53 protein-coding genes (2 of these 53 running past the window's edge) are annotated in these 57,671 nt (G+C 37.1%); 22 read left to right on the top strand and 31 right to left on the bottom strand.

Going from position 1 to position 57,671, the window contains the following annotated elements; genetic code table 11:
• The 4 genes from M2372_RS17955 to M2372_RS17940 all read left to right on the top strand — a co-directional run.
• A protein-coding gene (locus M2372_RS17955) for a tetratricopeptide repeat protein (protein ID WP_148060760.1) crosses the window boundary here: on the top strand, positions 1 to 484 show its end. The gene continues 944 nt to the left of window position 1, outside the view; only the last 484 of its 1,428 coding nucleotides appear in the window; its start codon lies beyond the left edge, outside the window; the stop codon is at positions 482 to 484.
• 107 nt (positions 485 to 591) lie between these two features.
• Positions 592 to 2,013, top strand: coding sequence for a hypothetical protein (locus M2372_RS17950; RefSeq protein ID WP_123319562.1), 1,422 nt, complete (start codon positions 592 to 594; stop codon positions 2,011 to 2,013).
• Positions 2,014 to 2,050: 37 nt separating this feature from the next.
• On the top strand, positions 2,051 to 3,481 hold the full coding sequence (locus M2372_RS17945; RefSeq protein WP_148060759.1) for a hypothetical protein: 1,431 nt from the start codon (positions 2,051 to 2,053) through the stop codon (positions 3,479 to 3,481).
• 617 nt (positions 3,482 to 4,098) lie between these two features.
• Complete coding sequence (locus M2372_RS17940; RefSeq protein WP_123319560.1) at positions 4,099 to 7,143, top strand: reprolysin-like metallopeptidase; 3,045 nt, start codon at positions 4,099 to 4,101, stop codon at positions 7,141 to 7,143.
• Positions 7,144 to 7,586: 443 nt separating this feature from the next.
• Here M2372_RS17940 and M2372_RS17935 read toward each other — a convergent pair whose 3' ends face one another.
• The 11 genes from M2372_RS17935 to M2372_RS17885 form a co-directional block, all read right to left on the bottom strand.
• Positions 7,587 to 8,741, bottom strand: a complete 1,155-nt coding sequence (locus tag M2372_RS17935) for an NAD(P)/FAD-dependent oxidoreductase (RefSeq protein WP_123319559.1) — start codon at positions 8,739 to 8,741, stop codon at positions 7,587 to 7,589.
• A gap of 25 nt (positions 8,742 to 8,766) precedes the next feature.
• Positions 8,767 to 9,522 (bottom strand): AraC family transcriptional regulator, encoded by a 756-nt coding sequence (locus tag M2372_RS17930; protein WP_123319558.1) that lies wholly within the window; start codon positions 9,520 to 9,522, stop codon positions 8,767 to 8,769.
• A 368-nt stretch (positions 9,523 to 9,890) separates the two neighbouring features.
• Positions 9,891 to 12,326 (bottom strand): TonB-dependent receptor, encoded by a 2,436-nt coding sequence (locus tag M2372_RS17925; protein WP_123319557.1) that lies wholly within the window; start codon positions 12,324 to 12,326, stop codon positions 9,891 to 9,893.
• A 29-nt stretch (positions 12,327 to 12,355) separates the two neighbouring features.
• On the bottom strand, positions 12,356 to 12,874 hold the full coding sequence (locus M2372_RS17920) for a GNAT family N-acetyltransferase (protein WP_123319556.1): 519 nt from the start codon (positions 12,872 to 12,874) through the stop codon (positions 12,356 to 12,358).
• 5 nt (positions 12,875 to 12,879) lie between these two features.
• Entirely contained in the window at positions 12,880 to 13,650 is a 771-nt protein-coding gene (locus M2372_RS17915) for an ABC transporter ATP-binding protein (RefSeq protein WP_123319555.1), read from the bottom strand.
• Positions 13,647 to 14,657: an iron ABC transporter permease gene (locus M2372_RS17910; protein WP_123319554.1), complete on the bottom strand. Its 1,011-nt coding sequence runs from the start codon at positions 14,655 to 14,657 to the stop codon at positions 13,647 to 13,649. The genes M2372_RS17915 and M2372_RS17910 overlap by 4 nt, the downstream gene beginning before the upstream one ends.
• Positions 14,657 to 15,670, bottom strand: coding sequence for an ABC transporter substrate-binding protein (locus M2372_RS17905; protein WP_123319553.1), 1,014 nt, complete (start codon positions 15,668 to 15,670; stop codon positions 14,657 to 14,659). The genes M2372_RS17910 and M2372_RS17905 overlap by 1 nt, the downstream gene beginning before the upstream one ends.
• Positions 15,660 to 16,136 (bottom strand): urease accessory protein UreE, encoded by a 477-nt coding sequence (locus tag M2372_RS17900; RefSeq protein ID WP_123319552.1) that lies wholly within the window; start codon positions 16,134 to 16,136, stop codon positions 15,660 to 15,662. Before M2372_RS17900 ends, M2372_RS17905 begins: the two co-directional genes overlap by 11 nt.
• Position 16,137: 1 nt before the next feature.
• The gene (gene hypB / locus M2372_RS17895) at positions 16,138 to 16,851 is read right to left on the bottom strand and encodes a hydrogenase nickel incorporation protein HypB (protein WP_123319551.1); all 714 of its coding nucleotides are present in this window, start codon (positions 16,849 to 16,851) and stop codon (positions 16,138 to 16,140) included.
• Between the two features lies 1 nt (position 16,852).
• Positions 16,853 to 17,206: a hydrogenase maturation nickel metallochaperone HypA gene (locus M2372_RS17890; RefSeq protein ID WP_123319550.1), complete on the bottom strand. Its 354-nt coding sequence runs from the start codon at positions 17,204 to 17,206 to the stop codon at positions 16,853 to 16,855.
• A gap of 119 nt (positions 17,207 to 17,325) precedes the next feature.
• Entirely contained in the window at positions 17,326 to 17,688 is a 363-nt protein-coding gene (locus M2372_RS17885) for a hypothetical protein (RefSeq protein ID WP_148060758.1), read from the bottom strand.
• A 294-nt stretch (positions 17,689 to 17,982) separates the two neighbouring features.
• Between M2372_RS17885 and M2372_RS17880 the strand changes: the two genes are divergently transcribed.
• Entirely contained in the window at positions 17,983 to 18,531 is a 549-nt protein-coding gene (locus M2372_RS17880) for a hypothetical protein (protein WP_148060757.1), read from the top strand.
• A 160-nt stretch (positions 18,532 to 18,691) separates the two neighbouring features.
• On the top strand, positions 18,692 to 19,639 hold the full coding sequence (locus M2372_RS17875; RefSeq protein WP_123319547.1) for an NADP-dependent oxidoreductase: 948 nt from the start codon (positions 18,692 to 18,694) through the stop codon (positions 19,637 to 19,639).
• 231 nt (positions 19,640 to 19,870) lie between these two features.
• Here the strand turns inward: M2372_RS17875 and M2372_RS17870 are convergent, their stop codons facing one another.
• Complete coding sequence (locus M2372_RS17870) at positions 19,871 to 20,428, bottom strand: GNAT family N-acetyltransferase (RefSeq protein WP_123319546.1); 558 nt, start codon at positions 20,426 to 20,428, stop codon at positions 19,871 to 19,873.
• A 144-nt stretch (positions 20,429 to 20,572) separates the two neighbouring features.
• On the opposite strand from M2372_RS17870, the gene M2372_RS17865 reads away from it, so the two are divergent.
• The 4 genes from M2372_RS17865 to M2372_RS17850 all read left to right on the top strand — a co-directional run bounded on the left by M2372_RS17865 (position 20,573) and on the right by M2372_RS17850 (position 25,694).
• The gene (locus tag M2372_RS17865; RefSeq protein ID WP_185018809.1) at positions 20,573 to 22,234 is read left to right on the top strand and encodes a DUF4041 domain-containing protein; all 1,662 of its coding nucleotides are present in this window, start codon (positions 20,573 to 20,575) and stop codon (positions 22,232 to 22,234) included.
• A 244-nt stretch (positions 22,235 to 22,478) separates the two neighbouring features.
• A complete protein-coding gene (locus M2372_RS17860; protein WP_123319545.1) occupies positions 22,479 to 23,273 on the top strand; it encodes a class I SAM-dependent methyltransferase in 795 nt (264 codons plus the stop codon).
• 194 nt (positions 23,274 to 23,467) lie between these two features.
• The gene (locus M2372_RS17855) at positions 23,468 to 24,046 is read left to right on the top strand and encodes a Crp/Fnr family transcriptional regulator (RefSeq protein WP_123319544.1); all 579 of its coding nucleotides are present in this window, start codon (positions 23,468 to 23,470) and stop codon (positions 24,044 to 24,046) included.
• Positions 24,047 to 24,758: 712 nt separating this feature from the next.
• Positions 24,759 to 25,694, top strand: coding sequence for a ketopantoate reductase family protein (locus M2372_RS17850; RefSeq protein WP_123319543.1), 936 nt, complete (start codon positions 24,759 to 24,761; stop codon positions 25,692 to 25,694).
• Between the two features lie 93 nt (positions 25,695 to 25,787).
• Here the strand turns inward: M2372_RS17850 and M2372_RS17845 are convergent, their stop codons facing one another.
• The 6 genes from M2372_RS17845 to M2372_RS17820 all read right to left on the bottom strand — a co-directional run bounded on the left by M2372_RS17845 (position 25,788) and on the right by M2372_RS17820 (position 29,392).
• Positions 25,788 to 26,138, bottom strand: a complete 351-nt coding sequence (locus M2372_RS17845; RefSeq protein ID WP_123320105.1) for a 4Fe-4S dicluster domain-containing protein — start codon at positions 26,136 to 26,138, stop codon at positions 25,788 to 25,790.
• 136 nt (positions 26,139 to 26,274) lie between these two features.
• Positions 26,275 to 26,598, bottom strand: a complete 324-nt coding sequence (locus tag M2372_RS17840; protein WP_115973310.1) for a 2Fe-2S iron-sulfur cluster-binding protein — start codon at positions 26,596 to 26,598, stop codon at positions 26,275 to 26,277.
• A 5-nt stretch (positions 26,599 to 26,603) separates the two neighbouring features.
• The gene (locus M2372_RS17835) at positions 26,604 to 27,656 is read right to left on the bottom strand and encodes an NAD(P)/FAD-dependent oxidoreductase (protein ID WP_123319542.1); all 1,053 of its coding nucleotides are present in this window, start codon (positions 27,654 to 27,656) and stop codon (positions 26,604 to 26,606) included.
• 1 nt (position 27,657) lies between these two features.
• A complete protein-coding gene (locus M2372_RS17830) occupies positions 27,658 to 28,227 on the bottom strand; it encodes an NADPH-dependent FMN reductase (RefSeq protein WP_123319541.1) in 570 nt (189 codons plus the stop codon).
• 5 nt (positions 28,228 to 28,232) lie between these two features.
• Positions 28,233 to 28,733, bottom strand: a complete 501-nt coding sequence (locus M2372_RS17825) for a DUF2480 family protein (protein WP_123319540.1) — start codon at positions 28,731 to 28,733, stop codon at positions 28,233 to 28,235.
• A 32-nt stretch (positions 28,734 to 28,765) separates the two neighbouring features.
• Positions 28,766 to 29,392, bottom strand: coding sequence for a superoxide dismutase (locus M2372_RS17820; protein WP_123319539.1), 627 nt, complete (start codon positions 29,390 to 29,392; stop codon positions 28,766 to 28,768).
• A gap of 192 nt (positions 29,393 to 29,584) precedes the next feature.
• Between M2372_RS17820 and M2372_RS17815 the strand changes: the two genes are divergently transcribed.
• Both M2372_RS17815 and hxpB read left to right on the top strand, forming a co-directional pair.
• Positions 29,585 to 30,205, top strand: a complete 621-nt coding sequence (locus M2372_RS17815; RefSeq protein ID WP_115973305.1) for a metalloregulator ArsR/SmtB family transcription factor — start codon at positions 29,585 to 29,587, stop codon at positions 30,203 to 30,205.
• A gap of 32 nt (positions 30,206 to 30,237) precedes the next feature.
• Positions 30,238 to 30,885, top strand: coding sequence for a hexitol phosphatase HxpB (gene hxpB, locus M2372_RS17810; protein ID WP_115973304.1), 648 nt, complete (start codon positions 30,238 to 30,240; stop codon positions 30,883 to 30,885).
• Positions 30,886 to 30,901: 16 nt separating this feature from the next.
• Here the strand turns inward: hxpB and M2372_RS17805 are convergent, their stop codons facing one another.
• Both M2372_RS17805 and M2372_RS17800 read right to left on the bottom strand, forming a co-directional pair.
• Positions 30,902 to 31,795, bottom strand: coding sequence for a GNAT family N-acetyltransferase (locus tag M2372_RS17805; protein ID WP_115973303.1), 894 nt, complete (start codon positions 31,793 to 31,795; stop codon positions 30,902 to 30,904).
• A 154-nt stretch (positions 31,796 to 31,949) separates the two neighbouring features.
• Positions 31,950 to 32,576, bottom strand: a complete 627-nt coding sequence (locus M2372_RS17800) for an RNA polymerase sigma factor (protein WP_123319538.1) — start codon at positions 32,574 to 32,576, stop codon at positions 31,950 to 31,952.
• A gap of 242 nt (positions 32,577 to 32,818) precedes the next feature.
• Between M2372_RS17800 and M2372_RS17795 the strand changes: the two genes are divergently transcribed.
• From M2372_RS17795 to M2372_RS17765, 7 genes are all read left to right on the top strand, one after another.
• A complete protein-coding gene (locus M2372_RS17795) occupies positions 32,819 to 33,766 on the top strand; it encodes a FecR family protein (RefSeq protein ID WP_228455714.1) in 948 nt (315 codons plus the stop codon).
• Positions 33,767 to 33,819: 53 nt separating this feature from the next.
• Positions 33,820 to 37,101 (top strand): TonB-dependent receptor, encoded by a 3,282-nt coding sequence (locus tag M2372_RS17790; RefSeq protein ID WP_123319536.1) that lies wholly within the window; start codon positions 33,820 to 33,822, stop codon positions 37,099 to 37,101.
• Between the two features lie 315 nt (positions 37,102 to 37,416).
• Positions 37,417 to 38,721 carry a hypothetical protein gene (locus M2372_RS17785; RefSeq protein ID WP_123319535.1) on the top strand — a complete coding sequence of 435 codons (1,305 nt, stop codon included), beginning with the start codon at positions 37,417 to 37,419 and terminating at the stop codon, positions 38,719 to 38,721.
• Positions 38,722 to 38,799: 78 nt separating this feature from the next.
• A complete protein-coding gene (locus M2372_RS17780; RefSeq protein WP_123319534.1) occupies positions 38,800 to 39,726 on the top strand; it encodes a T9SS-dependent choice-of-anchor J family protein in 927 nt (308 codons plus the stop codon).
• 165 nt (positions 39,727 to 39,891) lie between these two features.
• Positions 39,892 to 40,632, top strand: coding sequence for a hypothetical protein (locus M2372_RS17775; protein ID WP_228455713.1), 741 nt, complete (start codon positions 39,892 to 39,894; stop codon positions 40,630 to 40,632).
• Positions 40,633 to 40,638: 6 nt separating this feature from the next.
• Positions 40,639 to 41,985, top strand: a complete 1,347-nt coding sequence (locus M2372_RS17770; protein ID WP_123319533.1) for a S41 family peptidase — start codon at positions 40,639 to 40,641, stop codon at positions 41,983 to 41,985.
• A gap of 42 nt (positions 41,986 to 42,027) precedes the next feature.
• Positions 42,028 to 42,297: a hypothetical protein gene (locus tag M2372_RS17765; RefSeq protein WP_123319532.1), complete on the top strand. Its 270-nt coding sequence runs from the start codon at positions 42,028 to 42,030 to the stop codon at positions 42,295 to 42,297.
• A gap of 77 nt (positions 42,298 to 42,374) precedes the next feature.
• Here the strand turns inward: M2372_RS17765 and M2372_RS17760 are convergent, their stop codons facing one another.
• Entirely contained in the window at positions 42,375 to 42,767 is a 393-nt protein-coding gene (locus M2372_RS17760) for a hypothetical protein (RefSeq protein WP_123319531.1), read from the bottom strand.
• Positions 42,768 to 42,903: 136 nt separating this feature from the next.
• Here M2372_RS17760 and M2372_RS17755 point away from each other — a divergent pair, with 136 nt between their 5' ends.
• Positions 42,904 to 43,626 (top strand): sterol desaturase family protein, encoded by a 723-nt coding sequence (locus tag M2372_RS17755; RefSeq protein ID WP_123319530.1) that lies wholly within the window; start codon positions 42,904 to 42,906, stop codon positions 43,624 to 43,626.
• Between the two features lie 265 nt (positions 43,627 to 43,891).
• Here M2372_RS17755 and M2372_RS17750 read toward each other — a convergent pair whose 3' ends face one another.
• The 3 genes from M2372_RS17750 to M2372_RS17740 all read right to left on the bottom strand — a co-directional run bounded on the left by M2372_RS17750 (position 43,892) and on the right by M2372_RS17740 (position 45,459).
• A complete protein-coding gene (locus M2372_RS17750; protein ID WP_123319529.1) occupies positions 43,892 to 44,170 on the bottom strand; it encodes a hypothetical protein in 279 nt (92 codons plus the stop codon).
• Positions 44,171 to 44,185: 15 nt separating this feature from the next.
• Positions 44,186 to 44,947 (bottom strand): hypothetical protein, encoded by a 762-nt coding sequence (locus tag M2372_RS17745; RefSeq protein WP_123319528.1) that lies wholly within the window; start codon positions 44,945 to 44,947, stop codon positions 44,186 to 44,188.
• An 89-nt stretch (positions 44,948 to 45,036) separates the two neighbouring features.
• A complete protein-coding gene (locus M2372_RS17740; RefSeq protein ID WP_115973291.1) occupies positions 45,037 to 45,459 on the bottom strand; it encodes a MarR family winged helix-turn-helix transcriptional regulator in 423 nt (140 codons plus the stop codon).
• A gap of 52 nt (positions 45,460 to 45,511) precedes the next feature.
• Here M2372_RS17740 and M2372_RS17735 point away from each other — a divergent pair, with 52 nt between their 5' ends.
• Complete coding sequence (locus M2372_RS17735; RefSeq protein ID WP_123319527.1) at positions 45,512 to 47,761, top strand: excinuclease ABC subunit UvrA; 2,250 nt, start codon at positions 45,512 to 45,514, stop codon at positions 47,759 to 47,761.
• Positions 47,762 to 47,953: 192 nt separating this feature from the next.
• Here the strand turns inward: M2372_RS17735 and M2372_RS17730 are convergent, their stop codons facing one another.
• The 6 genes from M2372_RS17730 to M2372_RS17705 form a co-directional block, all read right to left on the bottom strand.
• Positions 47,954 to 48,994 carry a phytase gene (locus M2372_RS17730; protein WP_123319526.1) on the bottom strand — a complete coding sequence of 347 codons (1,041 nt, stop codon included), beginning with the start codon at positions 48,992 to 48,994 and terminating at the stop codon, positions 47,954 to 47,956.
• 4 nt (positions 48,995 to 48,998) lie between these two features.
• Entirely contained in the window at positions 48,999 to 51,809 is a 2,811-nt protein-coding gene (locus M2372_RS17725) for a TonB-dependent receptor (RefSeq protein WP_123319525.1), read from the bottom strand.
• A gap of 119 nt (positions 51,810 to 51,928) precedes the next feature.
• The gene (locus M2372_RS17720; RefSeq protein WP_123319524.1) at positions 51,929 to 52,312 is read right to left on the bottom strand and encodes a hypothetical protein; all 384 of its coding nucleotides are present in this window, start codon (positions 52,310 to 52,312) and stop codon (positions 51,929 to 51,931) included.
• Positions 52,313 to 52,468: 156 nt separating this feature from the next.
• Positions 52,469 to 52,825 (bottom strand): nuclear transport factor 2 family protein, encoded by a 357-nt coding sequence (locus M2372_RS17715; RefSeq protein ID WP_123319523.1) that lies wholly within the window; start codon positions 52,823 to 52,825, stop codon positions 52,469 to 52,471.
• A gap of 2 nt (positions 52,826 to 52,827) precedes the next feature.
• On the bottom strand, positions 52,828 to 53,415 hold the full coding sequence (locus M2372_RS17710; protein WP_123319522.1) for an FMN-dependent NADH-azoreductase: 588 nt from the start codon (positions 53,413 to 53,415) through the stop codon (positions 52,828 to 52,830).
• A gap of 45 nt (positions 53,416 to 53,460) precedes the next feature.
• Positions 53,461 to 54,294: a sigma-70 family RNA polymerase sigma factor gene (locus tag M2372_RS17705; protein ID WP_115973283.1), complete on the bottom strand. Its 834-nt coding sequence runs from the start codon at positions 54,292 to 54,294 to the stop codon at positions 53,461 to 53,463.
• A 287-nt stretch (positions 54,295 to 54,581) separates the two neighbouring features.
• On the opposite strand from M2372_RS17705, the gene M2372_RS17700 reads away from it, so the two are divergent.
• On the top strand, positions 54,582 to 55,181 hold the full coding sequence (locus M2372_RS17700; RefSeq protein WP_123319521.1) for a hypothetical protein: 600 nt from the start codon (positions 54,582 to 54,584) through the stop codon (positions 55,179 to 55,181).
• Positions 55,182 to 55,267: 86 nt separating this feature from the next.
• Here the strand turns inward: M2372_RS17700 and M2372_RS17695 are convergent, their stop codons facing one another.
• A protein-coding gene (locus M2372_RS17695) for a hypothetical protein (RefSeq protein WP_123319520.1) crosses the window boundary here: on the bottom strand, positions 55,268 to 57,671 show its 3' portion. The gene runs 3,245 nt beyond the window's last position; only the last 2,404 of its 5,649 coding nucleotides appear in the window; its start codon lies beyond the right edge, outside the window; it ends in the stop codon at positions 55,268 to 55,270.

Here is a 57,671-nt window from a genome sequence, read left to right as displayed (position 1 = left end):
AAATTTTATCTCTGAAATGAAACCGGAATCGGATTGGCATAGAAGCGATCTGCCTTTGGCTATTGCATTATCCATTACTGCACTTACCGTTTCCGGGATATATGTAAAGAAAACAATTCGGGCTCAAAGGTTGAAAAAAAGAGCTCTAAAGGAAGAGACAGAGGAACTTAAGAGTCATGTTAAAACAAAAATGCTAAAAGAGGTTACTGAGCTTGCTAAGAAAAATGATTCTGCATTCCTGATGAAATTTAAAGAACTGTATCCGGATTTTATCAATGCTCTTCTGAAAATTAATCCGGATCTTGAGAACTCTGAGCTGGCTTTTTGTGCCATGTTGAAATTTCATTTTTCATCCAAAGAAATTGCAGATTATACGTTTGTACAGCACAGGTCTGTTCAGCAAAAAAAATACAGGATCAGAAAAAGGCTTAATATTCCGGGAGAAGAGGATATTTATGACTTTTTTGATAAAATAAATAGTTGAAAAATAAAATTTATATAGATAATTTAAAGAAAATGTAACACCACAAGTCCGGAAAAATCATTTTTTAATCTTAATTTATACATCATTTAGTTAAAGGGAAAAACATTATGGTACGCATTCTTCTTTTTGTTTTACTCATTCTTTTGGTTTCCTGCAGCCCTGATTCCAGGAAATATGAAAAGAATTTTGATATTCCCTTAATGAAGCAGAATGAAGAGTTTCGTCTTGCCGGTGAGTACGATTCTCTGGTTAATCTTAATAAAAAATACTATAGAAAAGCAGAAGAAATTGGGTATAAAGATGGTAAAGCGTTATGCTATATTAATTTAGCTCAGGTTAATATGTCATTGGAAAATTACCAGAAATCCAATATTTTGTTTAATAATGCTCAATACATTCTGAAAGACTCTGATAATTCTTTGCATAAAGCCATATTTTATAATAATTATAGCCGGCTCAATTTTGAATTGGGAAGAGTGGATAAGGCTTTCGAGTATAACAAAGAGGCATTGAATCATATTGAGAAAAGCAAAAATTCTGAATTGAAAAAGGCAGTTCTTTATAATATCTGCTTACGACAGGGGATTTATTACAGTCACAAAAAGAAATATCACTCTGCGTTGGAGTATCTTCATAAAGCAAGAGCTCTGGATGAGGATGGGATTGTAGGGAGTGTTATAGGGGATTACATATACATGCATAGGAATAGAGATTCTGCCTATAAGTATATAACAAGAGCCTACAATAGAATGATTGAGTCCAAAAAAGTAGATGCTAATGCCCTCAATATTCATACGGTGATGGGGGAGTATTATATGGCTTACGGAGAATATGATAAGGCTGAAAAAGAATTTCTGACAGCTTTGGAAATTGATAAGAAAACCAGACGCATTTTTGCACAGTATACCAAATATATTTATAATGACCTGAGATCTTTATATGCATCAACCGGGGATAAGGAAAAAGCCTATTTTTATCTGAGTGCATATACGGAAGCCAAAAACAAGACCAATACTGCTTTACTGGCAACCATCAATCAGGATATGGAGTCCTTTATTTCAGAAGCAAAAAATGATACTTCAAAACATAAAAGTAAGGTACAGTGGGTTGTTTTTCTGTCTCTTGCAGGATTTTCCATGTTGGCTATATATACATGGAGAATCATCAATACATTAAGACGAAGAAAGGCGGCTCTGAAATCAGAGGCTGAAAATCTTAAGAACCGGATTAATGATAACAGGCATGAAGAGATCATTGAGATGGCCAAAAGGAATGATCCTGGGTTTCTTTCCAGTTTTAAAGAAGTATATCCGGGATATATAGAGCAGATTTTAGAAATTAATCCCGGGCTTGAAAATTCAGAATTGGTTTTCTGTGCCATGCTGAAACTGCATTTCAGTTCCAAAGAAATTGCCAATTATATGCTTGTTCAGCATAGGACTATTCAACAGAAGAAATACAGGATTAGGAAAAAAATGAATATTCCTACCGAAACAGATATTTATGTTTTTTTTGATAATATCAGTTGATTAATTGCTTTTTTAAGACACCTCACCAGTAATAAGTATGATGTTCCGCATTTTTCCTTATATATTCCTTCTTTTTTTTATTTCATGCAGTTCCGACAACCGGAAGTATGAAAACAGTTTTGATATTCCGTTGTTGGAAAAGAATGATAGATTCCGGAATTTGGGAGAATATGATTCTCTCGTCAATCTGAATAAAAACTATTACAGACAGGCTGAAGAGATGAGCTATGAGGAAGGAAAGGCATTATGTTACGTGAATCTGGCAAGAGTAAATACAACTTTGGAGAATTATCAAAAAGCACAAATCCTTTTTGAAAACGCGGATGCAATTTTAAAAAAATCAGACAATAATCTACATAAAGCTGTATTTAATAGCAATTATGCCCGTTTTAATGCAGAGCTTAGAAGACTAGATCAGGCTCTTCAAAATAATGCGGAAGCAATAAAGTATCTTGAAAATGATCAAAAATCTGCATTTGCCCGAAAACTTATGGCAGAAACTTATGGCTATAGTTCAGATTATCTTAATTTGAAAAAAAGACATAAAGAAGCAATTTTCTACCTATATAAAGCAAAAAGCATTGATCATTCAAGGCGGATCAATTTATTTTTTGGAAATCATTATACCAGTTTTGCTGAATTGAAATTGGATTCTGCTGAAATATATTTACGGAAAATTATTGAAGATCCAAATCCGGAGGCCGCTATGGATGTAGATGCTCTTGCAGCAAATACAATATTGGGAGAGGGCTATATTCAAAAGAAACAGTTTGATAAAGCAGAGGCAGTCTTAAACAGGGCTTTAGAAATTGATAAGAAAACGAGACACATTTATGCTCAGTATACCAAGTATATCTACAATGATTTAAAGCGGCTCTATGAGGATAAAGGAGATAAGGATAAGGCATATTATTATTTACAGCTTTATGCAGATGCCACAGATAAAACCAATAGCGCATTGTTGAGAACGATTAATCAGGATATGGAGTCTTTTATTCTGGAAGCAAAGAAAGATTCGGAAAGACATGAAAGAAATATAAGATGGGTTATTTTACTGTCTGTTGCTGGTCTTTTTCTTTTGGGAATCTATACTTGGAAGATGATCAATATCCTGAGAACGAAAAAGAAGAACCTTAGACTCGAATCAGAATCTTTAAAAAACATAATGAACAATAAAAAAGATGAAGAAATTATGGAATTGGCCAGAAACAACGATCCTGAATTTCTCAATCAGTTTAAAGAAGCATATCCGAAGTTCATCAGTAATCTTTTAACTATTAATCCCAATCTCGAAGACTCTGAGCTGGCATTTTGTGCCCTGCTGAAAATGCATTTTTCCTCCAAGGAAATTGCTCATTATACCCTTGTTCAGCATAGGACGGTTCAGCAGAAGAAGTACAGAATCCGGAAAAAACTCAATATCCCGACAGAAACAGATACGTATCATTTTTTTGATGATTTAACGTAGTATAAAAAAACTGCCTGATTCATCACATCAGGCAGTATTCGAAATGTTTTTTTTCGCCATTTGGCTTTCTCTGTTCAAATTTGAAAATTTTTAATCAAATACTAAAAAAAAGAACTACTACATGAGTACTACAGCAGTTTTTTTTAGGATTAAATATCTATAAATTAATGCTTTGGGCTTTTGTTGTGTTTTTGTGTTCTGATCTTTGAAAATTTGAAAAAAAGAGCTTTATTACTCTGGCAGATGTGATATATCATGAGCGTTATACAATGTTTTGTATCATTTTTCTTTATGTATTTCCTTAACCTATTTTGTTAATCAGTAACATTTATTTTTTTATTTAATTCTTTTGCTTTTTTTTGTAATGTATTGTAATACAGTGTTTTGTTGTTATGTTGTATGGGTGTAGTAGGTTGTTTTTTTTCTTTTTTGGAATAAAAATATAGATTTGTAAGTGTTCTGTAATATGATATAATTGAACAATTGAGGTTTTTTTATGTTTTATGAGTTGTTTATGTTGTTTTTATTTAAATGATTCATAATTAATATTGGATGATTGATTGTTTTTCATAAAAGAATAATCTGCTTAAAAAACAAAAAAGCATAAAATAAAATCTATGAAAAGAAAAGTATTATTGATAAGTGCATTGGCTATGGGAGTGGTATGTGCTTATGGACAAAGGTGGGAACCAACTTCACAAATGAGGTCTGAAATCAGAAAAGAAGTTGAAGTACAACATTCTTACAAATTAGATTTACAGTCATTACGAGGCCTTTTAAAAAATGCTGTGGAAACCGGAAAAGGCGCACAAGCAGTGATTGTTTCTTTACCTACTGCAGAAGGAAAAATTGAAAGATTTGCTGTGTACAGCGATCCGGTAATGGAGAAATCTATGGCCGATCGATACCAGCTGGGATCTTATGTAGGAACAGGGGTAGATGATCCATCTAAATATTTAAGATTCAGTACTTCTCCTACAGAAATGCAGTCGATGATTATCAAAGATGGTGTGTTTCAGTTTATAGAACCTATTACTACCGATAAGAAGGTATATGGAGTTTTCTATAAAACAAAAAGAACAGAAGGAGAGCATGGATTTGAATGTACAACAAAAGAGAAAAACCTTAAAGGTATAAAGGCATTAGAGGTTAATGGAAAAAAAAACCTTTCTAATATTAATGCCGGTATTACCAACAGACCTGCAAGTACAAGATTCAGGACCTATAGACTTGCGTTGGCTGTGACAGGAGAATATACGAAAAAGTTTGACCCTAATGGAGGAACTACTAATACTGTAGCGCAAATGAATGCCACCATGAACCGTGTCAATGGAATTTTTCAGAAAGATTTCGGGATTAGACTGATTATCCAGGATCTTCCAAATATCATATATACAGATCCTGCAACAGATTTTTATACTCCTCCTGCAACAGATAATGATCCTTCATTTAACCTTCAGCTCCAGCAAATGCTGACTCAGGATGTAGGAAATGAAAACTATGATATGGGACATGTATTTCATGCAGTAGGAGGAAATGGTAATGCAGGATCCATTGGGTCTACATGTGTTAACCCTACAGCAGCAGAACCTTTGGCAAAAGGATCTGCATTTACTCAGATGGAGAATCCAGTAGGAGATGCGTTTGATATTGATTATGCTGCTCATGAAATGGGACATCAGCTGGGAGCTAACCATACATTCTCACATAAATCAGAAGGATCCGGAGCAAATGTTGAACCTGGAGGCGGAACCACGATAATGGGATACGCCGGGATTACCGGAGATAATGTTCAGATGGTAACAGATGCTTATTTTCATTATTTCTCTGTTGGCCAGGTGTTAAATAGCCTGGATAGTAAACAGGGCTGTGGAACAACACAGGATATCGTAACCAATACAGCTCCTGTAATTTCACCTTTACCTTCTTATAGTATTCCTAAGGGGACTGCCTATTACCTGGAAGCTTCTGCTACAGATGCAGATCCTATTAAGTATACCTGGGAACAGTATGACAGCGTAGATGCCTTTCATTCAGTTTCCGGCGATATCGGTTGGGGATATAATGCTCAGGGAGCATTGACAAGATCTTATTTCGGAACAACAAGTGGACGAAGATATTTTCCAAGCCTTCCTATAGTAATGTCTGGAAAGTTGACTGATAAAACAAAATGGGAAAGTGTTTCCTATATTCCTAGACTTCTTCATTATGCTGTAACTGTTAGAGATGAGAATACTACTCCTATGCTGGTATCTGCCGAAACTAGTGTGGATGTTAAAGAAGATGGTCCTTTCACATTTAAAGGTCTTAGTGATGCTACAGTATTTTATAATAATGCTGTCAATACCATTGCATGGGATGTCGTAAATACTAATAATGCCCCCTATAACGTAGCTAATGTAAAAATAGAATATACAACAGATCTTGTTAACGGATCATCTTGGACAGAACTTGTAGCTTCTACACCTAATACGGGAAGTTATACCACTCAGATACCTTCAGGAGTAACAGGACCCATTAAACTGAAAATTTCTGCCATTGGAAATATATTCTACGCGGTATCTCCTAAGATTACTATCGGAGCAGCGCCAACATCCACTACAGATGCACCAATCGGAGTGTCTGCCATTGATGCGGAAGTATTGAAAACATCAGCAGTTATAGGCTGGAATGGCGTTCCGGGGGCTACCTATTCTGTTAATTACAGAAAAACCGGAACTACAAACTGGACAAATATTCCAAGTACTACCAATTCAGTATCATTAAGTGCCCTTGAGGATGAAACCAATTATGAGGTTCAGGTGGCTGCGGTAGTGAATACAGTGGCCGGAACATTCTCCTCTCCTTATGCATTTAAAACGAAAGGATTAAAAACCGGGGTAGATTATTGTTTAATGGGAACCGGAGGCAACAGTTTTGCAAATTTTGCACTTAATACCGGCTTAGCTAAACTAAACCTGGCTAATTTAGACTATTTAGATGCAACTTATAAAACTATTTTTAGAACCTATTTGGACTATAGCGAAGATGCAGACAAATTAATTAATCTAACAAAAGGATCATCGTTCACATTATCTTACATTAATGTAGGTAATGAACTTGAATCCGATAGTTATCCTGATACTATAGAAGTATGGATTGACTATAACAGAAATGGTATTTTCGAAGAATCAGAAAAAATTGGTTCCAATAGTGGGGCTACAGACAGTAATGCTCTACATGCAGGAACAATGACTTTTACTGTTCCAGCCAGTGCTTATGCAGGAGATAAGACCTTAAGAATGAGAGTGGCCAGTACTTCTTTCAATGCAGCAAGCGGACCTTGTGGTTTTCCAACTTATACAGAAGGAGGAGAAATCTATTCATATGGTTCATTTAAAGATTTTCCGGTTAAAATTTCAGAAACATTAGGAACAGACGAGGTAAGAGGTACAAAACCGGCAGAAGTATCTATCTATCCTAACCCTGCCGATACTTTCGTAGAAGTGAAAAACTTAAAAGGTAAAGCAGGTTACAAAATCTATTCTGCGGATGGAAGATTAGTTCAGGAAGGTAAGATTGATGGTCAGAGAATTAACGTAGCTTCTTTAATAAAAGGAATGTATGTAGTTACCATCAAAGATGATAAAAATACTTACAATACGAAGTTGATTAAAAAATAAAACACAAATGGGGCTCCGGGAATGGAACTTATCGGAGATGAAAGTAGTATTTGTTTTAGTTGGAAGATAGCTGTCTTTACCCCTGAGACAGCTATTTATTCCCAAAATATAAATGACTGTCATTGAGTGATCACTTTGCTTAGTCATATTCTGGTACCTGTTTTAACAATTATTAATCCTCTAAAATATTTTAATTATAAGAAAAAAATAAATAAAAATACAAACCAAAACACACACAAATGAATCTCCAAAATCAGGATCTTAAGGAGAGAAAAACTATTTATTTTTAAGACGAAAAAATGGCTGCCTTGAGGGAGGCAGCTTTTTTTCATGGGTACAAATATGATACAGTAAAGAGACTGAAAGCAGGACATTATTGAATCCTGTTAAAGAGCTAGATCAGGAGCATCCAATAACCCTTCAAGCCTTTCTTCCTGTTTGTTTCAATGTCCTTTAAAGAATTCCAGCATGGTTGCTAAAGCTGTTTCAGAATGCATCCGTTCTCCATTTTCAAGAGAATCTTTGGTAGCAGCTGCAGCTCGTTTTCTCATCGTAATTTCATACTGAGAAATAGCTTCCTGTAAAGTACTGTAATGGTTATTTGTTAAATATTCACTGAGTTCAAGAGCATCAAGCATCGCCATATTAGCCCCTTCTCCTGCAAACGGAGGCATCACATGAGCGGCATCACCCATTAATGTTACATTAGATCTTGTTTCCCAGGTCTGATCTAAAGGCATAAAGTAAATAGGACGGGGGATGAAAGGAATTGTGGCCTTTTCAAACAATTCGTACCATATTTCACTCCATTCCGGATATTCTGTTTTAAACCATTGCAGGATTGCTGTATTATCAGAGAAATCCAGTCCGCTGTTTATTGTCCAGTTTTCATCAGCTTTAAAACTTGCATAAAAGCCAAGATCACCATTGCCTTTCTGTCCCATCAGAATATTCTTAGACTTTCCGAAAGCCATTATTTTTCCACCGTTAATCAATGCATTGATATGAGGGGCATGTTCTTTTGAAATAATTCCTTCCAGCATTATAACTCCCGAATAAACCGGTTTCTGTTCTGTAAGGTAGGGGCGGATCTTAGAATGAGCACCATCTGATGCAATCACAAGATCAGCATAAGCCGATGTTCCGTTTTTAAAATGAAGCATCCAGCCATCATTTTGAGGTTCCATGGATAAAAAATGGCTGTCCCAAACAACGGTTTCCGGTTGAAGAGAGTCCAGCAGCATATTCCTCAACGGTCCACGGTCTATTTCGGGACGGAAATGTTCGGTGCCAAAATCTTCCTCTGGCTTGGTATCATGGTCGCTGAACAGTATTTCTGCCTGTTCATTCACAATGAGCATTTTATCTGCACCCGGACGGAATGTTTTCTTAAACTCTTCTAATAATTCGGCTTTGCGTAGGGCTGCCAGCCCTGAATCTTCATGCATGTCGAGAGGAGAGCCCTGCATACGGGCTTCTTTATTAAAATCTCTCTCATATAGTTTTACGTTTGCATTTTTCAGCTGCAAAAGTCTGGCCAGTGTAAGTCCGGCAGGGCCACCGCCAACGATGGCTATTGATGTATTATCTATCAGCATTGTATTTAAATTTTACAGGACAAAATTACTGCCCCTTCAATACTGATAATAGTATAAATCGGTCGTTTTTGTTTTTTGATAATTCCTTGGGCGCAACACCTGAAAATTTCTTCACTTCCTTAATGAAATGATTCTGGTCTGTATAATTAAGTTCCGGAAATAATTTACCCTTTGCAATATGTTCCAGAGAAGCCCTGAAACGCAAGATAGTAGAGTAGGCCTTTAAAGATAAGCCCAATTGCTTTGTGAAATAACGGTTGATCTGTCTGCTACTCCAGCCCACCTTTTCTGAAAGGTCTTTTACGCTAATTTCTCCTTTTGAAGCATACATAAGTTCAAAAAGTTGATGTTTTCTCTCATCTGCTTTCTGAGGAACCAGTTCCCGTATTTTTTGTATGGCTTTTGTACAGCAAAGCTCAAAGTCCTGTAAATCCTCAGCCTTAAATCCCCAGAAATCCTGCGGAAGCTTCTTTGCTGTATTTAATACATCAGCAATGGTTGTATTTAAAATATATTCCACAGCAATAGGTTTAAAGCTCACTACAAAAGCCTGGGTTTGGGGTGGGATCTGTCTTTGTTCAGGATAGGTTTCCAATCCGATCAGGGCAACATGAAAAGGTTCTGAGGGAGACTGCATGAAAAATAGATCAACCCTTCCATCCGGAATAATAACAACTTCCTTAGCTTCATCAGAATGATTATGGAATGTTCCCAAATTTTCCACAAAATCTGAAATACTCTGATCCGGTTCAATAAAATGAAACTGAAAATCATGGTCCATAATGAAAAGTAACAGTATTCTTTAATAGATTGAAGTTACAAAAATAGGCTAATAATTAATATATTAGCTAATGGGTAGCTGTTTTTAAGCCACGAATTCACGAATAAATTTTACATTATTCTATAAATCTATGTCTCTATGGTTTATTTTTTTTAACCACATAGGAACATAGATTTTCGAGTTGTATATAAGTTATTTATTCGTGAATTCGTGGCATATGAAGATAAAGCAGTATTCAATTTTATCGGAGATAAATCTTTGCGCCTTAAAAAGATATAACATTTACATTCTTTTGCGCCTTTGCATTTTCCAACAAAAAGCCCGGAATGTAAAAAACACCCCAGGCTTTATCAAGATTAAAAATAAGTTTAAAAAGAATATCCCACAGAAACCGTTACATTTCTGGGAGCTCCAGGGAAGGCCCGTGTATAATCGAACCCGCCCAGGAAATAATATTTGTCGAAAATATTACTGACATTCACTGCCATTTTCATTTTTCCGATATGATAGTAAACTGCCGCATTTATAGTCGTATAAGATGGCCATTCTCCCCAAAGGGCGCTTCCATTGCTGTCTTTTCCTATGCTGTTATCCATACGTCTTGTATCTACATAATACATTCCGGCACCAAAGCCAAGCCCCTTCACAGCAGAGGTTGAAAAAACATATTTCATCCATAAACTAGCCATGTTTTTAGGTGCTCCAGGCAGAGCTTGTCCTACTTCTGAAGCAATGGAAGAAGATTTTACCTCCGTATCATCATAGGTATAGTTGGCCATAATCTGAAACTCTTTGGTCAACTGTCCGCGAATATCCAGTTCAATACCTTTTGATACAGCTTCTCCTGATTGCCTGTATACCGGAAATCCTGTTGTACTGATTTCCCCTGTTGCAATCAGTATATTTTGGCGCTCAATCTGGAAAAGGGACAGATCCATTTGTAATTGATTCTTAAAGAACCCCGTTTTTAGCCCTGTTTCAATCTGGAAACTGTGTTCTGCAGTGAAAGGTTTGTCAGAACCATAATCCTGATAATTCTGGATAAAATTAGCCCCAACCGGCGCAAATCCCTGTGAATAACTTGCAAAATAATTAACCTGATCGTTAATCTGATATGTCAGCCCAATACGGGGCAGCCATGCATTCTGAGTGGCATGAAAACGGTCTTTACCACTTACTGTTTCAGAATAATAATGCTCATGACGCAGTCCCACAATAAGTTTTAATCGGTCCGCAAATGAAATCTGATCCTGCACATAGATTCCGGTAGTTTTATATGGACTTAAAAAAGGATAATTTCCTTGAGATAACCATACATAATTACCCAGATCATGAGTAGTATAAGTAGGATTATTAAGGTCGAATGTTAATGGAACAATTTTACCATCTATTCTCTGTTGTCTTGCTTCACGCTGCTGATTGTTACTGTCTCCTTCATATTGGGCATAATCTACTCCGGCTACGATGTGGTTTTCGATTTTGCGCCCCGTAAGATCCCATTTCAGATAAACTACGGAATTATCGGTATAGTCTTTTCCATGGCGGTCAAAGAAACGCATATTCATAATCGTATTATTAGGAGCATCAGCATAGCTGTTCAGGGTGCGGTGTTCATTCACATCTTCCTGATAGATCGACTTCATATAGCTGGCGTTCAATGATAGATTGTGAGTAAGGCGCTGGCTTAATCTTGCACTGAATGACAGTGTTTTAGTATTATAGAAATCAGATGGCTGACTTAAAGTAAAAGAGCGGTCCAGGGCATAAAAGTCATTGTTTCTCAATCCCATCCCGCGGTCAAGATATCCATGAAACTGATCATATACAAGGTCTATATCTACCTGAGTTCCATCCAATGGTTTAAAGGTAAAAGACGGAGCAATCATAAAGTTTTTCTGCTGATTCACATTTCGGAAGGTCTTGCTGTCTTCATACCCTGCATTCAGGCGGTACAGAATTTTCTTTTCTTTATCCAACGGTCCTGTCAGATCAATGCTTGTACGGATAGTCTGGAAACTGCCGACGGAGAAGTTAATAGAACCCTTTTGTTTGTCTAAAGGCTTTTTAGTCACCATATTGATCGTTCCTCCGGGAGTTACATCTCCGAATAATGAAGCACCGGGACCTTTTAAAACGGAGACACTTTCCAGATTGATCGTTAAAGGCGAGCGGTAGTAGCTGTTTCCGTAACTATATCCTGACCGCAGCCCATTCACAAGACGAATTCCGGTTTCGTAGCCACTTTTAAAACCACGAATAATAAGATCATCATAGGAAGAGGCTGTGGTTACTCCTGCCAGATCCTGTACAACATCGCGGGTGGTGTATGCCTGCTTGTCCTCCATAAACTCGCTGCTGACAATAGAAACTGATTGTGGAAGATCCTTTAGATTTCCCGAAAATTTTCCACCCAGTTCCAGATTATTGGTAAGGTAAGAGTTATTTCTGCGGGCTGTAATCAAAACTTCCTGAAGATCTGTTTGATTTTCCACCAAACGAATTGTGATTCCGTTTTTATCATCATAAGATAGAGAATCCAGTGTCATATCGGATGCTGAATAACCTTTGGCATCAATCATTAACTGAGCCGGGTACTGAACCGGAGTTTCAAACTGGAACTTCCCGTCTTTACTTGTTGTGGTGATGGTTCCCTGATTAATGGAAACCGAGGCATTAGAAATTATTTTTCCCTCCTGATTCAGTACTTTTCCGAAAATAGAATGGGTTTCCTGCGCTGATAGAGCAAAAGGAAGTAAGAGCATTATACCATTGATGTACAACGCTTTTTTGGTGGTATGTTTCATTGTATGTTTCTACGCTGTTGTAGTATTTATTATTCTGCGGAAATCATTAATTCCATGTGAAGAGTAGGATAAGTGCCTTCGTAGCAGGATTTTAGAAGTTTAAAATCCTGTTTAAGCCAATAATCATAAGCTCCCTGCAGAAAAGGATGGGTATGCAGATATAATCTTTTTATATTTTTCTGCTGTGCGGTTTTAGCCAGTTCCTGAAATAGGAGAGTGGCAATTCCTCTTCTTCGGTATTCAGGATTAACAAATAGTCTGGCGACTTCTACAGTTGTTTTTTCATCAATATCCAGATGAGGGAAACGATAATCAAAAGGCATCATGCCGATCGCCCCTATCAGTTTCCCATTGGAAGTCCGGGCCTGTAAAAAAGCTCCGGTGGGAGAGTGAAGGTAATTCTGTTCAAAATTGACCAGATCGTTAGGTACAATCAACGGATCCAGTAAAGGATACAACTGACGTCTGAATTCCATGACATAGGGAAGTACTTCAAATACCTGATAATCCTGTACCAATGAAATTGTTATTTCTTCATGATTTTTCATATATTTTATTTTAATTGGGGCGCAAACATTGGGGTTCCCTGATTATCCAGGGCAAGTAGCGGAACTTCATAGGTCTCTTCAAGAAGCTGCTTTAATTCATCTTTCTTTAATGACTGAACAGCAACCAGTTCATGATGACGCATCACAAAAAATTCATCACCGAACAGAAAAGCAAGATTGGGATCATGCATGACACATAAAACCGTAGTTCCTTCACTAACCAGCTGACGAATGACTTCCAGTACAGCGACTTGGTAATGCAGATCCAGATGATTGGTGGGTTCATCCAGCATCAGTATATCCGGTTTCTGAACCAATACCCGGCACAGTAGCACCAATTGACGTTCTCCACCGGAAAGAGAAGTGTAGGGTTTATCTTTTAAATGAATTAAATTAAATTTTTGAAGGATGGTTTCTACTTCCTGATAATCCGACTGTCTGGGTGAAAATTTTGAAAAAGAAGCTCTACCGGTTAAGATCACATCAAAAACCTTAAAGGGAAAAGTGGTCTGATGAAACTGGGTTAAAAATCCGATACGGACAGGTGAGGTAGTTCCTATTTTTATTTTTCGGCGCTCTTTATCAGCAATCCATACGTTTCCTTTGTAGTTTTTTTCCAGTCCGGCAATGATCTTAAATAAGGTTGATTTACCACTTCCGTTTCTTCCCAGAATAACGGATAATTTTCCTTTTGGAAATTTTGCATTGACCTGGTTCAGAACCTGGTCTTTTCCATAATCAAAAGAAAGCTGTTCTATATTAATCACACTGTTCATGAGTTCCAGTTTATAGCGTTTCTGCGCATTAAATAAATGAAAATAGGAGCTCCGATAATCATCGTAAAGACCCCAATCGGAATTTCAAAAGGCATTACGGTACGCGAAAAATCATCAATCAATAATAAAAATGCTCCACCGATACTGATATTAGCCCAAACGGTGATGCTGTTGTTCGGTCCAAAGATCATTCTGCTGATGTGAGGAACAATTAATCCAAACAGACTGATAACTCCGACAGCGGCAACGGATGATGCTGTAATCATAGTTGCCACTGCCATCAGAATCAGTTTTAATACGGTTGGATTTACACCAACGGCCATAGCTTCATGATCTCCTAAAGCTAAAAGGTTCAGCTTCCAGCGGAGAACAACAATCACTGCTAAACCGATAAGGATCGGAAATACTGCAGTATGAACCTTTTGCCAGGAAGCAGTATGGAGATTTCCCATCGTCCATTGTACAATAGCCTGTAATTTATAAGGATCACTCAGATACTGTAAGACCGTAAGGAAAGCTGTAAATACTCCAGATACAATCATTCCGGCAAGAACCATACTGACAATGGATGTTTTGGCTCCGGCATATGAGACAAGATAAGTAATGACCACTGCCACGACTCCGAAAACAAATGCCGAAATATTAACTGCCATTACAGGAAATAACATGGCCAATGCTGCACCGAATGCAGAACCTGAAGAAATTCCCAATGTAAACGGATCAACAATAGGATTTCTGAAAACAGCCTGCAGAACTCCTCCGGCAGAGGCCAGAGAGGCTCCTACCAGGAAAGTAAGGACAATCCGTGGTAAACGTACTTGCCATAAGATCATATGCAGGCTTCCCTGAAGAGCCGCTTCATCTTTAGACATACCCAATTCCAGGACGATGTGATGAAACAGCTCGCCCATACCAATATTCTGGCTGGAACCTATAATCAGTGAAACAAACACAAGCAGAACCGGCAACAGTATTAATAAAGAGATTGTTTTAATGCTTTTAATCATCAGATCAATCCTTTTTTACCATAGATCATTTCAAAAGCTTTTTTTACATCCTGATCCAGCTGTTCCTGCGTATATTCAGGCATACACCAGTGACGGAGCTGTTTGGCAAACAACATAAACTTCACGGTATGCGGATCGTACGGAAATGATGGAGACATCACAAAGACCTGTTTGTTTTTTACAGCAGGAAGCGCTTCCAATTCCTTAAGGCTATAAACATCCGATAGTTTTGAATTCCAGAGAATAATAAGATCGGGATTCCATTTGTACATGGTTTCGGCACTTATATTGGGTGCTTCTACCGGAACCGGGCAGGCATTCTGAGCTCCGGAAAGAGTAATGGCCATATCAATAAGGCTTCCTTTTCCTGAAGTGGACATAATACGCCCTTTTGACCAGGCGTAGTAGATTTTTTTAGGAGATGTGGCTTGGGATGTTCTCATTTTTTTTACTTCTTCAGCAACATATCCTGTCACTTCCTCAGCCCGTTTCTGTTTTCCAAGTAGTTTTCCGACATTTTTCAGCTCATCAAGAATCTTTTCATCATTTAAAGAAGAAAAAGTAAATACCGGAATGCCAAGATTTTCAATTTGATTGATATTATCCTGATCTGTATTGAAGGTTAGCACCAAATCAGGTTTTAGGCCAACAATACTTTCCGCATTACTGGACTGTCCGCCAAAAGTAGGAGTGGCAATGCTTTTGTTTTTAATACGGTTATCAAGCTTGGAAAGAAAGCTGTAAGTGTCTTCCATTTCATAAATCTGCTGGGGAATTCCTACAATTTTTTCACTTGCCTGAAGCATATAAACATCATCTACCAATGCATTATATAAAACAACAATCCGCATCGCTTCATGAGGAAGAGTAATTTTTTTACCTCTGCTGTCTGTTGCAGATACTTCCGCATTAGCTGAGGTTTCTTTAGTATTAGAATTTTGAGGATTATTACAGCTTTGTAATGCTAATAGCAGTGCTGTAAATCCTGTAATATACAGACTTTTAATTTTCATGTGTTCTATTTTTTGCCAGATATCGTAAGGATTGATGGGATAGAAGCTGGGCATCAGTGAGCTGAATACGGGCTCCATATCTGAAGGACAACTGTTCATAGAGTCTTCCGTCATAAGGCACGGCAAACTGTTGATTGGGGGTCAAAAATACCGGCAGATGCTGATTCCCGATAAAATAACAGAAGTCTGCCACTTCAGCTTCATTTTCTGTGGGAAAGCTTATGGTAAGACAGGTTTTAAAGTGAATGGTAGCAATCAGTTGTCCATTATTGTATAAGCTGTCTCCCTGGTGCCATTCCTTGGTATTTCCTAATCTCAGTTCCAAAACCAGCCCGGATCTGGTGGTCCGGGTTAGTTTTTGTTTTTTGTTTTCAAACCATTCGAGTTCCAGAACGTCAGGGGCAGGATCATTTAGATGCAATCCACTTTTTACTTCATCAATTACGACTGGTTGTACTGTATTCATATTAAGCTTCTTTAGCGCTTTCTTTTTTCAGTGTTACTTTTTCTTTCAGCCAGTTGCACCATTCGTCAATTCCGTCGCCGTTTAAAGTGCTGATGGTCATTACTTCAAGGTTAGGGTTTACTTCATGGGCATCTTTTGTTACTGCTTCTACAGAGAATGGAACGTAAGGAAGTAGATCTGCCTTAGAAACAAGCATCAGTTCACTGGTTAAGAACATGCGAGGATACTTTTTAGGTTTATCATCTCCTTCGGTAGAAGCCAGAAGTGTAACACGATAATCTTCTCCAAGGTCAAATGCAGACGGGCAAAGAAGGTTTCCTACATTTTCGATGAATAATAAATCCAGACCTTCTAAATCGATATGATCTAAGGCCTGAAGAATCATCTGAGCTTCAATGTGGCACATTCCACCGGTTACAATCTGCAGGGCATTGATTCCTGCTTCACGCATTCTGATCGCATCACGTTCTGTTTCAGGATCACCCACAAGGATTGAAATAGTAAGCTCCTGAGCCAGTCTTTTTCCGGTTTCCTGCATTAAAGTTGTTTTCCCGGATCCCGGAGATGAACATACATTGATGACACAAACATCCTTTAAACGGTCTCTGATGGCTTTGGCTACAAAATCATTAGCCTTTAGTAAATGCAGAGTAGTATTATCACACTGAACCGATCCTACGCGGTTTCCTAAACTTTTTGGATTAGCTGTTGACATATTAATGGTCTTTTTGTTTAAAAATTACTTTTGAAATAAAGAGTTCGTTTCCCTGAACAATATTTGCGGAAGGAGTTCCGCAGTCTTCACAGACAAATTTGTGGTACCTGACCTGGAAATCTTTGTTGCATTGGCTACAGTGAGCAATGATATCGTTAACGAGTACTTCAAGTTCCATTTCCTGATAGTACGGATGGTCGGTAATGAAGGCATCAAACGCATTCTGAATCAGGACAGGCTGAACATTGGATAACAGTCCTGCCGTTACCTGAACCTGCTGAATATCCTCTACTTTAGCGTCATAATGCCCTTCTAAAGTGTCAAAGATATCCTTCACTATACTTAATTCATGCATAGCTTATATTTTTATAGGTGAAACTGATTACCTGAATTTTTCGGATAATCTTAATGAAAAAAATAGATGTAAAACCTTTTCTGAATGGAGTCTACAGAGCTGTATTTATAGCGTAAAGTTTATATTCTGATCTTTAAATTATGGAATAAAAGGTATTTGGGAAGATGATAATGATGTATCAATTCTGTTTCAGAATTCATTACCATGTTAGAGTGTAAGGTAGATCCCCATGAAAACATTTCTTTTTCAAAAAGGACGAAAGGCAACTCAAAAAAAGTCTTATCGGCATCAAAATCATTTTCAGCGATAGACGCGATGAACAAAAGGTCATGCTGCTGAACAGAATTAGATACTTTAAAACTTATTTGATTCTCTGAAGAACGAACAGAAATATTACTTTTCTTGTGGTTGGCAAATCCCAGTAGTAATGTAAAAAACAGGACAAGCATGAAAGTAATTGATATGTAAAGAGACTTCTTCATTGAGTATAACAAATTTACATCATTTTAGAGTTCACCTTCTTACCAAAAACCTTTTAAAAATGTTCAAAATCAGGACGGAATAGACTTGTTGAAATAACACTATGTTTATGTTTTTTTAGTGTGTTTTTGTTATTATACTGTTGTAAGTCAGAATCTTGTATAAGGTGTAGCGAAGGTTTGATATTTAGTGAGAATGTTGAAAAAAATGACTTATTCAGTTTGAATATAAAAAAAGAGTAAATTTGATAGGAGTTCCTGTATGAGATACTCATTTACTTTAAAAACAATCACAAAATGAAAATATCCCAATACCTGTTTATACCGTTTTTTATGTTGGTTTCTATGGCTGCATCTGCTCAGAAGAAGAAAAATAGAGAAATAGCACCGCCGCCTCCTAAAAAAGTAGAATATGCTCCACCCACTCCCAAAAAACCGGAGAGTTTTATTACAGAAATGGATGGTAATACAGCATTCAGATGGAAGAATGAGCCTGAAACATTAACCACCTTTACTCCTGATGATCTTGTGGAAAGAATCTATGACTTCAGTGGAATGTATGCCGTACGTATTATTTCCAATTATCCGCTTGAAACAGTAAGTTTTAAAAAGCCGGATAAAGATGATGATCGTATAATTCTTCTTGGGTATACTGTAAAATATGATGACTATGATACCATCGAACTGAAAGGAAATAAAATGACGATTTCTGATAAAAAAGACCCTAAAAAGGAAAAAATAACCCTTGACGTAACAAAAAAGGGGAATAAAATTATCAGAATCAAAGAAGTAAAGACAGGAAGAGTGTTTGATCAGTCAGAATATTCTCCATCACCATCGATATAAAGGTTTTTAATCATAGATTTTAGCTTTTGATGCCACGAATGCACGAATGAGAAAGGGATTCGTGTATTCGTGGTATTTAAAATATACCCAAATGTGAGCGAAATATACCTGTTTTAATGCTTGAAGTCAGTCTATTTTTGCTATTATAATGTAAAATACTATGAAAGCAATTGTATTAGAAGGATTTGGTGGTGTAGAACATCTTGTAGAAAGAGAAATTGAAAAACCAAGCATCAAAAACAAGGAAGTCCTTATTAAGGTGAAAGCCATCAGTATTAATCCGGTAGATGTCAAAGTACGCAGCCGAAAAGCACCGTTGGCGGAAAGTTTAGCGCAATATAATCCATTGATTTTGGGTTGGGATATTTCCGGGATTATTGTTGAAACAGGAAGTGAAGTAACTTCATTTCAGGTAGGAGATGAGGTCTTCGGGATGATTAATTTTGCCGGCCATGGAAAAGCCTATGCTGAATATGTGGCTGCTCCGGCAGAACATTTGGCTTTTAAACCCGACAATATCACTCACAATGAGGCTGCCGCCAGTACTTTGGCTGCATTGACCGCCTGGCAGGCATTTGACAGCTATGGTAAACTGAGATCCACTGATAAGGTACTCATTCATGCTGCGGCAGGAGGAGTAGGACATTTTGCCGTACAAATTGCCAAACATATCGGAGCTTTTGTTATTGCCACCTCTTCAGCTGCTAACCGGGATTTTATTCTGGAATTGGGAGCAGATCAGCATATTGATTATAAAGTGAGTCATTTCGAGGAAGTTCTTTATGATCTTGATTTTGTCTTGGAGGCTGTTGGCGGAGAAAACTTTCAGAAATCAGTTAAGGTTTTAAAACCTTTCGGGACTATTGTTGCTTTGCCATCCGGACATACTGAGGAAGACGAAAGATTAGCAGGGGAAAAGAATCTGCATGCCTGTTATTTTATGTCTGTATATTCTAGTGGAAAGGATATGCGAACTATTGCATCCTTGTTAGAAAAAGGAGTTATAAAACCGCATATTTCCCATGTATTTGCTTTCAATGAACTAGCAAAAGCCCATCAACAGATTGAAACAGGACGAACGATAGGAAAAGTGGTGGTTAAATTATAGAGGTAATGACAAGCATCTATTTAAAAAATGCTTTATTTTTAAGGAAGCTAAGAAGAAAACAATGTGCAATCGATTTGATGAAGAAGTTAGTTAACATTATCTTAGTTAACGACTTAGTCGAAATCTCTGCTCTCCTAAAATCTTAAGCTTTATAGATAAAACCTTTGCGTTAAAAAAAAAATAGGATGTCACTTCAAAGCATGAAGGGGTTAACAAAAGCTGTTTATTAGTTTATTGTTTTGCAAAATAGTCTTCCTCAAGAATAGCATATTCGTAATTATCACTCCATCCGTTTTTTAAGGGGAGTAACTTTCTGCGATGAGCTTCCCTTATCATGCCACACTTTTCCATGACTTTATAAGAGGCAATATTGTCAACAGCACAACCGGCTTCAATTCTATGAAGTTTTAAATCTTCAAAACCAAACCGGATGATTCTTTCCAGAGCCTCTGTTGCATAGCCTTTTCCCCAGATTTCAGGGCTGAGCTTATACCATGTTTCAGCATTTTTGTAATGAAGTTTAATAAGGTCAATGGCGATAATGCCTACAAAGGTACAGTCTGTAGTTGTTTCTATTAAAAACGTAAACTTTTTGCGGCTTTGCCCGCTTTCTGCTTCTGACCTCCAGATATTGATTAACTTTTGAGTTTCCTTTTTATCTTCAGAGTAAGAACTGGGATTAAATAATGTACTTTCAGGTTGTAAGAGCATATGATGAACATTTGAAACATCACTTACTTTGAATGTACGTAAGGTTAATCTGTTTGATGTTAATATAAGGTCGTTCATGTAATAGTTTTTATCGGAGATAAAGATAGTTAGAATTCGGGATCATATAATATCATCAAAAAATATAGTCAAATGAAATTACGGTTTCCCGTATATCAACAATCATGATTTTGCTTACTATTGCAATATAATCCCACATTGACCATGGAAATTGTATTAATCATTATTTTGTTACTATTGGTGTTCTATGCATTTGGAACATCCGGAAAATTAAAGAAAGAAATTCTTCAAAAAGATAATCAGATTGCAACGCTGAATAGAGAAAATAACCAGTTAAAGACTGATATATCTAAAATTCAAACGGATAAAGTCACTCTAAATAAAAAAGTTGCAGAGTTGTTGCAGCATAATGATGCTTTAAGAAAATATCAGGATATCATTGATGTTAAAGTAGAATGTGAATATTTGCTCCAAAAAGCCCAGAGAGACATTTTAAAGATAAAAGCCCAAGCTGAACTTGAACTCTCAGATGCGAAGGATGAAGCTCGTGAAATGCGTAAAAATGTTAAGGAACTTACAGAAAAAAGATCCAGGGAAATAGAATTGCTGTATGACAATGCGGTACATGAGTCTAAACGTATTGTAGATAACGCAGAAGTAAGAGCAGAATCAATTGGTGGCGATGCTTACCGAAGTTTAAGAGAAGCAGACCAGATTGCAGACCGCATAAAAGCTATGAAAAACGTAATTAAAGGCTATGGAAATGAATATTTAATACCAACCTATACTTTACTGGATGAGCTTGCAGAAGATTTTGGGCATAAAGAAGCTGGAGAAAACCTGAAGAAACTTCGTCAGAATAATAAGTTGATGATTGTAAGCAGACAGGCTGGAGTTTGTGATTATATGGATGAATCCAGAAGAAATACCGCTATTGATTTCGTTATTGATGCTTATAATGGAAAGATAGACTCTATTTTATCTTCCGTTAAAAAAGATAATTTTGGAATCTTAAAGCAAAAGATGGATGATGCTTTTCAATTGGTTAATTTTAATGGACAGGCTTTTAGAAATGCAAGAATATCCGAGGTATATCACAGTGCCAGACTCGAAGAATTGAAGTGGGCAGTGGTTGCTCAGGAGCTAAAATGGCAGGAACAGGAAGAGCAAAGACAAATTCGGGAACAGATCCGTGAAGAGGAGAGAGCACGCAGGGAATATGAAAAAGCGATGAAAGAGGCCGAAAAAGAAGAACTTACTTTAAAAAGATTGATTGAAAAAGCAGAATCTCAGGTAGCAAGAGCAAATGAAGAACAAAAGCTGCTGTTTCAGCAAAAACTGGAAGAATTACAACAGAAACTTTTTCAGGCAGAAGAAAAAAATCAAAGAGCAATATCCATGGCTCAACAGACCAGAACCGGGAATGTCTATATTATTTCCAATATTGGTTCATTTGGTGAAGATGTTTATAAAATTGGGATGACGAGACGTCTGGAACCTCTTGATCGTGTTCGTGAATTAGGAGATGCTAGTGTTCCGTTTGAGTTTGATGTTCATGCAATGATTTATTGTGATGATGCTCCGGCTCTGGAAAAGCAATTGCATAGGAAATTTTTGAAAAGCCAGCTTAATAAAATCAACCCAAGAAAGGAGTTTTTTAAATTAAATGTTCAAGATATAAAAAGCTATCTGGAATCTATGGGAATTAATTGTAAATGGACATTAACTGCTGAAGCCAAACAGTATCGGGAGACCCTGAAACTTGAAGAAGAAATGAAAACCAATAAACAGCTTGAGGCTGAATGGGAACAATATCAGGAAATTGAAGATCCGGTTACTTATGATGAAGTTATGAGCGAGGAATAGGACGTTGTTTCAATAATTTAGAATGTTTTGTATACGTTCTGAATAAAATAAAGCCTTTAAACAGAATGTTTAAAGGCTTTATCTGTAATAAAATACCCCAATACAGCCAAAATACAATCGTTTAAGAGTCTTTTTCATGAAAACAGACAGCCCTTTCAAACCTGATAAACCCTAAAGTCTCTATATTTGAATGATGTAACGCATTATATATCTTGTAGAATGCCAATGAAAAAGAATATTTACTATGAAAGAAGGAAAAATTGACTTTTTAAACCATAATGAATCAGCCTGGAACAAACAGGCATTGGAACAGAACGAATGGTCTCAGGCTGTAAGTACAGAGCTCATCCATGAAGCCAAAGAAGGAAACTGGGAAGTGCATCTTACTCCAAAACCTTTAAATAAAGCTTGGTTGGGAGATATAAAAGGAAAGAAAATTTTATGTCTTGCATCAGCAGGAGGGCAGCAGGCTCCGGTGCTGGCTGCAGTAGGAGCGGATGTTGTTGTTTTTGATATTTCGGAAGAGCAGTTGAGACAGGATGAAAGGGTAGCAGAACGTGATGGTTTATCTTTAAAGACGGTTCAGGGAGATATGAGAGATCTCAGTGTTTTTGAAGATGAGTCTTTCGATATTGTTTTTCATCCCATATCCAATCATTATGTGGAAGATGTAAATCCTGTCTGGAAAGAAGCTTACAGAGTTTTGAAAAAAGGCGGTTCTTTATTGGCCAGCTTTTTCAATCCGGTTGTTTTTGTAGCAGACCGTAATCCTCAGGATATCGCAGATGGGATTATCAGACCCAAATATACTTTACCGTATGCAGATATAAGAGATCTGAATCAGGAGCAGATTGCCAGAAAAATGGAGAATCAGGAAGCATTGGTTTTTGGACACACACTTTCTGATCTGATTGGCGGACAAATGAAAGCAGGCTTTGTTATGGAAGGTTTTACAGAAGAAATGCAGCCGAACCCAAGGTTTTTAATTGATCAGTATTTGCCAACTTTTATTGCCACAAAGGCTGTTAAACTGGGTTAAAAGGAGGTGATTTTTTTATAATAACAGATATTATAATTGAAGACGTAATCATTCCCCTCTAATGGAAGGGTGGCAAAAATTCAAAGAATTTTTGCCGGAGTGGTGCCTCACTTGATCTTCAATGTATACTTTCACTGAATTCACAGAATTATCCCTATTTTAGATGGCCAAAATAGATAGTATTGTAATTTCCAATGGATAAATCATCGATCAATAATTATTTCCATTCCCTGTTCAGTATCAGACATGAAGTGGTTGAGAAAATCACGGAAACCTTCAAACCATTCGAATTAAAGGCGAATGCTGTCCTGCTGGATCAAAATACTATTAGTACAAAGACTTATTTCCTTGAAAAAGGATACGTCCGTTCGTATCTGCTGAATGAAGACAATGAGGAAATTACCACTAATATTTATGCTGCCCCTTGCTTTGTAAATGATTTTTTATCTTTTTTCAGACAGCAGCCTACTAAAGAGATCTACCAGGCTGTTACCGACTGTACATTCTGGGAAACCGGATTGGAAAACGTACAGCATAACTTTCACAATATTCCTGAATTCCGGGAGTTCAGCAGACTTCTTTTTGTCTTAAATTATTACAATATTCACGACCGGCTCATAGAAATGGCAAGCCAGAAAGCATCAACCCGATATTCTAACCTGATGAAGAAAGACCCTGATATTTTTCAACATGTTCCATTAAAGATGATCGCTTCCTTCCTTGGAATTAAGGATAGCTCGCTCAGCAGAATCAGAAGAGATATTCATAAATAAAGGCTGGAAGTGGGAAGCTGGAGGTTGGAAGTTATTGCAGACGGATCACTCCTGATAATTTTTTTACTTGATTAAGTCTTTCATGGATAAAGGCTGGAAGTGGGAAGCTGGAGGTTAGAAGTTATTACAGACGGATCACTCCTGATAATTTTTTTACTTGATTAAGTCTTTCATGAATAAAGGTTGGAAGTGGGAAGCTGGAAGTTATTGCAGACGGATCACTCCTGATAATTTTTTTACTTGATTAAGTCTTTCATGGATAAAGGCTGGAAGTGGGAAGCTGGAGGTTAGAAGTTATTGTAGACGGATCACTCCTGATAATTTTTTTATTTGATCAAGCTTTCATAAATAAAGCTGGAAGTGGGAAGTGGGAAGCTGGAGGTTGGAAGTTATTGCAGACGGATTGCTTCTGATGGTTTTTTTATTTAAATATGCATTATCAAATCTGCAGCATACAATTTTATCGCAGATAAAATCTTTGCGCCTTAAAAATATTCTCAGCATTCAAAACCATTTGCGCCTTCGCGATTTTCAACAAACTCATTCATATAATAAGAAAATCTGTTAAAATAGAATAAAACTTATTTTGGGACCTCCATAACTTCCAGCTTCCAGCCTCCCTCTTCCAATATTGTCTTTCAAATTATCATTTCTTTTCATTTGTCAAGTGGTAGATTCAAATTTGTCATCCATCTTTGTCAAAAATAATTTCATGAACAAAAAGCATATTGTAGTTGTAGGATTAGGAGGAGTAGGCGGATATTTTGGTTTTAAGATCAATCAGGTTAATGAGACTTCGGAAAAATATACCGTTTCCTTTGTGGCAAGAGGGGAAACTTATAATAAAGTAAAAGAAAACGGATTGGTTTTACTTTCACCGGAACATCCCAATGACCGCACTCATCCTAATGCTATTGTGCAAAATATCAGTGATATTCAAAATCCTGATCTGGTTTTGATCTGTGTAAAAGAATATGATCTTGAAAATGTCTGTAGACAGCTTAAAGAGGTTATTACTAAAGATACAATACTCCTTCCTATGATGAATGGTGCAGATATTTATGACAGAATCAGAAAAATAATTCCGGACCATGTTATTCTGCCAACCTGTATTTATGTGGCATCTCATATTAAAGAAAGAGGAACGGTAGAGCATAAAGGAAAAGCAGGAAAGATGATTGTGGGAAGAGATCCTGAACATTTTTCCAATGATGTTGTATGGGTAACGGATTTACTTCAGGAAAGTAAAATAGATTTTGATTTTAAAGATAATTCTTTAACGGATATCTGGACTAAATTTATTTTCATTGCAAGCTTCGGACTGGTAACTGCGAAACATAATTCATCTATAGGAACTGTTTGTGCAGATGAAGAACAGAAACACGAAGCCACGGAAATTATGAAAGAAATAAAGCAGATTGCTGATAAAAAGCAAATCCAGCTTGCGGAAGATATTATAGAAAAAACCTTTGAAAAAGCGTCTACATTTCCTTTTGAAACTCCAACATCTTTACAATTAGATATTCATTCCGGAAAGAAAGATAATGAATTGGAACTGTTTGCCGGAGCTGTTTTAAAATATGGAGCAGATGTTCATCTTGATACCTCTTTTACTCAAAAGATCTATAATGAGATTAAAGCAAAATAGGTAAGCGAAATAAAAAATATTAACCACATAGACTTCTATGTGGTTAATTTAATTTAGAAAGACAGAATAACTATAGTAATTCATAGTTTTGAATTAAGCGCCGTGCATGAAATGCTGCCGGTCAAACAATACTTCCTCTGTTTCGCGATGATCCGGGTCATCAATACAGCAGTCTACCGGACATACTGCCTTACACTGAGGCTCCTCATGAAAACCTTTACATTCTGTACATTTTCCGGATACAATATAATAGACTTCGTCCGAAACGGCCTGATTATAAGCTCCGGCATCTGCTTCTGTACTGTCTGGGAAAGTTACTTTACCCGAAAGTTTGGTTTTATCCTGCCAACGCCAGTCGATGGCTCCCTCGTAAATGGCTGAATTAGGGCATTCCGGTTCACAGGCACCACAGTTGATGCAGTCATCTGTTATTTTAATAGCCATAGTTTTTATATTTAAAATGTTATAAAAAAGGGATTCCTTCAACATTGTACTGTTTTAGAAATCCCTACTAAACTTAATTAAAACAGTTCCAACAATTTATTACATCATAAACTGTGCAAACTTTATCTTGAATCTGTTAATCTGCTGCAATTTCTATGGAAAGTCCATCCATTTGAGCAGTCAGATAGATCTGGCATGCTAACCTGCTGATTTCTTTAGAGGTAAAGAGCTCCGAAAGAAGGGCCTCTTCCACATCATTTTTTTCAGACAATGAGGCCGCTCCATTCAGAATATAGCAATGGCAGGTGGCGCACATGGCCATTCCGCCGCACATGGCTTCCATAGGTAATTCGTAGGCTTTACAGATATCTTTTAAAGTAAGTCCCATCTCCAGTGGACAGATCAGGGTGTGTTGAATACCGGTCTGATCTGTCACTGTGATTGTAATTTCATCTTTCATGGTTATTAGTCAATCGTTGCTACTACTTGCTTTTCGGCTTGTTTCTTCGTTCCGTCAAAACCTTCAATACCGCTTACCGTAGTATATTTTAAGACAAATTTTTTGTTAGGATTCAGCCGCTGATAGATACTTTGGCAGACGATGGCTGCTTCATGGAATCCACACAGAATCAGCTTCATTTTAAAAGGATAAGTATTGATATCGCCTACAGCATAAACGCCACCGATATTAGTCTGGAAATCGGTGCTGTTATCCACTTTAATTGCATTTTTCTCCAGTTCCAGTCCCCAATCTGTCAATGGTCCTAATTTAGGAACCAATCCGAATAAAGGGATGAAATGATCAGTCTCGATGGTCTTAATAACGCCTTCTTTTTCCACCACAATTTCCTGTAGAGTATCTTTGCCTTTAAGAGCAATAACCTCTGCCGGAGTGATCAGATTGATTTTTCCTTCATGCTTTAGTTTTTTCACTTTTTCCACCGAATCCAGGGCGCCCCTGAATTCATTCCGTCTGTGAATTAAAGTTAATGACGAAGCTATTTCTGCCAAATGGATAGTCCAGTCCAGGGCAGAATCTCCGCCACCGGCAATTACTACACGTTTTCCTGCATAATCTTCCGGACGTTTGATGAAATAGTTCACCCCACGGTCTTCATACAGGGAAATGTCTTCAATAGGTGGTTTTTTAGGTTCAAAACTCCCCAGACCGCCGGCAATCACAACTGCCTTAGCTCTATGTTTTGTCCCTTTATCTGTGATCACTTCAAACAGGTTTTCTTCCAGTTTCAGAAGATGTACAGCCGTTTCATTAAGGGTAAATCCGGGTTCAAACTGTTTGATTTGCTCATAAAGATTATCAACCAGCTCTCCTGCCAATACACTTGGGAACCCAGGAATATCGAATATGGGTTTCTTGGGATATAATTCTGATAACTGGCCTCCCATCTGTGGTAATGCATCAATAATATGGCAACGCATTTTGAGAAGGCCGGCTTCAAAAACTGTAAATAACCCTGCGGGGCCGGCACCAATAATCAGTATATCTGTTTCTATCATGTTATGATTGATTTATTATCGTTTTTTCTATTTTCTTTGTTGCAGCAATACTGATAAGCTTATCAAGCTTACCGCAATAGAATGCTGAGATTTGCTTTGGATTCTCATGATCAAATAAGGATGTTCTGAGAATAGGAACACTAAAGGGAAGTGGCCATGCCCGTAATGATTTGGCAATGGTATCCATCGCATTGATTCCCTGCATTGCCTGTAAACCATCTGCCCAGCATACCAGACCAACAGTTTTGTCTGTAAGATAAGGTTCATAAGTATTGGCCGTTACTTCCAGCCAGTCGAGGCAGTTCTTCATCACACCCGGAATGCTTCCGTGATAGAGAGGAGCCAGCCAGAAATGAAGATCGGCATCCTGAAACATTTGAGTCATTCTTTCCACAGCCAAAGGTGTTTTATTCAGAGTGACATCAAATAAGGGAATCCCTGAATCGGCGAGGGTAAAAATATCAGTGCGGATCCCAAGTGCTTCCAGCTGCTCTGATATATAGGCAGAGATTAATCCGGAAGTAGATTCTGTTCTTCTTTCCAGAGATCCGTTGAATATGATTGCTTTCATTTTGTTTATTTTTTGAAAATTACTTTTGGGAGCCCTATTTCACCATACATCAGGCTCTTTACTAAAGGTTTTAAAAGCTCAGTGGCTAATACATAAAGGGCAGGATCATGGGAATTACTTGCCCTGACAACTACTTTCTGATCTTTAAAATCTCTTAGGTCCGCATAGATCAGGCGGCGTTTCCAAAGATCAAGCAATACTTTTTCGGCACTGTTTAAATCTACATAAACAGCATAGGGTGAAAGCTTTTCCATGAGAAGCATATAAGCCCAGGGCGGAATAATAGCATCCGTTGAACAAACAATTCCAACAGCCTTGTTTTGGTACACAGAATAGTCTACTGCTGAAATTGACTCTTTAAATTCTTTTTCCTTGACAATCATCCCCATAAAAAGATGATCTTTAATATCTAATTCTACAATTTCTGTAGTGGGTTTATAGTTTAAAAAGTCAAATGCAATAATGCCTGAAGCAGCTGCTTTATTGACGAAAACCTGAGTATCCATTGCTTCTATTTTTATACTGAAAATGTTATGTGTTATCTTATTTTTGAAAGCGCTTCTTCATATTTTTTCTCTACAGAAGCCCAATCTAATACCGACCAGAATGAATCCAGATAATCTGCTCTTTTATTCTGATAAGCCAGATAATAGGCATGTTCCCAAACATCAATTCCAAGAATTGGAAAGCCTCTGTTTACCGGAAGAACATCCATCATAGGATTATCCTGATTAGGAGTAGCACTTACAGCAACAGATCCGTTGAATTTTACATACAGCCAAACCCATCCGGAACCGAATTGCCCAAGTCCTGCCTTTTTCATCTCTGCTTTAAGATCTTCAAGACTTCCAAATGTGGTAGTAATAGCTTCCGCTAATTTTCCTTCAGGACTTGTTTTAGGTTGTGGAGAAAGAATTTCCCAGAATAAAGAATGATTAAAATGTCCACCACCGTTATTTCTCACTGCCGGGCTGTATTCACTGATTCTTTGTAGCAAGGAATCAAGATCAGGATTGGTTTCGTTGGTCTGTTCCAAAGCAGCGTTCAGATTATCTACATAAGCCTGATGGTGACGCTGATGGTGGATAGTCATTGTATCTTTATCTATAAAGGGTTCCAATGCATCATATGCATAAGACAATTGAGGTAGTGTAAATGGTTTCATTGCATTTATTTTTTGATTAATGTGAGACAAAGGTAACAATATATTTGAATAAAACAACTTTATAGTTGTTTTATTAATTGAAGTGAGTTTTATTATAATGTGTTGTAAAACAGTGTTTTGATTGTTGAAATTAAAGATTATAGAAAATGACTATCTTTGTTGTGGAAAATAAAACAACCTAAATATTGTCAAATGAAGAAACCGGCAGCAGATCGCATTCTGATGTTTTTAAAGATGAGAGGGGAAGCCACTTCACTTCTGATTGCTAAAGAGTTATCCATCACAAAAGAAGGAGCGAGAAAGCATTTACTGAACCTAGCAGAGGCCGGATTGATTGAACCGACAATGAAGAGTGAAGGCGTAGGGCGTCCTTCTACTTATTATATCCTTACCGATAAAGGATTGGCACAATTTCCGGATACCCATGCGGAAGTAACGGTTCAGCTTTTAAAATCTGTAAAAAATATTTTGGGGGAAAATGCCTTGGATCTGTTAATAAGTGATAGGGAAAAGAATACTTATGAACGTTATGAAAAGGAGCTTTCCACCACTAAAACTTTAGAACAGAAGTTGGAAGCTCTGGCCGAAGCCAGAAGCAAGGAAGGCTATATGGCAGAATGGAAAAAAGAAGGAAAAGAATATTTCCTCATAGAAAACCATTGCCCTATTTGTGCTGCTGCTACGGAATGTCAAGGGTTTTGCAGAGCTGAGCTTTCAAATTTCCAGTCACTGATTGGAAAAGAATATCATGTGGAAAGGGTAGATCATATTATTTCAGGTGGACAGCGGTGTGTTTATAAAATCAGTCAGTAATATATTTTAATTCTTTAAACTTATTCTTACGTATGGCTTTAAAGGCAGTAATTTTTGATATGGACGGGGTTCTTGTAGACTCTGAAGGCTTCTGGGCAAAAGCGGAACTGGAAGTATTTTCATCATATGGTGTTCAGATAACGGATGAGCTGGCTGCCCAGACAAAATATATGACTACAAAAGAAGTTACAGAATTCTGGTACGGAAAATTTCCTTGGGAAAATCTGGATGTACCTTCTGTAGAACATGAAGTTGTATCTAAAGTGATTGAGCTGATACAGACTGAAAACTGTACGATGTCCGGAATACAGGAATTTGTTAAAGATCTTAAAAATAAAGAATATAAAATAGGATTGGCTACCAATGCCCCTTTACGGGTTGCTGATGCTGTTCTTGAAAAACTTCAGATCCGTGATTACTTCGATACGGTTCACTCATCGGAATTTGAGGAGCAGGGAAAACCCCATCCGGCAGTATATCTTACTGCTGCCCAAAAACTGGAAATATTACCAGAGCAATGTATTGCCATTGAAGATAGCCATTCCGGATTGAAGGCTGCTAAAGCAGCCGGAATGAAGACCATAGTCTTTACCAACAATGATCAAAGTATAGATTTTGAGCAGGCAGATTTTAAAATAAAGGATTTTAAGGAAGGTTTGTTACCTGTTTTAATCCACTAATTATCTTTACTTGCTACTAGTAATGTGAGGTTAAAGGAAATATAAAATGCTTTGGAAAAAGTTTTCTGTTTTCCTGAGGAAAAATATGCAGTGCATCTTCATCGAAAGGATTAAGTTTTACCTCCAGCTTGCCTCCAAAATCAGTATCAGGAACAAAAAAGAATTGTATCTGTTGGGTTTCTTCTAGGATTATTGTTGAGACTATTTCTTCCAGATTAAACAATTTTGTAGATAAAATATCATAGATTCTGAGCATTTCTTTGTCATATTCCATGATCACGATGCATTCTTTTTCTGCTGAGTAATAAATTGATTCATCAAATTGAAGAAGAAAATGATACATTGCCAAGCAGGAATTGGGACTGAAATCTATAGTATTAGATAAAGAAGCATGTACTTTACTGAATTTCTCCATCAAGGAAATATGCTTCGGATCATTGATTGATAAAGGCTGCCAGTCTGATTTTTTACCATGAATATTCGTCATATCTCTTAAAATAAAATCACTCTCATCAACTCGGGTAAAACCAAATTTCGGGTAAAAATCCAATACTGTTTCATTAGCAAATAAATAAAAGAATTCGTATTGATCTTTATATTTTTCCATTACATAATTCATTAAATATTTGGATAGCCCTTGATTCCTATATTCAGGGTGAGTCATAACGCTCCCGATTTGCAAACAGTAGTAATTTTGTCCTTTTAAAACCATATTCATGGGAGCTACAGAGACATTAGCAATTACTTTAGTGTCTTCTAAAATAAAAAAAGGAATAAAAGTTTCATCCCAATATTCCATAGAATACCAAGGCTCATAGTCGCCATCTAATGCTAGCTCATAAAGTTCATTAAAACTTTTAAAATGGTATTTTATATTTTCGTGCCCCTCCAGAATCGTTCTCTCCTGCATGATTTTAGTTTTAGTAGCTAAAAATAATAAAAAAAATAGATTCTGTGCTATAATTCAGAGATTTATCTATAAGAAAAGCGGAAGGATTTAAAAGTAATAAATTTAAAGAAAATATTGGTTGCTGATAGAGCAAATAAAATGGTACCTGTTTTATTCAATATTTCGTGAGCAGTTCCATCAGCATTAAAATGGAGATTAGTTTTTTGGAAGATTGATATTCCGGGCTCAGCTGTTCTCGGATCTCGCCCAGCGCCTTACTTAATTTATTACTTACTGTCTTATTGCTAATTCCCAGGGCTTCTGCTGTTTCATTGACAGATCTGTTTTTTCGGATCCTCATATCATACACCTGCTGTTCGGTTGACGGAAGTTGCAGAACGATTTCATCAATCATAGATAATAAAATACTGACCTCATTTTCCTCAAGAATTTCAAAATATTCACTGTCTGAAACATCTATTTCTGCAGGAATATCAAATTCATCAATACTTAATGTTGGGGGTGCTTTTTTAAGGCTATTATAGTAATCCAGAATCCGATAATGCAGATGGCGCAGCAGATAGCCTTTCGCACTTTCTGCTTCATCTGTTTGTATCATCTCTGTATTTTCAAGAATCTTTATCCATAAATTCTGAAGCAGCTCTTCGGAAACCTCTTTATCCCTTGTCCGCACGAAAACAAAACGGTATAGATTATCCCAATACCGGTCATATAACAACATAAATGCAGGTCTGTCACCTGATTTTATTTGCTTTAATAAAGTAGAATCTGTTAGGCTCATATTGCTGCAACAAAATTACCTAAAGGAAAATTAACTTTTTGTGAACTTTAATTATGGTAAGGTTAAATATTTCTGGTAAATATCCCTTAATTGTGAATTTAATGTTTAGTAAATGTAAAATAGATTGAAAACTCTTTGGGTTTTGCTGTTAATATGAACAGAATATTAAAAATGACCTGGGGAAGTTTCTCATTTTCATAGTCTTATTGATAGAAGTATCGGTGAATACTATGAAATATTTTATGAAACGTTTTAATTATAAAAATATCGAGGCCTTTGTTTTCAGACTTTGGAGCCGTGAAGTTTCAGAGGAAAAGATCTCTGAAAAGGAAAAGGAAATTTTAGAGAAATGGAAAGTTTATGCAGAAAAAGATCTGGATGAAGTTCATTTGCAGGAATCTAAAGAAAGAGTTCTGGCTGGTCTTGAGCATTATTTCATTCCTTATAAAAAAATAGGGAAAAGAAATCGTCTTCAGAGCAGTGTCTACAAAATCGCTGCGGTCATTATTCTGTTTTTAACATTAGGCGGACTTTTTACTTACCATACATTCATCAAGCCGGATGTTTATCTTGCTGTATCCGAAAACAGGATTGTTCGTCTTGAAGACGGATCTGTGGTAACCTTATTACCAGGAGCAGAACTTACGGTGGCAAAATCATTTCCTGCTTCTACCAGAGTAGTGGATTTAAAAGGAGATGCTATTTTTTCTGTAGCCAAATCAAAAATTCATCCTTTCATTGTTCATGCCGAAGGTTTCAGTACGAAAGTATTGGGAACGGTGTTTAAAGTGTCCCAATCCGGGAAGAAAAAAGCAGTAGATCTTTATGAAGGAAAAGTGGCTGTATCTTCTGCCGGTGTGCCTATTTCTTATCTGAAGCCCAATCAGAAATGGACCAATCTTGGGGTTTCCCGTACAACAGCTATTATTTCATTTGCTCCTGACAAAGTTTCCGGGAAAGAGAATCCTAAGCTCCTGTCTTTAAGTTTTAATGATGTTCCGTTAAAAGAGGTGATTACAGTGCTGGAAGGGAATTACAGTACAAAAATTCATTATCCAAAAGAAGCAGAAGATAAAAAGATTACAGCAGATTTCACAGGAGGAACTGTTGGTGAAAATATTGAAGCACTAGCCTTTATTCTGGGGTGTGAAGTTCAGAAAAATGATAATGCCTATATCCTGAAAAAATAAATATCAAAAAAAAAAATAATCAGATAACCTTAATCAAAAGAGAACACTTACGTATGAAAAGTTTGAAATGTGGTTTTACCATAGCAGCCCTATTTTTTACTGTTGCAGCAGAAGCACAGGAATTGGTTCAGAAAGTTTCATTTTCTGTTCCTTCCAGCAGACCGTTAATTGAAGTTCTGGAAGAATTTGCAGGGAAAACAGGAATGAGGCTGGCATATTCAAAATATGATATTAAAGAGCTGAAGGTAAAAGGAGTAAAATGTGAAAATTCTTCTATCAATAATTGCCTGAAAGATATTACCAATGGACTTCCTGTAGTATTCCGTTTACATGGAGATCTTATTTCAGTAAAATATGAGAGTTCTAATACTTCTATTCCGGGAAACGGACGGATCTCCGGAAAAATAGTAGATGAAGTAGGAAATCCAGTGGCCGGAGCAGAGATTAATATTGCAGGGAAATCAGCTGTGACAGACAATAATGGAGATTTCTCTGTAGACCTGCCTTCAGGGCTTTATAACATGACGGTGAAAGCACCTAAATACAATACGCTTCGGGTAGAAAAATTATCGGTCAGCAATAAAGAGACCAATACGGTTTCATTTGCATTGAACAGGGCATCTGATAAAATTACAGATATTAAAGAAGTAGTAGTGACAGCAACCCGTAAAGCAGATACTCAGGCTGGATTATTGGCTCAGCAGAAAAAAGCAGCCCAGATGAGTGACGGAATTTCTGCTGAACAGATTGCTAAAACACCGGATAATGATCTGGGCGGAACATTGAAAAGAGTAACAGGAATCACCACTATAGATAATAAATATGTTGTGGTACGATCTATGGGAGAACGTTGGAATACAGCTGCTATGGATGGAATTAATCTGCCGAGTACGGAAGCTTACAATCAGAACTTCTCTTTTGATATTATTCCTACGTCAATGGTGGAAAGTGTTGTTGTAAGTAAATCTGCAACACCGGATATGAATGCCAGTTTTGCAGGAGGTTTTGTAGAGGTAAGAACCAAAGATATTCCCAATGAGAATTTTACCACCATAAGTATGGGAACTTCTTATAACGATCAATCTGCTTTTAAAGAATTCCTGACCCGCAAAAGAGGAAAGTACGATTATTTCGGGTACGATGACGGAACAAGAGATTTTCCTCAGGGTCTTCAGGCTATGAACTGGACCAATCCGATGTTTTTTGAACAATCCCGCCAGTTTAAAAATGACAACTTCACAAATTACAAGACAAGAGGAGATATGGGCTCCAATTTACAGCTTGCTTTAGGAAGAACCTATGCTCTTAAAAATAATAACAAATGGGGCTTTGCCGGAGCATTTATTATGAGAAACGAACAGAATAAGCTGGATATAGATCATACGGGAAGGGGCAATTGGCTGGATACGTCAGGTACTGCATTTGATGCCAATGGGAAAATGCCTTTTTATAATTTTAAAAATTCAGGAGCTTCTTATAATTATAATTCTACGGTAGCTGGGATGTTGAATTTTGGATTGCAGTTAGGAAAGAACAGGTTTTCATTCCGTAATTCATATACCCATATCTATGATAATACCCTGACAAGGATTACAGGATGGGATGAGTATACTAATGGAAGTGGTTCACCCGCTGAAGCAGAAGCTTCGTACAATTATTTTTATCACGGAATAGCTCCTAATAATGATCCGTCAAAAATCGCGTCATTAGACAAACCTTTTACAAATAATACAGTTTATCCTGTTTATCAGATGTTTTTACAGAATAAGCTGGAAGGAAATCATAAGTTCGGAAATATAGAGGTTAACTGGTTTGCTGCCAGAACGGGAGTTTCATCAGACACTAAGGATTATACTCAATACAATACTTTATATAAATTTATAGGACGTGAGATTCTGAATTATCACGTAGCCAATAATTCTGCAAGTGATTTTGCAAGAGGATTCATTGCCAGCAAAGAAACAGATTATAATTATGGAGCTTCTTTCAAATGGGGCATGAACAGAGGGGACTTTAAAAATGATATTAAAATAGGATACGCAGGAGCTTCAAAATCCAATACCAATCAACAGCAGAAATTTTTATTGAGAGTAGATGGAAACAGGAGTGTTCCAAATCCTAAATTTTTGGAAATGTACGGATCTCTTGCTGACTGGTTTGACGGCTCTCATTATGCACCTGGAGGAATAGGGTGGGAGACAAGACCATTATATGTAGATGGTAAATATGAAGGAGAAGTTGAGCAGCATGCTATGTATGTGATGTTTGACAACCGTTGGAAAAATAAATTCAGATTAGTCTGGGGATTGCGTGCAGAATACTTTCAATATGACCTTGTTTCTCAGCAAATGGAATCCAAAGACTCCAATAATTTCCCCCAAACGGGTATAGATGATAAGCCATGGCAATGGATGCCTTCAGCCAATTTTACGTATAGTCCCACCAGTAAAATAAATCTGAGATTAGCCTACAATAAGACGGTAATTCGTCCCCAGTTTAATGAAAGAACCGGATTGCCTTATTTTGATCCGATAGCTAATGGGCAGATATTCAATACCCATATGGTATCATCTACAGTTAATAATTACGATTTTAAATTTGAGTGGTTTCCGGGATTAGGAGAAATATTTTCAGCAGGGCTGTATTACAAAGATATTGACAGACCTATTGAAAGGGAAGGATACATTACCGGAGAAGGAAACTTACAGCTCTACAACGGAAATTCTAAAAATGCAAAATTGAAAGGATTTGAAGCAGAAGTTAGGAAAAATCTGGGCTTCATTGCACCTAATTCTTTCCTTGAAAAACTCTTCATCAATGGAAATTTCACCTATAATATTACAAAAGTAATTGCCTTTAAAGATAAAGGGAATACAACAGATCAGGATGCCACTTATGAAGTAGACAGACCTCTTTACGGGCAAACTCCTTATGCTTATAACGTAGGATTAATATATGATGGAGAAAGACTGGGATTCAGCTTTTTATATAATGCTAAAGGGGATCAGTATATTACTGTAGGATATGCTTATAACGGAGAAGAAATCCAGCGCCCTTATGCTGTAGCAGATGCACAGATCTCATATAAATTCTTAAAAAACAGGAATTTGGAACTGAAGCTGAATGTAAGGAATATGTTCAACAGGGTAAAGGAATATTATAACAATTTCAACTCTTATCTGGGATATACTGACAATATAGGGAATAAGACTGCCAGAGAACTGCAGGAACTTGTACCTGGTGCTACCAATAGATATGATAAAGATATTGATAAAGTTGTATTCCGTGCTTACAGCGGAAGAATATTCGGGCTAAGTATCAATTATACATTCTAATATCGCATTAATACTAATAACTCAAACAATAAAAAGAGCTCTCAATATAGAGGTGTACAGGTTTCGGAAACCTGGAAAATGGCCCGGAATAATACTGATGATGCGCACAGCAGTACCAGATCAATCAAAAACCGGACGCTATGGACTTTTCCCGGAAAATAGCGGATAAACAGGGAACTCAGACAGCTCAGCTCCTCATGGTCTGTAAGATGTAAACAATAACCAAATCGCAGAAATATAGAGGTGGATATTTCTGAATATTAAAAAACTTCCGGTCATAAAAATAAATAACCGGATTTACCAAAAATTATAACAATGAAAAGATTAACTCTAATTGCAGTTGCTGCATTATCTCTTACAGCTTGTCAGAACGATCATTTAGCAGATTCTTCAACGCCATTTGAAATGAAATCTACTTCAGCTGAATATCTTACAGCTTCTGCACTACCTGTTACTAAAGTGAGTGGACCTATTACTTCCAATACAACATGGAGTGGAGTCATTGAAATTGATGGTACTGTAGCCGTTAAAGACGGAGCAACACTTACCATTCAGCCAGGCACATTTATCAAAGCAAAACCTAATGCTATAGGAGAAGGTTCTGGGATCCTTGTGATTACCAAAACAGGAAAAATCAACGCTACCGGAACTGAATCTCAACCTATTGTTTTTACAAGTTACAGACTTTTAGACGGAGATGAAGATACTACAGCTACTCCGGGAGATTTTGGAGGGGTAATTCTTTTGGGAGATGCTCCTACCAACGTACCTTTTACAACAACTGTAGAGGGGCTTCCTACTAATAATCCTGAATTCTATTTTGGTGGAACAATCTCTGGACATAATGCTGGGATCATGAAATATGTTCGTATTGAATTTGCAGGTTATGATTTCGTAGGGGCTAATTCCGGAAACGAAGTTAATGCTTTGACGTTAGCTGGTGTTGGAAACGGGACTACTTTAGATCACATCCAGGTTTCTTACGGACAGGATGACTCTTTTGAATTCTTCGGAGGAACAGTGAATGCTTCCAATCTGATTTCTTTTGCTGCAGAAGATGATAATTTTGACTTTGATAACGGGTATACAGGAACAATTACATGTGCTCTTTCTTTAGCTGATTACAATTCATCACACACTGTAAGCGGTGGTAGCCCTGACTCTAACGGTATTGAGCTTGATAACAATGCAACAGGTACGGCTACAGCATTAATCACAAATCCTGTTATCAATAACCTTACTATTATTGGAGCTAAATTCGGAAATGCAGGACAGGGAGCAGCTTACGAAAATGGTATCCACATCAGGAGATATGGTAAATTAACATTAAACAATGCTGTAGTAACAGGATATCCTGTAGGAATCAAAGTAGAAAATCCAGGATCTGAGCTTTCTTCAGCTTCTAATTTCGCGTCAATTCAGGTGCATGGATTTACAACTTCTGTTACAGGAGCTGGAACTACGGGAATCCCAACAGCTAACCTTCTTACAGGAAGTACAGCTGCATTATGGGGAATGAGTCAGCCATTCTTTAACGAAGGAAGCTGGAATGTATCGCCAAGAAACTGTGGAAATTTCCAGGGTAATTGGACAAAATACAATTTTGCTATTGTAAACTAAAAAATTATACAAGCAAGGAACGGCCTATGTTCATTCCTTGCTTTCTTTTTTCTTTTAAAAATATTAATAATCAGTATCATGAAAAAAATAATTTTATCATCTGTTCTGTTTTTATCTCAGCTGGCCACAGCACAATCTCTGGTTTGGGGAAATACTTTTGATACTCCTGACGATCTTCAGGGGTGGACATTCCATGATCTGAATGGTAACAACAACGGATGGATTCAAGGAGCCAATATCTATCACAATGGTACCTCTTTAACCTACGGGAGCACAGGTGTTCTAAGACACTCTACAAACCTGGTTCCATCAGGAAGTGCTACAGGATTTGGAACTGAAAATGACTGGATTATTTCTCCTCAGATTGACCTCACCGGGGCATCAGGAACTATCACTCTTACTTCTGCCATTGGAAGACAGAGAGCTTCCCATATTATTGTGAGCCGGGATCTTTATATCTATGTAAGTACTCCTCAAAAAGAAGTTCCTGGTTTAGCTGATTTTCAGGCAATGACAGTAGATGGGTCAGGAAACTATCTTCAAAGTCCATATAAAATACAGGTAGGTTCTTCAACTAATCCTTTTCCGGCAGATCTTACTCAATTTGGAGAAAGCCTTGTAGACCTTTCTGCTTTTGCAGGAAAGAAAATTTATATAGGAATGTGGGCCAACAGAAATGCCAGCGGAAATAATATCATGAATATCAATATTGATGAAATGGCTATCTATGCTACATCCTCAACTCTAAGCACAAAAGATGTAAAAAAGAAAGAAAATCTGACAAAAATTGCAGAAAATCCGGTGAAAGAATACTTACAGCTTCAGCTTAATCCTGCATTAAAAGAAAATATAACAGCAATTCATATTTATAATGCAGCAGGACAGAAAGTTCTTACAACTCAGTACTCAAGATTAATCAGTACAGCAGTTTTATCAGAAGGAGTATACATAGCGGAAATAACTGATGGAAAAACTACAGAACGTTTGAGTTTTATTAAAAAATAAACATTCTGTTTTAAAAACTGACCATGAAATTTTACTATACAATAATGGATGACCCTTGTAAAAGAAGAGGTTATCCAGAACATATCCAACTAGTTTTTTTATAATTGTGTATTGCCCTGCACAATGAGGCAGGGCAATATTTTTAAGATTAAAATAATATAAAAGATGAATAAGATCTTTGCACTGCTATTATGCATCATATTGTGTTCCTGTACAGACAATACGGTGATGGAAAAATATGATGTGGCACAAAAACCTGGAGAAGTAACTATCAAAGGATACTCTAAGCCGGACATACTTCAGTTGAGGCTTAACGGAGAACCTGTATCTATTGACGGGAAAACCTCCTATACCAATAAAATAGAAACCAAACTTGAGTTTGTCGTGGATGAAGGAGAAACCAACAAGCTGGCAATATATAATAATGAAACAGGGAAGGAAGTGATGCAATATAACCTTACCTATGATAACATAGAGAACTATAAAAAACTATATTTCTTCAATCTTCCGGGGATCTTTCTGCAGGCTGAGGCGATAAAACCACAGGTTAATCTCGGGAAAGTAGGGTTTGAATTTATTTTCCCGAATCTGGGCGAATTTTCAGGATCACCCCTTAAAAATATCAAAGGTGTTTTAAAAAGAGAAAACGGTACCATACTGGCAGAATTTGATAATATAGGAAAAGATAGTTTCACTCCTGTAAAAATCTATAGTTCTTTCAGTTCAACAGCTCCTGTATATCTAGAATTGTACAAACCAGGAACTACAGAACCTTATGCCGGATCAGCAATGATTAAGGTAAAAATAAAACAGGATATGGGTGCTAATATGATCATCCTGCAGGAAAAGTCAGAAAATGGAGTATGGGTAGTAAAAGGAGATGTTGATGTAGCAGAATACTTATAATCAGTGATGAAAAACTTTTTTAAACTTCAATTCATAGCAGCCATCATACTCCTCATTTCCTGCACGGATAATGATGAAAACCCTCCTGCCTTTCCTGAAGGAAGTACAGAATCTGTTAACCTTTGGGTACGGGATAGTCTGAAACGGTATTATTACTGGGCAGATCAGATACCCGCCAAACCGGACTATCATCTTCCTGTAAAAGAATTTTTTAAAAGTCTGCTGGCTCCCCAGGACCGGTTTTCTTTTATTGTAAATACTGAAGATCCCTCCAGTTATCCACGTTCGATCCGGAATATGTATGGTTTCGATTATACTGTTCTTCAGCAGACCAATGGGGAAGTGGTAACGGTGATTAAATTAGTTCTTAAAGATTCCCCTGCATTCAATGCGGGACTTGAGCGTGGAATGATTATTACCAAAATCAATGGAAAAACAGTGACGGCAAGCAACGCTGAAGCCATAACTTCTTCTATGAAAGATCTTACAGTCTTAGATCTTAACGTAGGAAGCTGGAGCAATGGAACGGTTACTGGTGAAAAGGAGATTAAGGTATATTATGGATTATCCTTTGAGCAACCGTTATTGTCTAAAATATTTGAAAAAAACGGTAAAAAGGCAGGCTATCTTTATATTTATGATTTTCCGGATGGAATAACACAGAAACTCAGCCAGAGATTTGCAGAGTTTAAAGCCGCCGGAGTACAGGAACTTATTCTTGATCTTCGGTATAATTACGGAGGATCAGTGTCTGCCGCTGCTGCTCTCTGCTCTCTGATTCCTTCGGGAATATCATCTGCTTCTCCATTCATCATTTTTAAAGGAAATAAAAATGGTGGTGAAGTGAAGAGAACATTTGGCCAGCAGATCGTTTATGACCCGAAAGCGCTTGATTTTAATACTTTACGTACAAATGCTTTAGGGTTGAATAAAGTCTATATTCTGACTTCAAACAGTACAGCTTCCGCTGCTGAAATAGTCATCAATAATCTGAAACCTTATCTTCAGGTAATTCAGGTTGGGGATGTAACGCTGGGAAAAGATATGGCAGGATTTACCGTGGAAGACAAACGGAAACCACAAAAGATCCGTTGGCAGATGCATCCGGTAATTTATAAAGTATTTAATGCTAATGGTACTGGTGAATACAGTAACGGAATTTTGCCACAGGTTTCAGTTAATGAATATGCTGCACTGCCGTTATTGCCTTTAGGTCACCCCGATGAAATATTGATTTCCTCTGTTTTGAACGGAACTTATTTTAAATCTGTACATAAAGAAGCATCTACCGGAGAAGTTAAGATCTTATATCAGAGTGATGTGCCTCCAATAGCTGTTGGCAGGAATTTATAGCATACATTCTGACCTAAGAAACGCTCATTAAAAATTAAGACCATGCAGGGAATAGAACCAAAACTTCACACAAGCCTTACCAGCCGTATTGAATATTACCGCCTGTTGATAGAAGCTGCAGATGATTCTGAAACCCCTTCATCTGACGTCATTACACAGATTGCCGAGTTGAGTAATCTGTATGAAGAATATCTGAAAAATAAAAAGAACCTTGAAGAAAGCATAAAAAACTACAGAGCCTATCATAATGATCTAAGAAAGAAACTGACAGTGAGGCTCCGCGAAATTAAGAGAAAAACAAGACAGAAGTAATTCGTTTTCCACCAGTAGATCAAGTGGAGTACTATTAATATAAAAAAGCCCTAAATGGGCTTTTTTTATTATTGAGATTATTGTTTTAAATCACGTTTTGTAGGGAAACTTTTCTTTAATTCTTCTTTAATATCATTATCAAGATGGGCAAACTCTTTTCTCATTAGCCAGTGATATACATTTTGCTGGCCTGTTGTAACAACATAAGCCTGTTCAAAATCCCATCCCAATGATCCCATATAATTCATAGCATCCACCATCGAGTTAAATTCTTTATTAGAACCATCCTGATTTTTCATTCTGTTGCTTTCCCAGAAACTTGTAGCCTGACCATAGTCAATTTCAACAGTTACTTTTTTACTCATAAATTTGGAAGTTCCAACAATTTCCGCGTAAACGTACTTAGGAGTTTCTTGTGCAAAGATGAATGATGCACCTGTGATTGCCAACATCAATAATAATTTCTTCATTTTAAAAATTTTGCGCAAAGAAAGTGAAAAATTACATTATTCCTGTTATGGAAATCCGTAATAGATGAGTGATGGAGGCTGATATTAAAGGTAAAATTCATATTTTTATAGTCTCAAGTTGAAAGTTAACAAGTTTATGAATTTTAATGAGACTGTACTTTCCGGTTATTTAAAAATATTCTGGCAGTTTTCCTGGCCGGAATGGATCGTATTCAGTCTGATGAGTAATCTTTTTCTTTACTTATTTTCAATAGGGTTGTATCTTTTTATTGATAAGACCTGTCGTAAAAACCCATTACAGGAGAAAGACCATCCTGTTTCAGCATCAGATTTTTATCTCAGTCTTTTTACGGTTATCTGTAATAGCCTTGTGATGCTGATCGGAGTTTTTTTATGGAAAAACGGATGGATTGTGCTGGGAAATACCCAATCAGGATTAGCCATTTTTGCTGAGGTCTTAGCATTACTTCTTTTAATGGATCTCTTCATGTATTTTTTTCATTACGCAGCCCATTTACCTTTTGTATATAAAATGATTCATGGAAAACATCACGAGCATGTAAGCACCAACTACCTGAGCCTTTTTGTTCTTCATCCCTTTGAAACCATAGGATTTGGACTCATGATGCTGGTATTATTACTTTGCTATAATTTTTCTGTCATTTCAATTTCTATTTACCTGTCCATTAACCTTATCTGGGGAACCATTGGGCATTTGAACCGTGAATTTTTTCCTGCCAGTTTTGACCGATTTTTTGTGGGGACTACCAGATTTCATAATCAGCATCATTTGGATGAAACTAAGAATTTTGGTTTCTACACTTCCATTTGGGACAGATTGTTTAAAACGTATAAGTAGATGACATCTGTTTATTTCTTAGGATAAAATTAATTGAGATAAAATTGGAATGGGTAAATTCTCACGCAGATTTTACAGATTATGTAGATCTTTTAAAGGCTTTTTAATAGCCACAGATACACGAATTAATAGTTTTATTTTGTTTAAAAACTATGTTGCAATGTGGTTTTAATTTTTTTTACCACATACTTAGAATATTTATAAAAAGATGATCAGAAGTAGGTGGAGAATAATAACTCCCAACTTCTGGCTTCCCGCTTCCAACCTAATTCGCATTCAATTCCTTAGCTTCATCCCAGCAGGCTGTACAAAGAATTTTATAGTCACAATTCACGAACCAGTCTTCCTGGTCCTGATCTGTTTCAATCTGATTCTCAGCTTCTGCACATTCATCGCACCAGGCATCAGGGCGGCCAAGATCTGCATCATCAAATTCATTAAAACCTACAGGAATTCTATCCAGAAGACTATGAGCGAGATGGGTACACAACAAACCTATTTCCTGCTTTCCGTGGAGAGAGCATTCAGTATATTTTTTTGACATTTTTAAAGAAGAATTTTAGGTGTATTCAAAACAGATTACTGCTTTTTTAATGGAATCATCATGGAATAAAAAGATCTGATCGGCAGCACTTTGTTGAAAATCATATCCTTCGATACAGGCGATATAATCTAATAATTTACCGTTCAGGGTCGGTTTATTCATAAGATTTTCACCACCAAAATTAGAGTCTTCAAGGCTCTTTCTCTCAATATTAAGCTCTTCAAAGATGCCATATAACTTTTGCTCTGTTCTTTCCACCATATAATCCGAATCTTCATCTTTTTCAAGATCTTCAACCGTTAGCTGGCGTAACCTTTCCAGTCTGCGGATATCTTCAATAGTAAGGCCTGGTCTGTAAGAGTATTTGTCGTAGAGCTTTCCATGCTTGTTGAAATAGGCTTTTTTCAGCTGGTACATGGCTTCATTCATATTATATTCAATGTCCAGCTCAGAAAATTGTTGATCGTATTGTTCAGGAGTGATTTCTGTAGAGGTTTGGAAGTAATTCCAGTCTGCATCAAATTTGTATTTACCCTCAATAATATCAAAGCCAAGCATATCCTCTTTGGTAAATTGGGTATGATATTCAGGTCTCTCTTCTCCTACACAGCCATCATAAATTTCCTTCACAGAAACAATATGAAGCCATTCATTTTTAGAAGAGTCAAGAAGTTGGAGATTAAAAGAACAGATAGGGAGAAAATATTTTTTGTGATTTTCCAGGTCATCATAAAATACATCTTCATAGGCCGGGAAAAGTTTGATCAGTTCACTCATAGAGTCGAAATTAATTTTTTAAATGATTATGGTGTTACAATGTTTTGTGTTTCCCAAAAATACAAATTAATTATAGGGAATCAGATAGATTAAAGTTTGATTTCCTTCAAAATTTTGCCCAGCAGGTCATTAAAATGTTTAAGCTCAGCGGAACTGAGTATTGTTGCAGCTTGCTGTGTGATTTTTTTTCGGAATGTTTCAGAGTTTTCAACCACAAACCTGCCTTTTTCAGTTGCTGAAAGATTGAACTTTCTCCGGTCCATTTCATCCTGAATTTGAACAATAAAGCCATTGCTGATGAGTGTTTTCAACTGCTTGGAAACGGCTGCAGGAGTAATTTTAAAAGCGGTAGCGATCTCTTTTCCTGTTGATCCTTTTTTACGAAGAATAAATTCAATTATATTATAATGAGAAGCCGTTATTCCATTAATATCTCCTCTGTTCATATGAGCGAGAATAAGACACTGGAAATCGGTAAACGTATCAAAAAATTTTTTTTCAGTAGGTTTCATGGAATGAATTTTGATTAACTTAGTTAACTATTAACAAAGTTAATAATTTAAAATGGAAAACATAGAAATTACTAATGCAAGACAGAATAATCTCAAAAATATTTCCATAAAAATTCCAAAATATAAGATCGTAGTTTTTACGGGAGTATCGGGATCAGGGAAATCATCCCTGGTATTTGAGACCATAGGAGCGGAGGCACAGCGTCAGATTAATGAAACGCAGAACAGTTTTATCAGAAACCGTTTGCAGCATTACGGCATTCCGGATGTAGATAAAATCGAAAATCTTAATGTTCCCATTATCATCAACCAGAAGAGACTTGGTGGAAATGCACGTTCCACAGTGGGAACGGCTGCCGACGTATATGCTTCCCTGAGGCTGCTGTTTTCAAGAATGGGACACCCTTTTGTAGGATATTCCAACGTATTTTCATTCAATAATCCACAGGGCATGTGTCCGGAATGTGAAGGTCTGGGGATTGTACAGACCGTAAATGTTACTACTCTGATTGATCAGACGAAGTCTTTAAATGAAGGTGCTATTAAGTTTCCAACCTTTCAACCGGGCGGATGGCGTTTAACCAGATATACACAATCTGGTTATTTTGATAATGATAAAAAGCTGAAGGATTTTACCGCTGAAGAATGGGATATCCTGTTATATGAACCTGAGCATAAACCGAAATATCCTGATAAAAACTGGGGCAAAACTGTGAAATATGAAGGGATTATTCCCCGGATTGAAAAAACGTTTCTTAAAAAAGATTCCAAAGAAAATATAACAAGGAAGGATGCTTTGAGTAATGTTGTCATCACAAAAGCCTGCCCGTCATGCCAAGGAAAACGGCTGAATGAAAAGATTCTGAGCTGTAAGATCAAAGGTAAAAATATAGCAGACTGTACTGCACTTTCTATTGATGAGCTGTTGGAATTTATCCAAAGCCTGAAATCTGAAGCTTATGAAGTCATAATTAAAGAGCTTTCTGCAAAACTTCAGAATATCATTAATATAGGGCTGCAGTATCTTACATTGGACCGAAGCACAAATTCTCTTTCCGGAGGTGAATCCCAAAGGATAAAAATGGTAAGGAACCTCGGAAACAGTCTGGTGGATTTACTGTATATCTTTGATGAACCCAGTATTGGTCTTCACCCAAAAGATCTGCAGAATATTAATGCCATTATTCAGCAGATTAAGGATAAAGGGAACTCTGTTTTGGTGGTAGAACATGATCCGGATATTATAAAAATGGCCGATTGGGTAATCGATATGGGCCCTGGCTCTGGAAAAAGTGGTGGAGAAATTATCTATGAAGGAGACTTCGGAGGATTAAGAAAATCTAAAGGAAAAACAGGATCTTATTTTAAAGAAAAAGCAGTCATAAAAAACGAGTTCAGAAAAGCTAATGGCTACCTTGAAATTAAGAATGCCAGCCTGCACAACCTTAAAGATATCAGTGTAAATATCCCGACAGGAATTATGACTGTTGTTACCGGTGTGGCAGGTTCCGGAAAAAGTACCTTGATTAACCATATTTTGCCCTTGTTTTATCCGGATTTAACAGTGATAGATCAATCTTTATTTACAGCAAGTGCCCGATCTAATCTTCTGACGTATTTAAATATATCCGATACAGTACGAAAACTGTTTGCAGAATCCAATCATGTTTCCGAAAAGCTGTTCAGCCGGAATAGTGAAGGAGCCTGTAGAAATTGTAGAGGATTAGGAGTAGAAAAAATAGATTTAGCTTTTATGGATGACATTGAGCAGCCCTGTGAAGTGTGCGGTGGTTCAGGATTTGATCCGAAAGTTCAGCAATATCAATATCATCAGAAAACTATCGTAGAAGTGATGAATATGACGGTTTTGGATGCTCAACATTTTTTTACAGATAAAAATATTTTAAAAAACTTTGATCTGCTGGTAAAACTGGGGCTGGATTATCTGATGCTTGGACAAAGGCTGGACAGTTTTTCAGGTGGTGAAAGACAACGTTTGAAACTAACCCGTGAACTGAAGAATACCCATCAGATTATTGTCCTGGATGAGCCAAGCACCGGCTTACATCCAAGTGATACTCAAAAACTGCTGTCATTTTTTAGTGATCTTGTAGACCAGTATAATACATTAATTGTTATTGAGCACAATCTGGACATCATTGCTCAGGCAGATTGGATCATTGATATTGGTCCCGGTGCCGGAAAATTTGGTGGAAAAGTTTTGTTTGAAGGAACTCCTGAGGCATTATTGAAAAATAAGATTTCATATACTGCAGAATTTCTGAGAAAACATATTGAATAAATAAACCATTAAGATTTTGAAGAAAGTAAGAATTGCTAAGAGAAAAATCTTACGGTTTTAAATAAGCATCACTTAAAGCAAAGCTACTCTTATAATTATCCTTAAACTCTTATTAAATCTTAATGGTTTAAATTTTTATTGTAACTGCAAATATTCACAACTGTTAATCATTGTGTTGTTTGTGTTTGAAAATTACTTTTTCTGAGCTTTTAAAGCAGCTTGAATTCTTTCATCAATAAGCCTCCAGTCATACAAATGAAATACCCTGCCGTTGCTCATAGCTACAAAAACACCTTTAGGAAATTTTGGCCCTAAATTAACATGGGTAACTTCAGAACCATCGCTTTCTAGCGTAGAAACTGGAATGGCTGCTATTCTTCCTTTTGCAGGATTTTCTCTCAGGTATACATTGAAAGAATCATTCTGCTGATCAGATACCAAAATATATCCTTTTCCTTTGGAAGTAGGGTAGATGGAGATCCCTTCTACATCGGATGTAAAATCACCCTGCCCGAAAACAAGAAGTTCTTCATTTCCTTTTGCCGGATCTGCATAATATTGGTGAACTCCAAACTGTTCATCAGAATAATAAATATATCCCAGCTCATCATCCACAGCAATGCTTTCTATCTCTTTCAAACCGCTGTATTTTCCAAATTTGCGGACAACATCCCCGATGATGCTTCCATTTTTTTCCGAAAGCTTATATTGCCATAAATAACCATCTTTAGGTCCGGATTTTCTTCCTGCAATCACAAAAATATCTCCTGTTTCCGGATTTTTATACATGGATATTCCCATTGGACCTCGCTCTGTTTCTCCTTCGAATACAGAAATTTCGCCAACCTCCTTCAATTCAGGAAGAGAATACAGTTTAACCTTATTGGTTTCACGTTCGGTAACTGCTGCTATGTCTGTCTTTTTTCCATTTAAAACAAAACCATATTCAATATCCACGTTATTAGGACGTTTAAGTCCTGAGACCTTGTGGATGATTTTACCATTAAGATCAAAGGCATAGAGCCCGCCATCCGTGTCTTTATCTGTTCCGATGATGATACTTTTTGATGCGTCATCAGGGTTGATCCATATGGCCGGATCATCGGTGTCATGAACCACGGTTTCTGTAATAACGGTTGGTTTTAATTTCTCTCCTAACTGATTCTGGCTTTTACAGCCTATCACCAAAGGAAAAATGGCAAGTGTTGCTATATAATATGTTATCTTTTTCATGTTTCTAAAAATCGAATTTCACACCTAAGGTAAATCGTGGTCTGTAATATTCTGCCTGTGCAGTCCTGCTTGGGATTCCCTGATAATATCTTAACGGCTGATTTGTAAGATTATTGGCTTCTGCAAAAAACCTTAGCTGACTTGTAATTTTGTAGGAAGCATTGGCATCCAGGAAAAACTGCTTATCATAATAACGGTCATCAAAGGACTTTCCACCCAACTCATCAATATAATGAGAAGCATAATTCATGGAAACCCTTGCTGAGAAACGTTTGTTTTCCCAGGAAAGCGATCCGTTGAACATATGAGGTGCAGCTCCTGGAAAACCTACATCTGTTCTTTCAATACCTTCTTCATTGGTGATCCCTTTAGCTTTGGAGTGTGTATAGGTGTAATTGACATAGATTCCCATGCCTTTCCAGAATGCTCCCGGAATAAAATCTAGTTGTCTTTGTAAAGCCACTTCAAAACCGTAGATGCTTACATTATCTCCGTTGCGCTGTTGGGTAAATTTCCAGTTGTTTTCTCCTGCAGGAATGGGATTGGATTGTCCTGCAAAATCAGCAGCAAAGTCATTGGTAGTATAATTTCTTCGGGAAAAAGTATAAATAAAGTCTTTCAGGTTTTTATAGAAAATACCTCCGGAAAGAATTCCTACTGACTTAAAATATTTCTCTGCCATGAAGTCGAAATTGTAAGCGTAGGTTGCCTTCAGGTTAGGATTCCCTGCTGAAACAATCTCATCCTCTGAGATAACGTTAAGATAAGGAACCAGTGAGTAATAGTTTGGGCGGGCCAGAGCAGTGGTAAATGCTGCACGGAGAACAAGATCCTGAACCGGAACATATTTGAAAGATAGGCTCGGAAGTACGTTCGTATAGGTATTGGTATTATTGATTTTTCCAACCAGATCACTTTCGTTCATAACGTAGTTTCCTGTGTAGTCAATCTTGGTTGTTTCTACACGAGCCCCAACAATCATGGAAAGCTGATCATTGAAATCCTGATCCCAACGGATATATCCCGCATAAATCTGCTCTTTTGCACTATAATTGTTGGACAGGAATTTTGAAGGTTTCGATTTACCATTGAATAAGGCAGGATTAAATAAGTCTAATCCACCTAAATATGCAGGATCAACAAATGCTCCCGGAATATAATTTCCAGGTTGAAAATTCTGCCCGTCAAGATATAAAGTAGGTATAGACAGAAGGCTTCCCATGTTGGAGGTAGGAGTGAAGGCATAAAAGTCATTCTCTCTTTCCTTTTCTTTCAAACGTATGCGGGCACCGGTGCGAAGTCTTCCTTTTTGACCATCAATCACAGAAAGAGGAAAACGTACATTTACTTTGGCTCCAAATTCCTTTTCCTGAGTGAAGCTGTTGGCATCAGAAAGGTCACTTAGTTTATAGCTTCCCAAATTATCAGCAGCAAGAAGATTGAACATAGGCTTCCTTGGATCGCTAAGGTCCGGAGAAAAGTTCATTTTGCTGTTCTCAAATTCAATATAGCGCTGATGAGGTTTATCTTCGCTGGCTATAGCATAATTCATAGACCAGTCAAGATCTACTTTAGAACCCAATAAATGTTCTCCTCTTAAAGCATAATTCTGAACTTTTTGTTTCTCGAGACGGGTATTGTCATTATCGGCATCGCCTCCTTTATTCTGTCTTGTGATACTGCCTTTCCAATCTATAATTTCAGACTCATCGGCATTGTACACCGGTTTTATTTTATATCCAAGGGCAAAACGGGTTTCTTTGTCATTTCTGAAATTGTACATCGCAGAAGCATAGATTTTATTCTTAGAATTGAATTCATAATCCATATTAAGATCGAAACTATGTCTGATACGATGTTCATTGTAGTGGCGAACTCCCATTTTGCTTACATAAGCAGTTTGAGCCCGGTCATTCGCCAGGCTCCATACCGGTTCTATATTGTCTGAGCCAAAATTATTATTGTTATACGATAAGCTGAGTACAGCTCCCAGTTTTTTATTGAAGAAACGGTTTCCATATACTAATCCCGCAGTATAATTTCCTTTTTCACGGATTGGGCTGTATCCTCCTGCCAATGTTGCAGAAATCCTTTGGCCGTTAGGAGAAGCTCTGGTAATCAGATTAACGGAACCTCCGATAGCATCAGCATCCATATCCGGAGTAAGGGTTTTATTTACTTCAATGGTGGAAATCATATCAGAAGGAATAAGGTCCATCTGAACATTACGGTTATCTCCCTCAGCGGAAGGAATCCTGTCTCCGTTTAAAGTTACAGAGTTCAGGTTGGGAGCAAGCCCTCTGATGATAAGGTTTCTGGCTTCACCCTGGTCGTTCTGTATAGTAATCCCGGGAACACGTTTTAAGGCATCCCCGATATTGGCATCAGGAAAACGTCCAATCTGGTCAGCAGAGATCACATTCGTGATGTTGGAGTTGTTCTTCTGCTTATTTAAGGCTCTTGCCTGGTTTTTAAGGGTAGCTCCGGAAACTACAATTTCAGCAATACTTGTTTCCTTTTTATCGAAAACAATATTTTGTTTTGTATTTTTTTCAGACTCTACAGTAACATTATATTGGTGAATACCGTAGCCCAGATAATCTACTTTCATGGTATAATTTCCGGGTGGAACATTCAGAAATACAAAATTTCCATGTTCATCGGAAGTGGTATAGATATTTCCCGGATTTAAGGAGATTTTGGCTCCCGGCAGGGCAATTTTAGCGTCGTCGTTAATGTTTCCGGAAAGAGTTCCGGTTTGTGCATAGAAAAATAGAGAAGCACAGAACAACACAGAGGTAAAAATTTTCTTCACTTTCTTTTAATTAGATATAAATTACAGCAAAATTAAACGTCTGTTTGGAAAATAACTTGAATAGAAAATTAAGGTTGTTTTAAGATTTGTTAATACTGGAGCGGGATGTAAGATTTTTGTCAGATTTCAGATCCTAGATTTCTGGATGAAAAATCTCCTTCCAATAGCAAAGTCAGTTCATCACATTTCACAATCTTCTTATCCTCAATGGTGAACTCTGCCAATACTTTATGCAGGACAATACCTCCATCTTTTAATACTGATTTGGCAAGATGATGCGTGAAAATGACATTTCCATTCTCAGCATAGTTGAGGATTTCAATCTTTTGTTCCGCTACTTTCTCTTTAAGTTTTTTAATATGCAGAATAAACTCTTCATAATTGAGCTGATGGTGATCTACAAACTGAATGTAGTCTTTTGAGAAATATTTTTCAATGAATGATAAATCAAATACCGGGTTTTCTAAAATATTAAGAAAAACCTGTTGGATAATGTGTTTCATAGGTGTATCGTTATGAAGCAAAATTACCTCCTATCTTTATCCGTAAACGATAACATTTGTAAACAGTTTGTTGAAAAAATAATCGTAACGTTTAGCCACGAATCCACGAATTATTTTTACTCTTGTATTTTTATTCGTGCATTCGTGGCCTATAAACTATTTAATTTCTATAGAAGGAATATTGGTGATTACCTGCCATTTTCCGTTTTCCTGAACACAGGCGATAAGGGAAGAAAATAATAAAGTGGGACTTTCCAAAGAAACCTGGGCATACGCAATATTATTTTTCTGTTCCAGAGAATGATAGGTGATCTGACGAGGTTTTCCACCAAATATTTTATCACTTACCAGGCCGATGTATTCCTGTTTGGAAATAATAAATATTCCCGGTTTATCAAAAAATCCGTCCTGAATATTCTGGTAATTTTCGTGAAGAATTTCTTCCAGAAGTGTTGTGTCACTATTGTCACCACCTTTAATGAATTGTTCAATGGCCTGTTTAATCTGTTCCATAATTAATTGAGTTGTTTTAAAATTTCGGATTGCTGTAAAGTTATTTTCTCTGTATTTCTGATCTCATCGATCACTGTACCATTCAATGGAAAATAGCAGATATTGGTGATGCCTACATGGTTTAAAAGCAGGGTGAGATGGTTTTCCAATGGATTTCGATGATGCGGATCAAGGGCTATGCCTCCCATGGAAGAAATGATGTAGGCTTTTTTATTTTCAAGCAAGCCTTTAAGCGAAGTATTTCCTGTAAACGTTTTCTTTGTTCTGATAACCGTATCAAAATAAGCTTTTAACGAAGACGGAATTCCATAATTGTACATAGGACAGGTGATTAGGATTTCATCAGACTGGTATAGCTCATCAATCAGTTCATCAGATAAATGGATGCTTTCCGTATCGGGGTTTTCGCTAAAGAAAGCATCAACAGTCTTCTGGGTGATATGGGGAACAAGCTGTTGGCTGACATCCCGTTCCAAGATATTTCCATCCGGATTGCTAAGTTTCCATTGTTGAATAAAATAATCACCTAATGCTCGTGAATAGGAATTCTCTGTTCTTAAGCTGCTGTCGATTCTTAGAAGTGTGTTCATACTTTTTTTCTTTAAAGACACACTCCATTTCTAAAACGTGACAGATTATTGCAATCTTTTTAGTTTTTCAGGATCTACAATAGAATAAATCTCACGAATCATCCCCTCAGAATCAATATCCAGGATGTGACAATTATAAATACGGTCATCCTGCCAGAAACAAATAGCAGGCTGATGATTAAACATATGGAAAGTATGAGGCTTTTTACCCAGAAACTGCTGTTGTACATAAGCCAAAAGTTGTGCTGTCGCTGATTTACCAACTTCCACAGCTTTGATAACACGAACACGTTTCCCTCCATCTGCAGACAGCCTTATCTCGTCAATGAGCAGCTTTTCGATATCGGGAACATTGCCTTCACTCAATGCCAGTTGATATTTCTGAAGGATATCAGTTCCTGATGATATGCTGATGTTATCAGGAGTATATTTTACATTCTGCAATTGTTTTCCTGCGCGGCTCAGGAGTTTTCGGGAATTTTCAATGGAAATGTCAAGGGTTTCTGCAATTTCCTGATGAGAATAATCAAAGGCTTCTTTTAGAATGTATACGGCGCGTTCCCTTGCATTTAGTTTTTCCAAAAGAACAAGCAGGGTATAGCGGGTAGTTTGCTCTTTAATAAGCTTATTTTCTGCATTTTCAAAAGAAAGAGGTTCAGGAAGCCACTCGCCATAGACCATTTTTTTACTGTGCCTGTTTTTAAAATTGATGGCATGATTAATAGTGCTTTTAATCAGAAAATTGGTTTCATTTTTAATTTCAGATTTATCTAAAGAAATATATTTTTCGATTACATCCTGTACCAAATCCTGTGAATCTTCATAAGAACCGGTAATATTATAGGCATAAGTAAGAAGCCTGTTGTAATTTTCCTGCATGATATTTCTTTTTAAGACAAACTTAGTGAACAAAACGTGACGGATTTATAAGATAAAAGATAAAAGATAAAAGATAAAAGATCTTGTCATTAAACAACAATTCCCCATATGTATATCCACACGGATATCAGGATCAATAGGAGCGGGCTTTAGTCTGCTCAATAAAAAAATAACCCAATTCCAATGGCTTTAGCCAAAATCTAAAACAAACACAGCACTACAAAATTGTAATTTTTTTTCCCCAATTTGCACTTAGAAAATACCAACCTTTAAAATCAATCAACAAAATGAGTTCATTCCCGAAGATTTTAACAGATCAAAATGCAAAAGAAAGCCACTCTGATTATAAGAAAGCATTATTTGATCTTACTCCTAATGCGATCACGGTTAAAGAGCTGGGGCATCTGATGCGGATTTATACCACTACTAAAGAGATTTCTTACCGGAATAAAATCCTTAAATTACTGTATAATCATCGAGAACCTGAACTTCATTCTTTTTTTGAAATAGCCTATAAAAAAGAAAGGTATCGTGATATGAAGGTTTATGCCCTACGTGGGCTGGCACAGTTTGCGGAAGAAAAAGAGATCGTAAAACTGGTTGATAAACTTAAAATTTCACTGGCCAAAACTGAAAAAACGACTCCTTATAATTATCAGGAATACGAATTATTGAAAGGAAAGAATGGATTGCCTTTTCTTGTTGAACAATACAATTATGCTTCATTCAAAGAACTGTTGGCACAGGTGAACGAGCAATATGACAGAATGCCGGATGCTTTTAAAGGACATATTACAACCGATGAACATGGGGAAATTGTTCATTTGAGAGGTCCTGGTGAGAGTGCAAGAATGATACGGGATTTTTTTGACAGGATGAAAAAGTAAGGAGATTAATCAATAAAAAACCGCATTGAAATTACTTCAATGCGGCTCATGGTTATTAGTTGGTTTGAATGAATTTCTAATAAGTCTTAATCATTATCTACTCTGATCCATTTCCCGTTGTCTACTCCTTCATAGAAGTGATTATTATGGTAGATGATTGCTCCCTGAATATGAGTTTTATTGGCTGGGAGAGTAAGGGTTTCCGGTAAAGCATTGCTATTTCGGATCATAAATACCTCATTTCCTTCTTTTATTACTATTCCTGTTCCTGAAACAAGTCTTGTTACCCCTGTATCAGAAGGCGGATTGGATACTGTTACCGGATTTAATTCGGACAGACGTCTTGCTCCCATATCGGAAGTACAGCCTCTGAGAATACTATCCATCAGCATCACAACACCTGGTGTAGGGCAATCCGGATTGATGTTTACAATAATTTCTTTATTATTAATTGCAACCGGACATGCTTCCCCATTAGCAAAACGAATGCTTTTGAGACGATAAACCATTGTTCCTACCTGTCCTTTAGAGTGCAGTACAATCGCTTCTCCGTTAGGTGCAGAAGTAATCATCTGATCCGGACCATCATTAATGGTATAGGTGAAGATATACGTTTGTGCAAGTGAACCTTTAAACTTTACCTGTATATCTCCTGAAGCCTGTTTTGCTGCACTCATGGATGAAGATGTGGTATTATCTGCAGGTAAGGCAATAGAAGAAATCGTAAAATCCTCCGTAATATTACAGCCGTCCTGGCTATAGGTTACATTTACCTTGTAATTTCCTGGTTGTGTAAATGTTACCAAACGTTCTGTACTTATGACTCCTGGATTGGGATTGTTAAGTTTTGTCCAGGTGTAGGTCGCATTAGGATCTGTCCCATATAAAGCAGAGGCATCATAAGTTTTAGGAAATTCAGAAGCACAAAGCGCTTTGTTTCCGCCAAATCCTGCAGCCTGAACGTCTGTAGGAATAATCGAAAGATTAGTGGTATTTCCTAAATCCTGGCTGTTTCCATAAGCACTTACTGTACGGGAGAAATTTATGTCTCTGATGGAGGCGTAGAACATAGTGTACATTGCTGCAGGATCCAGATTGATTGTATTTTGTCCTGCCGTAGATCTCAGGACAGAGATCCTGTTACATGGGGTTCCTGTCATGAAGAGATTTTCAGTAACGGTCTGATGATTATCTAGCTGATAAGATCCCGGATTGAAGTACAATGTTTTGTACTTTCCTGCGGAGCTCAATGTACTTACACTATTGGTAGTAGTGCTTCCAAGGAAAATCATCTTGTTGAAGTTCCAGATTCTTGTTCCGGTGTTTACAATTCCGTCTTTCCAAACGGTAAGGTCTCCAAAATTGAAGCCTGCCGGAGTATTGGTTGTAAAATACCCCATGTCGGCTTTCACCTCAGCAGCATTTAAAGTCAGTGGATTATTTCCGGTACTGATATAAAAATAAGGACTGTAAAAATTATAAAAAGGAAGCGATGGCATATAATAGTTGGCAATACCAGCACTGTTAGTTCGTGTTCCCGTAATAACAGACTGTCCGAGATCTACAACCGGATTGTTGTTAATGGATTGATTCCAGCTGAAATTAACCAATGTCATCGGCTGGTTGTTGGTTTTGAAACCTGCAGCATTAAGAAAGTTAATATCTCCCTGATATGGACTTTTCAGTTCAAAATAATCCTGAGCATTAATATTCAGGTGAATGAAGGCTCCTTTGGTATCAATATATCTTGTTTTTCCAGTAGCTGTTCCCTGAGCCATAATAATATTTCGGCTCAGTCCGAAAGTAGACATCGGAACAATGACCTTTGTATCACTTTGTAGTGTAAGATTACCATAAACAGACAGATAATAAGGATTTCCGCCATCCGTAGTAAAATCAAGAACCGGTTGATTGGTTGCATTGTTGAACGTAACATGATTAGCTTTTGAAAGATAAGCTCCCCGAATCTGTATCTTATTCAAAGCTGCTGTGAATCCCGAATTCTGGTCGAAAAATACATTATCAATTGCAGTTGGGATATCACAGCCTGAAACAGATATTCCTCCTGAACTTAATGACCAGTGCTGAGGATCTCTCCATAATCCCTGTCCTCCAACCCAGTAAAGATTTCTAGGAGTGGAAGGAATAGCATTTTGGAAATTGATTCCGGTATTTCCGCCAAGATCTGTACTTCCTGTAGCAGTATAGGTTTGCCCACCAGAAGAAGAAATTGATTTTAATTGTACTTTATCTATTACATAATTGGCTGAATTTGTACTGTAGTTAGGCAGAATTAAGGATCTTGATGGAGCATTGGTGCCGGCAAAAGTAAGCCTGTCTAAACAATCTCCTAACATTTTCAAAGATTGGGTAACCTGTAAGTTTCCACTGTCTAAGGCAACATAATTATTCTTTTCAATAACCAGATTATTTACGGCCATGTTTGCTTTAATTACAATGGTTGGATTTACTTTATCAATTCTTGGATTG

It is taken from the genome of Chryseobacterium sp. BIGb0232 (assembly GCF_024810195.1).
In the GTDB taxonomy this organism is placed as follows: Bacteria; Bacteroidota; Bacteroidia; order Flavobacteriales; family Weeksellaceae; genus Chryseobacterium; species Chryseobacterium pennae.
This window is presented reverse-complemented; position numbering and strand designations above follow the sequence as displayed.

Bases quoted from the DNA above. Each gene is read 5' to 3' on its own strand.
- M2372_RS17825 (WP_123319540.1), bottom strand. From the start codon at position 28,733: ATGGATACTCAGGTTTTCGTCAATAAAGCAGCTGCTTCAGGCATTATT.
- M2372_RS17750 (WP_123319529.1), bottom strand. From the start codon at position 44,170: ATGTCAAAAAAATATACTGAATGCTCTCTCCACGGAAAGCAGGAAATA.
- M2372_RS17745 (WP_123319528.1), bottom strand. From the start codon at position 44,947: ATGAGTGAACTGATCAAACTTTTCCCGGCCTATGAAGATGTATTTTAT.
- M2372_RS17860 (WP_123319545.1), top strand. From the start codon at position 22,479: ATGAAAGAAGGAAAAATTGACTTTTTAAACCATAATGAATCAGCCTGG.
- M2372_RS17760 (WP_123319531.1), bottom strand. From the start codon at position 42,767: ATGAAGAAATTATTATTGATGTTGGCAATCACAGGTGCATCATTCATC.
- M2372_RS17795 (WP_228455714.1), top strand. From the start codon at position 32,819: ATGAAACGTTTTAATTATAAAAATATCGAGGCCTTTGTTTTCAGACTT.
- M2372_RS17930 (WP_123319558.1), bottom strand. From the start codon at position 9,522: ATGGACCATGATTTTCAGTTTCATTTTATTGAACCGGATCAGAGTATT.
- M2372_RS17870 (WP_123319546.1), bottom strand. From the start codon at position 20,428: ATGAACGACCTTATATTAACATCAAACAGATTAACCTTACGTACATTC.
- M2372_RS17715 (WP_123319523.1), bottom strand. From the start codon at position 52,825: ATGGAACAGATTAAACAGGCCATTGAACAATTCATTAAAGGTGGTGAC.
- M2372_RS17755 (WP_123319530.1), top strand. From the start codon at position 42,904: ATGAATTTTAATGAGACTGTACTTTCCGGTTATTTAAAAATATTCTGG.
- hxpB (WP_115973304.1), top strand. From the start codon at position 30,238: ATGGCTTTAAAGGCAGTAATTTTTGATATGGACGGGGTTCTTGTAGAC.
- M2372_RS17890 (WP_123319550.1), bottom strand. From the start codon at position 17,206: ATGCATGAATTAAGTATAGTGAAGGATATCTTTGACACTTTAGAAGGG.
- M2372_RS17910 (WP_123319554.1), bottom strand. From the start codon at position 14,657: ATGATTAAAAGCATTAAAACAATCTCTTTATTAATACTGTTGCCGGTT.
- M2372_RS17950 (WP_123319562.1), top strand. From the start codon at position 592: ATGGTACGCATTCTTCTTTTTGTTTTACTCATTCTTTTGGTTTCCTGC.
- M2372_RS17830 (WP_123319541.1), bottom strand. From the start codon at position 28,227: ATGAAAGCAATCATATTCAACGGATCTCTGGAAAGAAGAACAGAATCT.
- M2372_RS17835 (WP_123319542.1), bottom strand. From the start codon at position 27,656: ATGATAGAAACAGATATACTGATTATTGGTGCCGGCCCCGCAGGGTTA.
- M2372_RS17790 (WP_123319536.1), top strand. From the start codon at position 33,820: ATGAAAAGTTTGAAATGTGGTTTTACCATAGCAGCCCTATTTTTTACT.
- M2372_RS17875 (WP_123319547.1), top strand. From the start codon at position 18,692: ATGAAAGCAATTGTATTAGAAGGATTTGGTGGTGTAGAACATCTTGTA.
- M2372_RS17765 (WP_123319532.1), top strand. From the start codon at position 42,028: ATGCAGGGAATAGAACCAAAACTTCACACAAGCCTTACCAGCCGTATT.
- M2372_RS17945 (WP_148060759.1), top strand. From the start codon at position 2,051: ATGATGTTCCGCATTTTTCCTTATATATTCCTTCTTTTTTTTATTTCA.
- M2372_RS17905 (WP_123319553.1), bottom strand. From the start codon at position 15,670: ATGAAAATTAAAAGTCTGTATATTACAGGATTTACAGCACTGCTATTA.
- M2372_RS17700 (WP_123319521.1), top strand. From the start codon at position 54,582: ATGAGTTCATTCCCGAAGATTTTAACAGATCAAAATGCAAAAGAAAGC.
- M2372_RS17785 (WP_123319535.1), top strand. From the start codon at position 37,417: ATGAAAAGATTAACTCTAATTGCAGTTGCTGCATTATCTCTTACAGCT.
- M2372_RS17845 (WP_123320105.1), bottom strand. From the start codon at position 26,138: ATGGCTATTAAAATAACAGATGACTGCATCAACTGTGGTGCCTGTGAA.
- M2372_RS17900 (WP_123319552.1), bottom strand. From the start codon at position 16,136: ATGAATACAGTACAACCAGTCGTAATTGATGAAGTAAAAAGTGGATTG.
- M2372_RS17920 (WP_123319556.1), bottom strand. From the start codon at position 12,874: ATGAAAAATCATGAAGAAATAACAATTTCATTGGTACAGGATTATCAG.
- M2372_RS17800 (WP_123319538.1), bottom strand. From the start codon at position 32,576: ATGAGCCTAACAGATTCTACTTTATTAAAGCAAATAAAATCAGGTGAC.
- M2372_RS17865 (WP_185018809.1), top strand. From the start codon at position 20,573: ATGGAAATTGTATTAATCATTATTTTGTTACTATTGGTGTTCTATGCA.
- M2372_RS17885 (WP_148060758.1), bottom strand. From the start codon at position 17,688: ATGAAGAAGTCTCTTTACATATCAATTACTTTCATGCTTGTCCTGTTT.
- M2372_RS17940 (WP_123319560.1), top strand. From the start codon at position 4,099: ATGAAAAGAAAAGTATTATTGATAAGTGCATTGGCTATGGGAGTGGTA.
- M2372_RS17805 (WP_115973303.1), bottom strand. From the start codon at position 31,795: ATGCAGGAGAGAACGATTCTGGAGGGGCACGAAAATATAAAATACCAT.
- M2372_RS17735 (WP_123319527.1), top strand. From the start codon at position 45,512: ATGGAAAACATAGAAATTACTAATGCAAGACAGAATAATCTCAAAAAT.
- M2372_RS17935 (WP_123319559.1), bottom strand. From the start codon at position 8,741: ATGCTGATAGATAATACATCAATAGCCATCGTTGGCGGTGGCCCTGCC.
- M2372_RS17740 (WP_115973291.1), bottom strand. From the start codon at position 45,459: ATGAAACCTACTGAAAAAAAATTTTTTGATACGTTTACCGATTTCCAG.
- M2372_RS17855 (WP_123319544.1), top strand. From the start codon at position 23,468: ATGGATAAATCATCGATCAATAATTATTTCCATTCCCTGTTCAGTATC.
- M2372_RS17840 (WP_115973310.1), bottom strand. From the start codon at position 26,598: ATGAAAGATGAAATTACAATCACAGTGACAGATCAGACCGGTATTCAA.
- M2372_RS17915 (WP_123319555.1), bottom strand. From the start codon at position 13,650: ATGAACAGTGTGATTAATATAGAACAGCTTTCTTTTGATTATGGAAAA.
- M2372_RS17815 (WP_115973305.1), top strand. From the start codon at position 29,585: ATGAAGAAACCGGCAGCAGATCGCATTCTGATGTTTTTAAAGATGAGA.
- M2372_RS17775 (WP_228455713.1), top strand. From the start codon at position 39,892: ATGAATAAGATCTTTGCACTGCTATTATGCATCATATTGTGTTCCTGT.
- M2372_RS17820 (WP_123319539.1), bottom strand. From the start codon at position 29,392: ATGAAACCATTTACACTACCTCAATTGTCTTATGCATATGATGCATTG.
- hypB (WP_123319551.1), bottom strand. From the start codon at position 16,851: ATGTCAACAGCTAATCCAAAAAGTTTAGGAAACCGCGTAGGATCGGTT.
- M2372_RS17705 (WP_115973283.1), bottom strand. From the start codon at position 54,294: ATGCAGGAAAATTACAACAGGCTTCTTACTTATGCCTATAATATTACC.
- M2372_RS17925 (WP_123319557.1), bottom strand. From the start codon at position 12,326: ATGAAACATACCACCAAAAAAGCGTTGTACATCAATGGTATAATGCTC.
- M2372_RS17710 (WP_123319522.1), bottom strand. From the start codon at position 53,415: ATGAACACACTTCTAAGAATCGACAGCAGCTTAAGAACAGAGAATTCC.
- M2372_RS17780 (WP_123319534.1), top strand. From the start codon at position 38,800: ATGAAAAAAATAATTTTATCATCTGTTCTGTTTTTATCTCAGCTGGCC.
- M2372_RS17880 (WP_148060757.1), top strand. From the start codon at position 17,983: ATGAAAATATCCCAATACCTGTTTATACCGTTTTTTATGTTGGTTTCT.
- M2372_RS17770 (WP_123319533.1), top strand. From the start codon at position 40,639: ATGAAAAACTTTTTTAAACTTCAATTCATAGCAGCCATCATACTCCTC.
- M2372_RS17720 (WP_123319524.1), bottom strand. From the start codon at position 52,312: ATGAAACACATTATCCAACAGGTTTTTCTTAATATTTTAGAAAACCCG.
- M2372_RS17730 (WP_123319526.1), bottom strand. From the start codon at position 48,994: ATGAAAAAGATAACATATTATATAGCAACACTTGCCATTTTTCCTTTG.
- M2372_RS17850 (WP_123319543.1), top strand. From the start codon at position 24,759: ATGAACAAAAAGCATATTGTAGTTGTAGGATTAGGAGGAGTAGGCGGA.